Origin of the sequence: Rhodococcus erythropolis NBRC 15567 (assembly GCF_001552595.1) — a bacterium.
Taxonomy (GTDB): Bacteria; Actinomycetota; Actinomycetes; order Mycobacteriales; family Mycobacteriaceae; genus Rhodococcus_F; species Rhodococcus_F erythropolis.
Genome location: NZ_BCRM01000009.1, coordinates 112,475 through 169,735 on the forward strand (window position 1 = coordinate 112,475; position 57,261 = coordinate 169,735).

Here is a 57,261-nt window from a genome sequence, read left to right on the forward strand (position 1 = left end):
TGGACCGTGAGTCGGTCCAGTTTCTTCACGAATTCGCTTCCCGGGGTGAACTCGTACGCCCATCCGCTGACGAAGACTCGATCGATCCAACCTTTGAGTAGTGCGGGCATCGACCACCAGTACATCGGAAACACGAGAATCAGATCGTCTGCTCGATCGATTCGGTCCTGCTCGGCTACAACGTCGGCCGGGGGAGTTCCCTTGCCGCGGAACAGGTTCACATCGGCTTTGGAGAATCGGGGATCGAAATTCTCGGCATGTAGGTCCGCGATGTCGACATCGCCGCCCAGGTTGCGGATCGCGTCGGAGGTAGAACGGGCGACATGCTGGGTAAGTGACTGTGGATCGGAGTGGGAGACTACGACGAGTGTGGTCATGAGCGTTCCTTCGGTAGATGGTGCGCTTATGTACTAAGAGTAGGTTACTATTGGTATATAGCGCAAGGAGGTGTCCGATGGCACGAACGAGACTGTCGCGGGCCGACAGGTACGAACAACTCGTGGAGGTGTCGTGGGCACTGGTGCGAGAGGAGGGCGCGGATGCGCTGACCCTCGGCCGGTTGGCTGAACGTGCCGGCGTTGCAAAGCCGGTCGTCTACAGCCATTTCGCCTCCCGCGCTGCGCTGTTGGCGGCCCTCTTCAAGGAATTCGACGATCGTCAGACGGTGATGCTCGGGGAATACCTCGAAGCTGCGGAGGAGTCTGTGAACGGGCGGGCGAATGCCATCGCCGACTCCTATGTCGGATGTTCGCTGGCACAGGGGCGTGAACTGACGGGAGTGCTTGCAGCGCTGGAGGGCTCGCCCGAGCTGGAGCAGGTCAAGCGCGAGTCGGAACGCGCCTATTCAGAGCGTTGTCGCGAGGTGCTGGCTCCTTTCAGCGCCGACGGGCTTGGACAACCATCGATGACTGCGATATTCGGTGCTGCAGAGGCCCTCTCGCACGCGGCGGTAGTCGGAGTGCTCTCGCCCGAGGACGCCAAAGGTGAACTTGCCGCGCTGATCGTCGCGGTTGTCGGCAGGCCATCGCTGACTGGGTAGTGCGGTGCAGCCTTGATCTCATCGCCTACAGGTGCCCATCCAGTTCGAACCGCTCACGCACGGAGTCGGATATCGCTGCGAGGGTGCTGACGAACGCGTCAATGGCAGGAGCGAGCGGAGGTTTCCCGAAGGTTGCGACGGAGACAGTGCGTCGCTCGCCGCGAATGCGGTGTGCGCGGATACCCGGGTTCTGATGTGCATGGAGAGCGAGGGCGGGAAGGGTGCTGACTCCGCTTCCGGAGGCGACCAGCGCTTGGACCGCGACGTAGTCGTCGGTCTCGAACTCGATCCGTGGAACGAACCCAGCTCGATTGCAGGCGGTGAGAAGGTGGGCGCGGCAGCTCGGACAGCCTGCAATCCAGGTCTCACCGGCGTAGTCCGTGATCTCGTTGGCGGCATCTGCATTCCGCGCAGAGGTGATCAGGTACAACGGATCGTCCAGCAACGTCGTTAGGGTGACGTGCTTCAGCCCCACATCCGGGGTATCCGCGTGTGCGAAAACGACAGCTACGTCGACGTCGTTGTTACGAAGCATTGCAAGTGCTTTGGGTGGTTCTGCATCAACGAGGCTGATGGACACGTCGGGGTACTGGGACGTGAACGCTGCCATCGCCTGCGGAATCAAACCCGCCAGGGCTGACGGGAATGCGGCAAGTCGTACCCGCCCCGCCCTCAGTCCCGCGTACGTTTCGACTTCGGCTACGGCAGCGTCGACGTGACCGAGAATTTCCGTGGCGCGCCGAACCAGTACCGCACCGGCATCCGTCAGACGTAGCCCACGACCGGCTCGCTGGAACAGCGGAACTCCGACTTCCGATTCGAGCTGTCGAAGGTGGTGACTGATGGAGGGCTGCGCGTAACCGAGCGAATCGGCGGCGGCTGTCACCGATCCTTCCTGCGCGACAGCGACCAAGACCCTCAGCCGAATTAGATCGAGCATGCCGAAATCATAGAGGATTTCGATGCTTTCGACGAAAACATGTATTAGACCTATGAATCAGTGTTTGACAGGGTGATCCACATGGCACAGGCACCTGATCTCGCGGCAACAACCGGGCTACAACCACCCACATGGGCGGACATTCAGCGTGCAAGTCAGGTTGTCCGACGCCACCTACCGGTCACGCCCCTGATATCGCACCCGACCTTGGGAGCGGGCTCGTGCAGCCAGTTGTTCGTCAAACATGAGAACGTGCAACCCACAGGTGCGTTCAAGGTCCGCGGTGGACTGAACCTGGTGGCTGGACTCGATGAGCCGACGCGGGCCCGAGGCATCATCGGCTACTCGACGGGAAATCATGCTCAGTCCCTGGCGTATGCCGCAGCGGATGCGGGCGTGCGGTGCGTAATTGTGATGCCGGCTGGGGCGAATCCGGTCAAGGGTCACGCTGTCCGCATGCTTGGGGCCGAGCTCATCGAGCACGGCGCAAACTTCGACGAGGCACGCGCTCACGCAGAGTTCATCAGCGAACGTGACGGACTGCGTCTCGTCAGCGCCGCCAATGAGGCGGCAATCCTCGCCGGTGTTGCCACGGCGTACGTCGAACTCGTCGAGCAGCAGCCAGATCTGGACGCAGTGGTCGTCCCCGTCGGTGGTGGCAGTGGTGCGGCGGCCGCTTGCCTCGTCGCCAGTGCGCTTGCACCGCACCTGGAGGTGTTCGCGGTGCAGTCGGAGGCCGCACGAGCGGCGCACGACTCGTGGACTTCCGGCACCTGTGTCGAGAGCCCGAACGCCACTCGTGTCGAAGGGCTCGCGACCGGGGCCGGATTCGCATTGACTCAACGCGTCATGCGAGAACGGCTAGGTGGTTTCTTGCTCGTCACGGACGATGACATCACCCTCGCGCAGCGGGCTCTCCTTTTCGACGCACACACTTTGAGTGAGGGCGCCGGTGCGGCCGCACTTGCTGCGGTCTACGCACATCCGAACACCTTCGCGGACAAGCGCGTTGCTGTTGTCTGCACGGGCGCCAATGCCTCCGAGAGCGAGATCCGCAGGGTCGTCAGCTAATTGATCTCGCATTCGGAACAATGTGCAGTGTCAGCGAACTGACGGAAAGCCGAAGTACTGTGTGCCAATGACTTCACCCAGAGAAAAGTCACGTACTCTCAATATTTGCGCACTCATGCTGGTCGTCGGTGTTCTTGGATTGATCGTGAGCTTCGGAGTGACCTCACGTTGGGGGTTCCCAGCGTCCGCATCGGAGCTTTGTAGATCAAGTTCGTATGGAATCGGATTACTCGAAGAAACAGGATGGGCCTGGATCCCGTTTCCCATAGCCTATTGCAAGGCAGTGGATTTCGATTCTTCCGCGGTTTACTTCGCCCTCGGATGGGAAAACTCGATCACTGCCGCAGTATCGATCGCACTCATCGCCATGGCTCTGAAACTCACTTGGGGTGCAGGAGTTCAGTGATGCTTATATGCCCGGCCTTGGGTTCGTTCGGAAGGCTGACCGGCACAAGCCCCATGCTTTCCCGACGCTCGTTGACCGAAAAGACGTACTGGGCAAATTCAGGTTTGACGTGCACGTCCGGAAACCGTGCGCGAAGTTCGCCCACGATCCGATAGCCCTCGTCGTACCAGTCGAAAACGTTGATCCCTGGACGCCACCTCGGTCGCATCGCGAAGCCGTCGATCTCGGTCACAAAGAACTTTTGGAAGCGATCAGTCCACGCCAGTATCTTCTCTCCGAGTTCGTCGTCGATCCCCATTTGGCTCGGGAGAACGTATGCCTGCGGGAACCGTTGCGGCGGGACGACAATCAATTCCTTCGACGGCCATAGTGAACTGGGATGGCCATGGTCAGGATAGATTCTGATGACTAGCACTGCAGATCCCTTGCGGTGGCCAACACGCTACGAGGCGAAGTCACACCACCGGTCACCAGTGCGTTCCGGGCACGAGTCGGGCGGCGCGTCGGCCGAGTTTGCGGATGCGCGAGCGTGAATGGCGCTGACGCGACGGTGTTGCCGAAACGTCTGACGGAGTTTCTTTGTCTACCTGCCCCTTTGCCGCCGGGGAGTCAGGGAAGGCCTGGTACATCTGGTTGAGAATCCGGTCCTTGGTGTGCGGTGCGAACAAGGTTCCCAGATCACCCAGAGTGCCCAGTGGCACGTCGATGCGCTTGGGGCGTTCGATCAGCGCGCGGATCACCATTGCCGCAGCCTTTTCCGGGCTGGTGATCGGGCCGTTGTTGTATTCGCCGGTCGGAGCGATCATCGGCGTTTCGACCAGCGGCATGTGGATGGTCGTGAAAGTGATTCCGTCCGCCAGGGTTTCGGAGGCAGCTACGTCGGAGAAGCCGTCGAGGGCGGCCTTGCTCGCCACGTAGGCCGAGAATCTAGGGGTTGCCGCCTGGACTCCCGCGCTGCTGATGTTCACGATGTGACCGAAGCGGCGAGAACGCATGGTGGGCAACAATGCGAGCACCAATCGCACAGCGCCGAAGTAGTTCACGGCCATCGTTCGTTCGTAGTCGTGGAAACGATCCGTGGAATGGTAAATGCCGCGCCGAATGGATCGGCCGGCGTTGTTCACCAACATGTCCACGTGATCATGTTCTGTCAGAATGCTTTTGATCGTATGCTGGACCGACTCGTCGTCGGTGATGTCGCAGGGATAACCGAACGCTTTGCCTCCGGTTGATCGAATCTCCTGCACCGCGGCATCGAGTTCGTCGGTGCGGCGTGCGATCAGGAGAACTGTGGCGCCTTTCTGGGCGGCGGCGATGGCAGAGGCCTTGCCGATTCCGGACGAGCCACCGGTGATCAGGACTATCCGACCGACAAGTGGTCCTTCGGGATGGTTGCGACGTGCGCGATTGGGATCGAGGTTTGCGCGCCAGTACTTCCACAGCACAGTCGAATACGACCCGAACTCGGGGACCGTCAGGCCTGATCCGGCGAGGGCGGCAACGGTTCTCTCGGAGGTGAAGGTCGGCGCCATCGTCATGTTGTCGAGCAACGCTGCAGGCATGCCGATGCGATCGAGGAAGACTTTTCGTGCCGATTCTGCCGAATCCATCGGCAATGGCGAGACAAAGGGTTTGGCGATCACGCCCGGCAGGCTGAGCGCGGGCCGCGGCGCTCCGGCGGCCTTGGCGAGGCCGGCATAGATTTCGCGTACCGGTTGAGGTTTCGGATTGACGAGATGGAATGCTTCGCCGTCACGGCCGGGCACATGCATCAACTCGACGAGGGCAGCGGCCACATAGTCGACCGGCACCACGTTGGTTGCACCGAGGTTGGGGATCGGGACAGGGAGTGCTGCAGGTAGTTTCGCGAGTAGCGCCAGACCTGGGAACAAGTAATACGGTCCGTCGATCTTGTCCATCTCTCCGGTGACGGAGTTGCCGACCACGGCAGACGGCCGATAAACACGCCAGGTGAGGCCTTCTCGTTCTCGAACGAGCTTCTCGGCCTCGAACTTGGTTCGGTGGTACGGCGTCGGAAAGCCTTGGCCGCAATCGAAATCGGTCTCGCTGAACGTGCCCGGATAGTCGCCTGCGACTGCGACCGATGACACGTGATGAAGGGTGGCTCCCAGTTTCGCAGCAAGTTCGACCACGGAGCGTGTGCCCTCGACATTCGTCGAAGCCTGCTCGTCTCCGGCCGTGATGTCGTAGATCGCGCCGAGGTGAAGGACATGGTCGGCCGGCGGGGGAGAGTCGATGCCCAGCTCGGGCTCGGTCAGATCGCCAACGAGCGGATGCACTCGATCGCCGCCGGGAATTGCCGACACCTGTGCTTCGAGTTTTGCGACAGAACCCGCTCTGACCAGCACGTGGATCTGAGCAGTTTCATCATGCTCGAGCAGGACCGGTAGTACAGCTCGTCCGAGGAACCCGGTACCGCCAGTGACGATGTATGTGGCCATGGTCGGTAACTTACTCCAAAGTAAGATCGACGGCTAGGGGGAACCGGACATCAGTGCGTCATGACGCCATCCTCGGTGTCGAAGTCGATGCCCGCAGTGATGATTCCGGAAAACAGGAACGCGACGGCAAGTGCAAGAGCGGGGATTGCAAGGATCCATTCGAAAATTGTCATGCTCCAAGTCTGACGAAATCAGCTTCGGAGAACATCGCCCTGCGGAGCGATTTCCCTGATCGGGCAGTCATCCTCGAGGACGACAGCCCGATCAGGGAAATCCACTAGTGCGTGATCAGTGGCCCGAAATCAGTGGCCGATGCCGACCTTCGCGTGAACTTTTTTCATCCAGGCCGGAGCCCACCAGTTCGCTTCGCCCATCAACTTCACCAGCGAGGGCACGAGCAACATGCGGATGATGGTCGCGTCGACGATCAGCGCGACGATCATGCCGACGCCCAGGAACTTCATCACCGACAACCCGGACATCGCGAATGCCCCCGTCACCACGATCAGGAGTAGGGCGGCGGCCGTCACGATTCGGCCGGTGCGTTCGGTTCCGAACTTGACTGCTTCCTCCGTCGTCGCTCCCGCGTTCTTGGCCTCGACCATCCGGGACATCAGGAAAACCTCGTAGTCCGTGGACAATCCGAACACCACCGCCAGGATGAGCACGACGAACGTCGCCTCCAGCGGAGTTTGACTGACCCCGAGGAGTTCGACGCCGTGACCGTCCTGGAAGACGAAGGTGAGGACACCGAAGGTGGTCGCGAGGCTCAGCGCGGCCATCAGTACCGCCTTGATGGGCAGGACCACCGAACCGAACGCGAGGAACAACAGGATCAAGGTCGATCCGACCATGATGAGGATCATCACCGGCAACCAGTGCAGGACGGCGTTGTTGCCGTCGTCGACCATGGCTTGACCGCCACCGACAAGCAGCACTGTTCCGTCAGGAGCGGAGATCGCACGCAGATCTGTCACTGCGGTGCTCTGTGATTGGGGCGTAGAGCCCTCGCTGTAGAGAGCCTGAACCGCGATGAGTTGATTGGTGCTCGCGACGACGGTCGCCTGACCGATGCCCTCGACCTGACCGGCGGACTCGGCGATCGCTGCACCTTCGGCCGGGGTGAGAGTGTTCCCGTCCTCGGCCTGAAGGATCATCGTCGCGCCGTTGCCGGTCTGCGGGAAGTCGTTGACCAACGTGTCCATTGCGACGCGAGCGGGGTCGTTGTCCGGGAGTGCGGTGTACGAGAGTTCTCCCAAACGGGCACCGAGCAGCGGCGAGGCCATCACGAGCAGCACGGCCACGATCGTCACCGAGACCGCGACCGGACGCTTCATCACCCACGTGACGACGCGGCCCCAGAACTTGCGCGAGCGTTCCTCGCCGCGTTGCGCCGCATCCTTGCGCCACGTCAGGGCGTTGATGCGATGCCCCAGAATGGCAAGCAGCGCAGGCACAGCGGTCAGCGACAGAACCGCCGCGCTCAGTACTGCTGCGATCGCACCGAAACCCAAAGACCGGATGACGGCCTGCGGGAAAACGAGCATGCCGCTGAACGCGCAGATCAGCAGCAGACCCGAGAACATGACGGTGCGACCCGCGGTCAGAACTGTCCGCTGCGCAGCCGCTCCCGGGTCCGAGCCCGAATTCAGTTCTTCACGGAACCGACCGACCACGAACAGTCCGTAGTCGATTGCAAGTCCCAACCCGAGAAGAGAAGCGACGTTGATCGAGAACGAGGACACATCGGTGATCAACGTGAGGATTCGCAGAACCGCCAAGGCGCTCAAGACACTGAGTACACCCACGAATACCGGAACCGCCGCAGCGACGATGCCGCCGAAGATGAAGACCAGCAGCACCAGAGTGATCGGAATGGCGATGGCTTCGGCGACCACCAGGTCTTTCTCCAGCTTGGTGTTGAACGCGACGCCGACAACGGTATTACCCGCGAATTGTGCCTCGGCACCTTCAACTTCGAGCTTCGGCAAGAGATCGGCGAAAGTAGCAGGTGTGACGCCCGAGTCCGGTGCCAACGTGATCGCAACGGCCGCCATGGATCCGTCGTTCGAGAGCAGACTGGCCTTGGCCGCGGCGTCCGTTCCCCAATACGACTTCACCGACGCGGTCGGCACTTCCGTTTTGAACTGGTCGACGGCGGCCGTTACTGCCGGCCCGATGTCGTCGAGGGTCTTGCCGTCGGTGGGTGAGTAGATCGCGATGATGTCCGGGGTCTGCGGCCCGAGATTGTCTTCGATGATGTCCGCAACCTTCGCGGAGTCGCTGCCCGGATCGATGAAGCCGCCCTGGCTGAGCTTGCCGAACACTCCGAGTCCCCACACCCCACTGATGAGAACTATCAGAACCGCGAGGCTCAGTACCCACCATTTCCGGGCGACGACGGTTTGGGCCCAGCGTGTCATGTATCAACTCCGGTGTGTGGGGGCGTCTGGCCAGATCGACTGTAGTGGGCGTTTGGTCTTGAATCGGAAACGTCATGCATACTGCTCGAAGCACTTGCAAGCCACGCGTGTGGGGGAAGCCGGTCCGAATCCGGCGCTGACCCGCAACGGTAGGTCGATTCTCGGTAGTCACCGAGCGTCGGCAAGCCCGATTACCCACCGCGCGGTGTGCGACATCCATTCGTCGTGGTCTACGAAAAGGAAGTCCAGCAGGAGCTCTGGCCGAGTATCAGTGTGCGGGCGGAGTTGTCTGTCGGATTCTCATTCGTGGCTCAGAGCCCTTACGAGGTCCCCGTGTCACTTCAGTTCTCCCCGTCCCGCGCCGCCGCTGTTCTCATCGCGGTCGCCTTGGTTTCGGCAGGTTGTTCCAAAGGCCAGGAATCAGAGTCCGCGTCTGCTGCGGAATCCTTCGCACAGCCTGTGTCCGTGACCAACTGCGATCGAGAGATGACCTTCGACTCGCCGCCGCAGCGCATCGTGTCTTTGAACGGGCATGTCACCGAGGCGCTCATCGAAATCGGTGCGGGTGACCGGATCGTCGGTCGGGCGTACAGCGACAATCCGCCAACTGCGGAGACCGCCGATGTATTCAACAAGATTCCCAGCCTCTCCGATACGTTCCCCAGCATGGAGCAGGTTCTCGACGTCGATCCGGACTTCGTGGTCGGAGGAATGACCAGTGCCTTCAACGAGAAGCAGGGCCGTTCCCGAGACGCTTTCGGCGAGCGCGGAATCAACACCTTCCTCTTCTCGGAATACTGTGGCACCGGTTTCCCCGACATCGGATTGCTCGAGAACGACTACACGCAACTCGGTCGAGTCCTGGGCGTTGAAGATTCCGCCCGCGAGGTCGCAGAGGAGATCAGCGATGGTCTCGATTCCGTCCGCGCTTCGGTCGGGGACGCGGCGCCGGTACCGACCTTCTTCTACGACAGTGGTGACCAGGTTCCGACGACTATCGGCGGAGTCGGCGTCGGTCAATTGGTCGCGGAATACTCCGGTGTCTCGAACATCTTCGCCGAAGGGACAAAGCCCTACATCGACGCATCGTGGGAAGCTGTTGCCGAGCGTGCACCCCAGGCGATCGTGGTCATCGACTACGGCGACAAGACGGCCGAGCAGAAGATCGACTTCCTCCGTGCCCAGCCGTTGATGGCGACCACCCCTGCTGTGCAGCAGAACCGGTTCGTCGTGGTTCCTCTCGCGGACCTGTTCGAGAGTTCACGGTTGGTGCGTTCGGCACAGACCATCGCGACGGCCTTCCATCCGGGCGCTGACGCGGCGAAGTGACCCGCACGCGTTACGGGTACGGCGCCCTACTTGTCGGCTTGGCGGTCGCCTTGGCGATCGTCCTGGGGTTGGCCGTCTCCTTGGGATCGGTTCGCATTCCCGTCGGTGACGTCTGGGCGATAGTCGGAGCCCGTTTGGCGCCAGGGACTTTCGAAACGTGGTGGACCGCGGCGCGGGAGTCGATCGTGATCGACTCCCGCCTGCCACGTGCACTCACGGCTGCGGTCGTGGGTGCTTCCTTGGCGATGTCGGGTGCTGTTGCTCAGGCTGTCACACGGAATCCTCTTGCCGACCCGTATCTGCTCGGAGTTTCGTCGGGTGCGGGATTCATGGTGGTGCTCGTGTCGGTGCTGGGTTTCGGCGCCGGCCTCCTCGGGGTTTTCACGATTCCGGTCGCAGCATTCGTCGGGGCGATGATCCCGTTGTTTCTCGCACTGCTGATCGGCGGCCGGTATCCGCAGCCGACCGCGATCATTTTGGTGGGTGTAGCGCTCGCCCAGATATTCTCGGCGCTCATCACCTTTTGCATCCTGGTGTTGGCCGATGATCGGCACGTGACGTCGGTGATGCACTGGATTGCCGGCGGATTCGGTGATGCGCGATGGTCGACGCTGATCTTCCCGACGATCGCACTGGTCGTCGTCGGCACGGCCCTTCTGTTCAGTTCGCGGTGGATGGACGTCTTGCAGACCGGTGACGACGGGGCTGCAGCACTCGGTATGAACGTCCGACGGTTCCGAGTGTTGTCCTTGCTTGCGGTCTCCGTACTGGCGGGCGCGGCAGTCAGCGTTGCCGGTGGAATCGGATTCATCGGCCTCCTGATCCCACATCTGGCCGGTTTCATCGTCGGCACCAGAGCAATTCGACTGCTCCCTGCTGCAGCCCTTCTGGGCGCCGTCGCGATGGTTGCCGCGGATACCGCTGCGCGCTCGGTGGCACAATCCACCGAAGTTCCGGTCGGAGTGATCACCGCCCTCGTGGGTGCACCGATCTTCGTCTGGATGCTCTACCGGCAGTATCGGAGGCTCGAACAGTGACGCAGACCAGAACAGTGACGCAGACCAGAACAGTGACACGCCCGAAGGACGGCGAAGCTGCGCCTCTGCTCGAACTCGTCGAGACCCGGGCGCGGCTTGGCAACCGCGAAGTCTTGCGCGGCATCACTTTCGCGGTGACGTCCGGTGAAATATTGGGCTTGGTCGGACCGAACGGCAGTGGCAAGACGACGGCGCTGCGCTGCTGCTACAACGCTTTGACTCCGACAGGTGGCGCAGTTCTGATCGATCAAGCCGACTCGACGACGCTCTCGCGTAAGGACATCGCCAAAACCATCTCGGCGAGCGTCCAGGAACCTACTGTCTCGGCAGGACTTTCGGTTCGTGAATCGATCGCGCTCGGACGAACTCCGCACCGTAGCTGGTTGGACCGAAGCACTGAGCGAGATACCGCCATCGTGGACCGGTGCATCGAGCAGGTTGGTTTGGTCGAGCTTGCCGGACGCGACGTGTCCACCCTGTCGGGTGGTGAGCGGCAACGTGTCTCGATAGCGCGCGCATTGGCTCAGGAGCCCAAGGTTCTGTTGTTGGACGAGCCGACCAATCATCTCGATCTTCGTCACCAGTTGATCGTGATGGAATTGCTCGCCGAACTTGCGTCGGCGGGGCTCGCGGTTGTGGTCACGATGCACGATCTACGGTTGGCAGTCGAGTACTGCGACAACCTTGCCGTGCTCACCGAAGGTGAACTCCGCGCGTGTGGGTCTACGGTCGAGGTGTTGGACGAGCCGTTGTTGGCCGAGGTTTTCGGCATCAAGGCGCGAGTCGAACGCGGAGTACGTCCGCGGATGGAGATATTGGGGCTGGCATGACGGAATCGGTAGCCGGGATCTACGCCCGTATGGCATTAGCGGTGCCGTTCTTCGACAACCTGAGCGCGTATCCGGATACGGTGCCCGCGGTGTTGATGACCGACCCCCAGTGGTTGGCAGCACGTGTCGCCGATACGGCCGAGCGATGGGGGAGTGCGGACAGCCGAGTGAACGGCACATTGTGGTGGTACTCGGCCAGTTCCACGCTGACTGGCATTCCGATCGGAACCGGGATGGTCACCGGGTTCGCGGCCGATCCATCGTTGAACGGTGGGCGGATCTTCTTGCGTGACAACGGCTATCTGGGCGGGTTTGCTGCCGGGTCGGTCATTCCGATCTCGCGGAGTGTGGCGGAGTTGGGCCACGCGATGCTCCGCTCACTCAGTCCCGTGATCGAGGTACTCGCCGAGGTGTCCGGCGTTCGGCAGCAGGCGCTGTGGGCGATCGCGACGGACTCCATCGCCAATCGCAGCCTCGACGCCGCCGGTAGCGCGAGGGAGCGCGGAAGTGCATTTGCTGCTGGTCTGATCGATGTTCTCCGCGGTGAGAACCCGGGCATTCCCGTCCCGCGTTTCGTCGATGTCGACCGCAATGAAAGTGTTGTGCGCGTTTCTAATCCGTTGACACCGGTGGCATCCGGGCGACGCAGATTCACGCAGCGGGCATCGTGCTGCCTGATTTACGAGGTACCCGGTGAAGGTAAGTGCACCAGTTGCCCGAAGCGCGCACCCGAAGATCGGGTGCGCGCCTTGGCTGCTCTGGTGTGACTGGACCCAGGCTTTTACCGGGTCGGGTGTTTTCAGGTCAGTGAGCTGCGACCTTGGAACGGTCGAGTCCCAGCGCGTCGGTCATCGTGAAGAACAGATCGGTCTGGTCCGTGAGGCCGCTGACATTGGCCGCGTGCGGGCCGAAAGCTGCTACACGCAACTGAGTTCCGGTATGCCCTTCGGATTCGACGGCCGGATCTTCGGACGTTCCGTAGCTGATCGTCATCTCCGAGCCGTCCTTCGTGGTCAGCTTGCGGGTCAGACCGGGGTAGACGATTTCCTGGGCGCGCTCGACCGGGATGTTCTGGTCCTTGGCGATGGTGGCGATGTCGTCTGCGCTGACGTTGGTGACGATCTGGCTGGTGTGAGCGTGGTCGGCGGTGACGATGACCAGGGTTTCTCCGTCGGTCTTCGCAAATTCGAGTGCCTTTTGCACAGCTTCGTCGAGGTCGACGGTTTCACCGATCTGACCGCACGCGTTGGCTGCGTGGTCTTGCTTGTCGATCGAGGCACCTTCGACCTGGAGGAAGAATCCGTTGTCGTTGACCTTCAGTAGGTCGATTGCCTTCTGCGTCATGTCCGCGAGCTTCGGTACGTCGGAGGTTCGCTTGGGGTTGTCGATGCAGGTTTCGGCGGGCTGCAGGTAACCGTCGCGGGTGGCGACAGAGCCTTCCCAGCGGACGGGCATGTTGCCGTCGGCGAACAGCCCGAGCACGGGTGCATCCTGATCGGCCTTGCCGACCTCGTTCATCTCGGCGGCATTCTTCACCAGCTGGTAGCCACGAGCGGCAGCTTGCTCGTTGAGGGTCTTGCCCTGCCAGTCACCGGCTTTCGCGGTTTCAGCGAAGGACTTGGCGCCGCCGGCAAAGGTGACGTCGGCGCGGGTGTCGAGGAGCTGTTCGCTGATCGACCCCTTGCCGCCGTTCTCGATGGCGTTCTCCGGGCAGGACTTGGACGTCGCCTCGGGTCCGTAGCACTTGCGGCCGCTGACGTGCGCGACCTGCACTGCGGGGGTGGCATCCTGCACCTCGGCGGTGGAGACGTTGCCGGTGGCCTTGCCGTTCGCCTTGGCGATCTCGAGGACGGTCGACTGGGCCTGCCCCTTGATGTCGACGGAAATCGCGCCGTTGTAGGTCTTGGTGCCGGTGGACCATGCCGATCCACTGGCAGCGGAGTCGGTGACGTAGTCGGGCTTGCCGTCCTTGGTCAACGCGTAGTGCGTGTACTGGCCGGTGATCGGCAGGGCGTCGAGGCCGGCGAAGCTGCCAGCAGCACCCTCGGCGTAGTTGCGCGCGGCGGTGATCTCCGAGTCGCCCATGCCGTCCCCGATCAGGAGGATGACGTTCTTCGCGCCGGAAGCGTTGACGGCGTCACGCACTGCAGCCGACTGATCACCGTCGATGCGGCGAGCACCACCGTTCGAGGACAGTTCGCCGGTCGCGGCGCGATCGACGGTCGTGCCGTTCGAGCCTGTTGCCTCGTCGGCACTGCTGCTGCAGCCGGCAGCGGCCAGAACGGCGACGGCGCCGGCGACGGCCGTCAACCTACGTGTGTTGCGCGAGAACGACATACGAGTAGTACTCCTGGAAACAGTATGGATGGAGATTATGAACGCCGCTAATGATCTGGGGCCAAAGTGAACGGAGTGCAGACATGCGTACATCTGAATGTGACGAGACGGTGAGGGTTGAGATTCGCTCTGTTGACTGCGGGTGAGTGACCTGTCAGACTGAATCTGCATCGAACATCAGTTCGATGCATGTGGTGCGTCTTCCCTTTCGGCATCCTCGAGCAGTCGGTCGTCCCGTGACGGCCGGCTCGATCAGGTGCGAGGTCAGTGTGGGTTGGGGAAATGGGCCGCCGACGTGGTCCGAGATGGAACGGGTGCTGTCCGGACGGCCAGGCCGCGTGGAACACGAGGATTTGTTCCCGGGCGACGGAAGTGACAGTCCCGCCTGGTCACGAAAGCGCGGCGAGTATCACGCAGGCGAACTCACTCGTGGCACCGGCGTGGTTCCTTACGCAGAACTGCACGCTCACTCGGCCTTCAGCTTCCTCGACGGCGCATCACCGCCGGAAGAACTGGTCGAGGAAGCTGTGCGTCTCGGGCTCGAGGCGATTGCCGTCACCGATCACGACGGGTTCTACGGCGTGGTGAGGTTTGCGGAGGCTGCGCGTGAATGGGGAATGCGGACCGTGTTCGGGGCCGAGTTGTCGCTCGATTCGGTACCCAGAACTGGGACGGCAGATCCCGGTGGAACGCATCTTCTGGTACTTGCCCGTGGGCAGGAAGGATATCGCCGTCTTTCGCGGGAGATAGCCGCCGCACATCTGGCGGGCGGTGAGAAGGGCAAACTGCAGTACAACTACGACGCGCTGACCGAAGCCGCCGGTGGGCACTGGCAGATCCTGACCGGGTGCCGCAAAGGTCATGTGCGGCAAGCCTTGACGTCGGGTGGTCGCGAAGCCGCGGCGGAGGCCTTGCAGGATCTGGTCGAGCGTTTCGGGGCGGAGCGAGTGTCGGTGGAGCTCACTCATCATGGGTTGGCGGAGGACGACGAGCGCAATGCCGTTCTTGCAGAACTGGCGAGAGAACGTGGACTACGTACGGTGGCGACCACCGCCGCACACTTCGCCGCTCCTCCGCGTCGACGCCTCGCCATGGCAATGGCAGCTGTGCGGGCGCGTCAAAGCTTGGATGAGGCAGCTGGATGGTTGGCTCCGACCGGCGGAGCACACCTGCGGTCCGGCGCGGAGATGGCGACGCTGTTCTCGCTCTATCCCGAGGCTGTCAGTGGTGCCGCCGATCTTGGTCGTGAGTGCGCTTTCGATCTCAAGCTCATCGCGCCCAAATTGCCACCGTTCGACGTTCCTGCCGGGCATACCGAGGCGTCGTGGTTGCGTGAGCTGACCATGGTCGGGGCGCTGGAACGCTACGGACCCCCGGAAGGTGCACCGAAGGCATACAAACAGCTCGAACATGAACTTGCCATCATCGAGGGATTGAACTTTCCCGGATACTTCCTGGTCGTGCATGACATCGTGTCGTTCTGCAAGAACAACGACATCCTCTGTCAGGGAAGGGGTTCCGCTGCGAACTCTGCGGTGTGTTACGCGATTGGCATCACCAACGTCGATCCGGTTCGCAACAAATTGCTGTTCGAGCGGTTTCTTGCGCCCGAGCGCGACGGCCCACCGGATATCGACGTGGACATCGAGTCGGATCGCCGGGAAGAGGCGATCCAGCACGTGTACGCGAAATACGGGCGTACGTATGCCGCGCAGGTAGCCAATGTCATCACCTATCGAGGAAAGTCGTCGGTGCGGGACATGGCCCGCGCGCTTGGCTTTTCGCAGGGCCAGCAAGATGCGTGGAGTAAGCAGGTCGGCCGGTGGGGTGGTATCGACAAGAATGCGGATACCGATATTCCGCGTCCGGTACTCGAACTGGCGGCGCAGATCGAAGGCTATCCACGGCACCTCGGTATCCACTCCGGCGGAATGGTCATCTGTGATCGTCCCATCGCCGACGTTTGCCCGGTGGAGTGGGCGCGGATGGCCAATCGCAGTGTCCTGCAGTGGGACAAGGACGATTGTGCTGCCGCTGGGTTGGTCAAGTTCGATCTACTCGGGCTCGGCATGCTCTCGGCTTTGCATTACATGATGGATCTGGTGGCCGAACACAAAGGCATCACAGTCGATTTGGCGCATCTCGATCTGTCGGAAACAGCGGTGTACGAGATGTTGCAGCGGGCAGATTCGGTAGGGGTGTTCCAAGTGGAATCACGTGCGCAGATGGCGACACTGCCGCGTCTGAAGCCTCGAAATTTCTACGACCTGGTGGTCGAAGTCGCGCTCATCCGTCCCGGGCCGATTCAAGGCGGATCAGTCCATCCGTACATCCGCCGGCGCAACAAACTCGAACCTGTGTCCTATGACCATCCGTCGCTCGAGAAGGCACTCGAACGCACATTGGGGGTTCCGTTGTTTCAGGAACAGTTGATGCAGATGGCCGTCGACGTTGCGGGTTTCACGCCGTCCGAGGCCGATCAATTGCGTCGGGCAATGGGATCGAAACGTTCCACCGAGAAGATGGAGCAACTGCGAGCGAGGCTGTACCAGGGCATGCGAGACCTACATGGCATCGGCGACGAGGTTGCCGACCGAATCTACGAAAAGCTGTACGCATTCGCTAATTTCGGTTTTCCGGAAAGTCATTCACAGAGTTTTGCCGCACTGGTCTTCTACTCCTCGTGGTTCAAGCTTCATCACCCCGCCGCGTTCTGTGCCGGGCTTCTGCGAGCGCAGCCGATGGGTTTCTACTCACCACAGTCCCTGGTCGCCGATGCGCGCCGGCACGGAGTGCAGGTACACGGTGCAGACATCAATGTCAGCCTCGCGCATGCCACCGTCGAGGCAGGTGGATTCGAGGTTCGGCTGGGGCTGGGGGAAGTGCGCAACATCGGCGATGCGCTCGCCGAGAAAATTGTCGAACAGCGCGACCTCGGTGGACCGTTCACGTCGTTTCTCGACCTGACCGGTCGGGTGGAACTGACTACCGCGCAAGCTGAATCGTTGGCGACTGCCGGCGCGCTTGCCAGCTTCGGCATCTCGCGTAGAGAAGCGCTGTGGGCCGCGGGCGCTGCGGCAGGGGAGCGTCCGGACCGCTTGCCCGGTATCGGTGCGTCGGTCACAGCTCCCACCCTTCCCGGCATGAGCGACGTCGAATTGGCGGCAGCGGATGTCTGGGCGACAGGAGTATCTCCCGACACGTATCCGACACAGTTTCTTCGCCCACAGCTCGACGCGCTCGGCGTGGTGCCGGCTTCGAGGCTGCTCGACATCCCGGACGGCGACCGTGTGCTGGTAGGGGGAGCGGTCACACACCGGCAGCGTCCGGCCACAGCTGCGGGCGTCACGTTCATCAACCTCGAAGACGAAACCGGCATGGTCAATGTCGTGTGTTCGGTGGGGTTGTGGGCAAAGTACCGAAAACTGGCAAATACGGCGCCGGCGTTGCTTATTCGAGGAAAGGTGCAAAATGCGGAAGGCGCTGTCACTGTCGTGGCAGACCGGATGCAGCTGATGGATCTGCGAGTCACAGCCAAGTCGCGAGACTTTCGCTAATGCCCGATTCTGCTCGGAGTTTTGTGCCGAGAGGACAAATGTGGAGCTCAACTCTGACCTCCGAGCATATGGCGCGGGTCACAATCCCTACCTAGGGTTGTCGCTTGAGCGGCCATCGAATCACCTGGCACGGCCACGACCAGTGGCCTCGCTGGTGAATATTGTCGCCTTCCAAACATGCTGAATCCAAAGCACTTCGAGTTGAAGAGGAACTCCATGAGCACAGCGATTCTCGTCGCACACGTACACCCTGCCGATCCGTCTTCGGAGGACGCGTTCAACCGCTGGTACGACGACGTGCATATTCCGCAGGTCGTCGAACGAGTGCCTGGAGTTGTCTCCGCCTCCCGATTCTTCCTGGCGGATGTGCAGTTGCTGCCCGAGGATGCATTGCCCGCGCGCCGCTACCTGAGCATCTATCAACTCGACACGGAAGATCTCGCGGGCACGGCGCAGGCGTTGGGAAGTGCTTTGGTCGACGGGACTCTCGACATGTCCGAGGCCATCGCGACTACCGGCGACACCGGACCCGAATTGCTTTTCTACGTCCCGACCGAGAACTGAAGGGGAACGCTGACATGTCCGATCTTCTCGCGAACAAAGTTGCAATTGTCACCGGCGCAGGTGCCGGAATCGGCGCCGCCATTGCCCGGGCATTCGGGGCGGAGGGCGCGAGCGTCGTAGTCTCCGACATCAACGGTGACGCAGCACAGGCAGTGGCGGACTCGATCGACGGAGCTATCGCTGTCACCACTGATGTCACCGACGAACAGCAGGTCAAGGATCTCGTCGCCAGGGCGGTCGAAGAGTTCGGCGGACTGAACGTCGTAGTACCCAACGCCGGCATCGCCACCACGACTCCGCTGATCGAGACCTCGTTCGAGGACTGGCGGAAAGTCATGTCGGTCAACCTCGATGGAGTGTTCTTGACCGTCCGTCATTCGCTACCCGCGCTCGTCGCATCCGGAGGCGGTTCGATCGTGAACATCTCGTCGATCTCGTCGACCACCGGCTCGCCCTTGATCGGTAGCTATGCCGCCGCCAAAGCAGCAGTTCGCAATCTCACCGAAACCCTGTCAGCCGAACTTCGCTTCCACGGAATCCGAGCCAATGCCCTGCTACCCGGATTCATCGACACAGACCTGGTCAAGAGTCACCAACAGGATTTCGAGAACGCACTCGGCCTCGAGTCCGGCGGCTTCGACGACCTGATGGTCACGAAGCAAACCCGCTACGGCCGGACCGAGGAAGTCGCCGCCGCCGCAGTGTTCTTTGCGAGCGACCAGTCGTCGTGGTGCAACGGCAGCAGCCTGGTTCTCGACGGAGGGTTCACCGCTTCTCTCCTCTGAGCAGCGGAACCCTTTCCGAACGTCACCCGAAATCGTCAATCGTGCGAGGATCCACACCATGACCAACCGCGCTGTATACGTACTTCCGCCTGGAGGGTTGAACAACCTCGAATCGAGGACGATCGAGACGCCAGGGCCAGGTGCGGGTGAGGTGACGATCGCGATCCGCGCGAATTCGCTCAACCACCACGACTACCTCGTGGCGACCGGCGAGATACCGACCGACGGCCCTCGCATTCTCTTGTCCGACGCAGCGGGCGAGGTAGTTGCCGTCGGCGACGGCGTCACACAGTTCGGGGTCGGGGACCGTGTGATGAGCACCTATCTGCCGCATTGGCGCAGCGGTGCACCGGATTTCGACGGATTCGGAAATTCACCCGGTGACGGCGTCGACGGGTTCGCCCGTGACACCGTCACCGTGCCGGTATCGGCAGTGACGTCGATGCCGCGAAACTACACGTACGAAGAAGCCGCTACCTTGCCCACTGCGGGCTTGTCCGCGTGGCGTGCATTGTTTGCCGGCGTCCCGATCATCCCAGGTTCGTCGGTGTTGATTCCCGGGACCAGCACGGTAGCGCTGTTTGCCGTCCAGCTTGCCAAAGCTGCTGGAGCTCAGGTGATCGCAACCTCGTCGGCTCCCGACAAGATGGCTCGATTGACCGAGCTAGGTGCCGATCACGTGGTCAACTACCGTGAGCGCCCGGACTGGGGATCGGAAGCGATGCGGCTCAGCGGCGGGATCGACCTTGTGCTCGACGTGGGCGGGCCGTCCACCCTCGGTCAATCTCTGGCGGCAGTCCGACCAGGCGGCCGGATCTGCGCGCTGGGCATCATGAACGGCCCGTCGTCGTCGATCGACCTGACTTCGCTACTGACCAAACAGGTCACCATCGAAGGTGTTCTGGTGGGCAGTCGTGCACATCAGGAGGAGATGGTTGCAGGGCTGGAGAGCCTCGCGCTTCGTCCCGTCATCGATTCGTCGTACCGTCTGGACAATCTTGCCGAGGCGTTCGAGCAGCAGAAATCCGGGCAGGCCTACGGCAAGATCGTCATCACAAACCCTTGATCGCTTGCCGGTCCCAGTGGGGATCGGTGAGGATTTCCGCCGAGTCGCCGACAAACGCACGTCCGGCAGTCTGGTCGCCGCTGAGGGCGAACCTCAGCCACGCGGTCAGGTAACCCCGGAATCCTTCGCCGTCGGCGGCCCAATTGTGGCCGACGCCAAGTAGTCTGCCCCGGACCGCCGGTGCTGCGGTTTTGTCGAAGTACTCAGCTTGTGGATCGGCGGTGGAGACCGGATCGTCGGCGCCGGTCATGAAGAACGTCGGCCCGGTCAACTTCGCCACGTCGACGACATCGACAGGTCGCGAAGCCCACCACGGGTCCGGCAGGTCGAGCACCGCAGTGGCGGTGATCAGATTCGCCGACTGCGTTGCAGCGTTGATCGCGCCACCTGCCCCCTGGGAGTGTCCGACCGAGGCGATGTTGTCGGTATCGATCCTCTGGTGAAAAATGCTCTCAGCGTTGGTGTTCTGATCGACGAGGTACTGAGCGGCACCCAAGATTTCAGTACCGTCGCCGGTCACACTGCTGTCGGCCACCACAACAACAAAACCCCACGACGCAAAGTGTCGGAGGAGGGCCTCGTACTCTTCGAACGTCGCGTAGCTGCCGTTGCCGAACGTGATGACGGGATGCCGCTTGCCATCAGCGGACAAGTCGGCTGGGTAGAACAATTGGTATCCGGGAACCGAGTCGGCCGCCACCTCGTGCGCACCCTGGGCTGCGTACAGATCGCTGATCGACTCCGATGCGATGGATTCGGTAGTCGCGGCTTCGGGAGCGGCCGGAACCCCCGCACTGGCGTGTGTGACGGCGCCCGATAGTGCCAGAACAAAAGATGCGGTCACGACGGTGATCGAATGTGTGGTCCGAGAAGGCATGGGTACAAGTATGTCTTGTACCCATGCGATCAGTCAGGCCGAGACGCGCGTGGGCTGCTCTTCGCCGACCCGGCCGCGGATGAAGAAGATGGCAACTACGCCGAAGGCGACCAGCACGACAGTGAGCAGTGTGGCGATCGTGGTGGCTCCGCTGGCACCCGTCGTCACCGAGGTGTCGAGCCCGCCGGTCGAGAGAATGGTGGTGGGGTCGGTGAGGCCGTGCAACACGATTGCGGCCCAGATCGTGCCCGTCACGCGCATGGTCAAGTACATGCACATTCCGAATCCGAAGGTGTAGACGACGGTGGCAAGGACTGTTGCCAGTTCCATTCCCGCGATGAAGTTCACCGTGTGCATGAGTGCGAACAGTAGGGACGACACAACAGCGACGAAGCGTTCTCGGTGGCCGGCATCACGAAGCATCTTCACTGCAATACCTCGGGTGACCAATTCCTCTGCGAGACCGACACATACACCGAGGGCGATCAACGAGACGATTTCGCCGGCCGACCACGCGCTCCAGTCGGTTCCGGCCAGGTGGGCAGCGATGGCGGCAACGACGATAATCGGCCCGATCCACATCCAGCCGCGTCCGCGTACCGGTTGAGGACCGAAGATACTGCTGAGCCAGCCGACCTTGACCGTGAAGATCAGCAACGCAACTGCACCGATCGCGATGGGCAACATGACGCCGAAGATGATGCTCGAGGCACTCGAGACCACGTTGTCCGTGTCGATCTGGTCGGCGAAAACACGCGAGATCACCTGCCCGGCGGCAAGGTAGAAGACCAAATAGGCAACGATGAGAAGGAGCAACTTCCACAAAGTGGGTCGACTCCAAAAACCCGACTTTTCGGGAACAGTATTGGTCATTGTCAGATCGTAAAGGCAACCACACGAAATCACGCGGTACCGTCTATTCGGACAGCAGCGAACACGAAGGCAGGACGCAGAAGACATGTTGGAAGTCGACTTGAATGCACTGGACACGGCATTGGCGGCAGGTGAGCCGCTGATCGACGTCCGTGAGCCCGACGAGTTCGCTCAGGTCCGAGTTCCCGGTGCGGCGCTCATTCCGCTCAGCGAATTCGTCTCTCGCGTCGGTGAAATTCCGGACGCGGAAACGGTGTACATCATCTGCGCCGTCGGTGGCCGTAGCCTGCAGGCCGCGGAGTATCTGCAGGCCCGTGGCATCAATGCCGTTTCGGTGGCCGGTGGAACAATGGCGTGGTACCAGTCGGGGCGCCAGGTCGAGACCGGAGCCTAAGACACAACTGATGGGGGCAGTTCCCGTTTCGGGAGCCGCCCCCACCGGTCACTTTCGCCAGAACAGGTGATGCGTCACGCCGCTCGGGCTCGGCACGATTTCGAGGTTGAAGCGGTCGCGCAACTCATCAGGTGTCTCCCACAGGCGTAGACCGGATCCGAATTCGATCGGGCAGACAGCGATGTGCATCGTGTCGACCAGATCGGCGTCGAGGAATTCACGGATAGTGCTGACCCCGCCGCCGAGTCGAACGTCCTTGCCCTGCGCTGCCTCACGTGCCTGCTCGAGGGCCGTCGCCGGGTCAGCGTTGACGAAGTGGAATGTCGTGTCCGATAGCGTGAACGACGGCCGCACGTGGTGGGTCAAGACAAAAACCGGGGTGTGGAACGGTGGCTCGTCGCCCCACCACCCCTGCCACTCGAGATTCTCCCAAGGGCCGCGGTATGGTGCGAATTTGTTGCGGCCCATGATTTCGGCACCGATGTTGTTGGAGAAGTCCCGCGTGAAATAGTCGTCGATGCCTCGGCTGCCGCCGGGATCGGTGCGATTGGGCCAGCTCGCTGTAGCTCCCGCCCACGCAAACATTTCACCGTGGTCCAGGCCGAACGGGCTCTCGAAGCTTTGGTCCGGACCGCAGGCTATTCCGTCACTGGAAACGCTGAAATTCTGTACTCGTAATGACTGACTCACCGTGTACTCCCGCTCTCGACAATGGTCTACGTGAGTACAGACCGTACGGCGAGGCAAAACTCATCGGTGCCAATTCATGCAGCCGCGGGGAGAGCTCCACTGCGGATCGATCGGACGGTCCGCACCGCGACGGTTGCCCAGATGGGGATCAGCACGGTCAGCAGGGCAAGTGCGATTCCCAGAATCAGTGTCGAACCGGTGGCGACTCCGAAGGCATTCGCTCCGACTGCACATGCTCCGATGGGGAAGGTGAAGCTCCACCAACCGAGCGAGAAGTCCAAGCCGCGGCGCAGTGCGTGGATGGTCACGGTGGTGACGGTGACAAATGCGATGACGCCGATGATTCCGACGACGGTTCCGTATGCGATTCCGAATTCGTGCAGGGTGTCGGCGTGCTCGGTACTGAGTGCATGCCGTGAGGCGGCGGCCAACAGGTTGGATGCTGCGATCGACTGTCCGATCACGCCCAACGGAATCCACAGCGAGGGAATGGCATTGAACGGGATCACGTCGACGCCAGCCGAGCGGTTGCGTGCGAACTGCCTCGCGACGGCTATCAGAATGCCGATAGCGGCGGTCAGTGCCAGAGCGAACAGGATGTAGCAGAAGATCAGTACCGCGATGCGCGGAGCGCCTTCGGGCATGTGGGTGCTGACCGCTGCGCCGGTGGTGGCCGAGACCATCGGAGGTACGACGGGCATCAGCCAGAACGGCATTGCCGTCGCCATCCCAGCATCTCGAACGAGACGAATCATCATCACGACGTAGGTGACCAGGCCGAGTGCCGTGCCGAGTATCCACAGAGTCAGCGAGACGGTGATCGCCACGTCGTGGCCGAGGAAGTCCGGCCCGGTGATGCCGGTTGCCGATCCCACGGTCAGCAGGGCCATGGCGACGGCTCCGTAGAACGGGAACATCGCGGGACTGTGCAGGTAGGCGAGGGCCTGACATCGATGTTGTGACCAATGGGTGGCAAATGCGCCGATCAAGGCGCACAGTACGAGAACCGCCAGAACCCAGAAGATTTCCGAGACCAGCTTCAAGCCTTCGATCTCCGGTTCGAGCGAAGCGGCGGCCACCGAGACGATTCCCGTTCCCATCGCTGCCGCGAACCAGTTCGGGGTGATGTGGGCGAAGGTGGGACTCGTTGTGGTGGTCATGTATTTCACTGTCGTCTCATCCGGTTCGTACCGGTAGACCGGTTGTCCTTGAATGCCCACAAACTCGCCTTGTGGGTCTAATCTTGGTCTATGTCGTTGTCTCCTCGGGTGCCGGAACTCAGTGCCCTCGACGTCCTGCTTTCCGTAGGGCGTCTAGGCAGCATGGGTGCTGCCGGCCGGGAGCACGGACTCAGTCAGCAAGCGGTCAGCGCCCGGGTGCGTTCGGTCGAACGGCAGCTCGGAATCAAGGTTTTCGATCGAGCGGCGACCGGTGTTCGTCCCACCGCCGAGGGCGGTCTGATTCTCGAGTGGGCAAGTCACATCCTCGTCAGTGCCGAGGAAATGGCATCGGGAGTTGCCGCACTTCGCGGTGAACGCGACGCTGCCGTCACAGTTGCCGCCAGCATGACCATCGCCGAGTATCTGGTTCCCGGATGGACGGTCGCGATGCGGCACAAGTTCCCCAACGTCGTGGCGTCGGTGAGCTTGCACAATTCCTCGGATGTCTCTGCTCAAGTGCAGGCAGGCCAGGCCGATATCGGATTCGTCGAAGGTCCGGATGTGCCGTCGGCGCTCGCGTCGTGCGAGGTAGCGCGTGATCACCTCGTCGTGGTTGTGCCGCCGGGACACGACTGGGCCAATGGTGTGCCTGTTCCGGTTGCGGACCTCGCACGCACGCCGCTGATTCAGCGCGAGTCAGGGTCAGGGACGCGTCTGACGCTCGAGAATGCTGTTCCCGATTGTGTGCCGCCCTTGCTCGAGCTCACCTCGTGCACCGCAGTCAAGGCTGCGGTGGTGGCAGGCAACGCGCCCGCCGTTCTGTCGTCGTTGGCCGTTGCTGCCGACCTGACGGACGGCCGACTGGTCGCGGTCAACGTCGACGGCTTGCGGATGCCGAGGCGACTCCAAGCCGTCTGGGATCCCGATCGCGGATTGCGCGGTGCGGCAAGAGATTTCCTCGACATAGCGCTCGGCTCCAACACCGCTGTTCACTCGCGTTGACGGCTGCGGCTGACGGGAACGGCTGCTATCGGACGGTGTCGATCCCCGCGAGGATGAGATCGATGCCTGCCAGAAACTGTTCTCGGTCGTCGTGGTCGCGCAATTGCGCCGTCACCTGATTAAGGAACGGGTACTTCGCGGAATCGAGTTCTTCCCACCGCTGCGCGACGGTGGCGAGGAAGGCGGACCGATCTGTCTCGCGGGGGAGGAGGCGGGCCCCCGCGGCATACTGTCCGGCGAGGCCGAGCACGTAGTTCAGGAGTGCGGACGCACAATCGAACTGTGCCGGTTGGGGAACGCCGAGTGCTTGGAGTTGCTCTCCCAGACTCTCGAAGATCTGCATCACCGCTGATTGCCACGGCTCGCGAGAGAGTTGGGTGCCGACCCACGGGTGCGCGTCGATCGCGTCGAACACACCGAGAGTGATGATCCGGATCGCCTCACGTGGGGTTGCGCTTTCGGTTCCTTCGGTGGTCACGCGGGCGATGACGTCGTCGGTCGCCGCGGCGAGCAGTTCGCTCTTGTTGGCGACGTGCCAGTAAATCGCCCCGCTTCCTGTTGCCAGGCGTGCGGAGAGTGCGCGAAATGTCAGCGCAGCTTCGCCCTCGTCGTCGAGGATCTCGATCGCAGCCTCGACGATTCGCTCCTTCGAGAGCGCGTCCGTACGTCGTTCGGTCCGCTGATTCCTGGTCGCCATGCGCACCATCTTGACATATCTGGAACGCCGTTCCAAGATGGTCACTGGAACGACGTTCCAATAGAAGGCTGAAAGGAAACAAACATGAGCAACTCGATAACGATCATCGGGGCGGGCCTCGGCGGTCTGACCCTCGCGCGCGTCCTCCACGTTCACGGAATTCCGTCGAAGATCTACGAGGCGGAACCGTCGGCAGAAGCTCGCACGCAGGGCGGCCAACTCGACATCCATGAACACAACGGTCAGGCGGCGCTCGATGCTGCCGGCCTCATCGACGAGTTCCGCGCGATCATCCACGAGGGCGGTGCCGCGTCGCGCGTACTCGATCAACACGCCGCTGTACTCCTCGACGAACCCGATGACGGCACGGGAGTCCGTCCTGAAGTGCTGCGCGGAGACCTCCGACGGATCCTGCTCGAATCCCTTCCGGACGGCACGATCGAATGGGGACGCAAGGTCGACAGTGTCCGCTCGCTCGGCTCACGGAACACCGCCGACGAGCGCGCTGACAGCCGACACGAACTGACCTTTGCCGACGGTTCGACGGTGACTACCGACCTCCTCGTCGGCGCCGACGGTGCCTGGTCGAAGATCCGCCCCTTGCTCTCCGATGCGAAGCCCGAATACGTCGGCACGACGTTCGTCGAGACGTATCTGTACGACGTCGACGAGAAGCATTCGGCTGCAGCCGAGGCAGTCGGTGACGGGGCGATGTACGCGCCCGCACCCGGAAAAGCGATCGCCGCGCATCGAGAGGCGGGGGACATCGTGCACACCTACGTCCAGCTGAACCGTACGGCGGAGTGGTTTGCCGGTATCGATTTCACCGACGCCGCTGCTGCGACAGCGCGGGTCGCGGCCGAGTTCGACGGTTGGGCAACGGAACTCACTGCGCTGATCACAGACGGCGAAACCGCTCCGATTCCGCGCGCGATCCATGCACTTCCCGACGAGCACCGATGGGATCGCGTGCCTGGGGTCACGCTCCTCGGCGACGCGGCACATCTGATGGCTCCGTCCGGTGAGGGTGCGAACTTGGCCATGTTCGACGGCGCCGAACTGGGAAGGGCGATCGCCGCGCACCCGGACGACATCGAAGCGGCACTGAGCGGCTACGAGGAAGCGATGTTCGTGCGCAGTGCATCCGAGGCCGCTGACTCGCACGTGATCCTTGATCTCTGCCTCGGTGAAGGCGCACCGTATTCACTGGTCGACTTCTTCACCGGCGCTGCTTCCGTATCCGGATAATGGACGAATGCCTGTTGATTCCACTCCCTCATCTGCCGCGATTGCGCACGTGCGCGGTCTCTCGAAGGGTGACCAGGTGGATCGAAATCACCGGGTGACGTTGCACTTTCATCCAGACCTCCCGTCTGAACGTGGTCTGACACTGGCCTCGATCGCACGTCAAGGCACCTACGTGACCCAGTTCGAGACTCGTACCAGCAACGGCGGACTGACAGCGCATCACGGCGGCGACCGTTGGCGTTGGGAGAGTCGGATATTCGGCGGGGCTTACGACGAGCGAGAGCCGTCGGAACGGCCGAAGTACGGATCGTTGAACTTCTCCGCCGATCCGTACGGGGCATCCCCTCGGTTCGGCTCGTCCTACTTCCGGCTTGCCGAGCACACACTCGACCGCACCACCTTCTGCTTTCCGGACAGCGTCTTCGAGCCTGATCTCTTCGGAACGGCCGAAGCGATGAGCTTGGTCGGCGCCGCCAGAGCCGCCGAGTTCGACGATCCGCTCGACCACTACATCGAGGCGCACGTCCACGGCGTCGTCGACATCGGAACGGACGTCGAGGCACTCGTCCTGGACCCGAGTTACCGCGGCACACGGATCGAAGAGATCGCCCACTCACTCACGTGCCCGGTGCTGTGGCACGACGGTTACGCGGTCGATGTCGAAGAGATAGCCGAACATCCCGAATACCGGGGAGCGACCGTCGTCGACCTTGCCCGAGAAATTGCCCGCGGCAGGCGACTGACGCCTGCCGTACTGGGGCTCGCACGGAGCGCGTCCTTCGATCCGCAGGACGTCAAAAAGGTCTGGCACTACATTGCTCGATTCGGCGGCAGGGCGTAGAACTGGGCATTCGCGTGTCGCTGCCCGTCGACGACCGCCGGTTCGGAGACCGCACATCGGTCCGAAGGGCGCGGTGAGGAAAGAGTGATTGATACGCAACATCGAGCATGAACTCCCGAAACAACTGCATCCGAAGATAGAAGTCGACCTTGATCCTCGGTCGAAGGGATGCATGAATCGATGGGCGCTCAACTCACCACCACCAGTGTCGACACACTCTGCGCGTACTGCGGGGTCGGCTGTGGTCTTGTCCTCGACATCATCACCGATCCGGAGACGGGACGCCGGAAGGCTGCGAAGTCTTCCGGTCTGAAGACACATCCCACCAACTTCGGGCGTCTGTGCACCAAAGGGACCACGACCGCAGACATGCTCGCAGGTCCAGGGCGAATGGACTCTGCATATCGCCGTCCGCGCCGAGGGGATGCGATCGAAGCCGCGGACATGGACGCCGTCATCACTGACACCGCCCAGCGTCTACGGGCAATCATCGACGAGCACGGCCCCGACGCATTTGCGTTGTACGTGTCCGGGCAGATGTCTCTCGAAGCCCAGTACTTGTCGAACAAGCTGGCCAAGGGATTCATCGGGACCAATCAGATCGAATCGAACTCCCGGTTGTGCATGGCGAGTGCCGGCACCGGGTACAAACAGTCTCTCGGGGCCGACGGACCGCCCGGTTCCTATCAGGACTTCGAACACGCCGACGTGTTCTTCGTGACCGGCGCGAACATGGCGGACTGCCATCCGATCCTCTTTCTGCGGATGCAGGAGCGGATCAAGGCAGGCGCGAAGTTGATCGTCGTCGACCCTCGACGCAGTGCCACCGCCGACAAGGCGAACTTGTTCCTGCAGATCGCTCCCGGCACCGATCTCGCGCTACTCAACGGACTACTCCACCTGCTCGTGGTGAACGGCCACACCGACCCTGACTTCATCGCCGACTTCACCGAAGGCTGGGAGGTGATGCCCAGTTTCCTCGCGGAGTACACCCCGGAGAAGGTCAGTGAGATCACCGGTATCCCCGAGGCCGACATCCGCACTGCAGCGAAGTGGATCGGTGAGGCTGCAAACTGGATGAGCTGTTGGACAATGGGTTTGAACCAGAGCACCCACGGCACGTGGAACACCAACGCCATCTGCAACCTTCACCTTGCGACCGGTGCGATCTGCAAGCCCGGCAGCGGTCCGTTCTCGCTGACCGGGCAGCCGAACGCCATGGGTGGGCGTGAAATGGGCTACATGGGTCCAGGTTTGCCCGGCCAGCGCGCCGTGATGGTCGACGCCGATCGCGAATTCGTAGAGGAGAGGTGGGGGATCCCGCAAGGCTCGCTGCGCACCGACATCGGCGGTGGCACCATCGACATGTTCTCCCGCATGGCGGCGGGTGACATCAAGGCATGCTGGATCATCTGCACCAATCCCGTTGCAACGGTAGCCAACCGCAAGACCGTCATCGACGGCTTGGAGAAGGCTGACCTCGTCATCACCCAGGATGCGTTCCTGGGCACCGAGACCAACGAATACGCCGATGTTCTGCTGCCCGCGTCACTGTGGACAGAGTCCGACGGAGTGATGATCAATTCCGAACGCAACCTGACGCTCTTTCAGCAGGCACTGGATCCGGTCGGGCAGGCGCTGCCTGATTGGCAGATCATCGCCCGGATCGCCTGCGAGATGGGGTATGCCGAGGCGTTCACCTACACCTGTGCCGAAGAGGTGTTCGAAGAGATCAAGCAGTTCTGGAATCCGAAGACCGGCTACGACTTACGCGGCGTCACCTACGAGCGCCTCCGCAAGACATCAATCCAGTGGCCGTGCCCACCAGACAGTGATCAGGACCGTCATCCCATCCGATACGTCAATGACGGTGTCAGTCAAAGGCTCCTGATCCGCGAGGACGGCAGCACTCCGCGGCTCGCATTTCCCACCGCCACTGGCCGTGCGATGTTCTTCGCACGGCCGCACATGCTTCCCGCCGAAATGCCCGACGACGACTATCCATTCCTGCTCAACACCGGTCGTCTCGCGCACCAGTGGCACACCATGACCAAGACAGGCAAGGTCGCCAAGCTGAACAAACTCAACCCAGGTCCCTTCGTCGAGATCCATCCCGACGACGCCGCCAGGCTCGGCGTCGTCGACCAGGATGCGATCGAGGTTGCCTCACGCCGCGGTCGCGCTGTGCTTCCCGCCGTCATCACCGACCGAGTGCGTCCGGGGAACTGCTTTGCCCCATTTCACTGGAACGACGCCTTCGGCGAATATCTGTCCATCAACGCTGTCACCAACGACGCCATCGATCCAGCCTCGCAGCAACCGGAGTTCAAAGCCTGTGCTGTCACTATGACGAAGGTCGCCGTGAACACACCTGAAACAGTGCTCGCCGAGGCGCCGCTGGTGGCTTCCGCGCCAGCTGATCGGGCTTTGTCGCGAACCGATATCCTCGCGGATGTCATCGGTCAAACAGGAACACCTGCAGTGGTATTCGATGCGCTCCAGCAGAGCTACCTGGCCGGTCTTCTCGCCGCGTTGCGTGCGGACGCCGATCGCACTGCCGGGGTCCCGACGTTGCCGTCGACGGCGCCGTTCGACGCCGAAAAGCGGATGTGGGTCGACGGGGTATTGGCCGGCCTGTACTCGCGAACCTCGCTCCCTGACACCGACGGGCCCGCGTTGTCCTCGGCTCCGGGCATTGCGACAGAACGCGCGCCGATCGTGGTGCTCTGGGCATCGCAGACCGGAAACGCGGAAGAATTTGCCGCCGCCTGCGCTGCTCGCCTTGGGGAAGTTGGCTTGCCCGTGGTGATGCATGCAATGGACGAGTTCCCGGCCGCCGACCTGGCGGCCACCCGAGAGGTCCTGTTGATCACCAGTACCTCCGGTGACGGCGAATCCCCGGACAACGGCAGCGGTTTCTGGGATGCGTTGGCTGCTGACACGGCGCCCCGCATGGCCGAGACACGGTATGCAGTCATCGCTTTCGGTGACTCGAACTATGACGACTTCTGTGGGCATGGACGAAAGCTTGACGCCCGCCTTGGTGAACTGGGGGCCAGTCGTATCGTCGATCGCGCCGACTGCGAGCCCGATTTCGAGGACACCGCTGCTGGTTGGCTGGACTCTGTCACGGCTGAACTTCAGCGCTCGGCGGCTGGTGAGACGGCCGACGTCGTCGTTGCAAAGAAGAATTCTGGGACAACCGTTGCGGCCACGCCGATTTCACCGGCGATGTCGGCGCCGCTGCAGTACAACAAGAAGGCGCCGCTGACCACAGCCTTGACGCGCAATGTCGTGCTCAACCGGCCAGGCTCTTCCAAAGACGTGCGGCAGTTGGGCTTTCACCTTCCGGACGACACGGTCAGTTACGAAGCTGGCGACGCTCTCGGAGTCTGGCCCCGAAACAGCTCTCCGTTTGTCGACGAGTGGCTCACCCTCACCGGCCTCGACGGTGAGGAGGTCGTCGAACTGGGGCAGTACGGCGATATGACCCTGCGTGCCGCGCTCACCGAACGCCTGGAGATCACTCGAATCTCGAGCGAGATGATTCGGTTCGTGCATCAACGAACTCGCGACGCGGACCTCGCCGAGTTGATGAAGCCGGAGAACATCTCCACGCTCAAAGACTGGTCGTGGGGACGACAGTCCGTCGACGTACTTGCGCAGTCACCCGTTCGTGCCTCGACGGACGAATGGCTCTCCCTCCTCAAACCGCTTCAGCCGCGGCTGTATTCGATATCTTCCAGTCCGAAGGAGAACCCACGCGAAGTGCAGCTGACGGTGTCCGCGGTGCGCTACAACGTCGCGGGTGTCCCACGACGTGGGGTGTGCTCGACCTACCTCGCAGACCACGCCCACGATGATGACATCGGCATCTTCGTGCAGAAGTCGACCCATTTCCGGCCACCGTCCGATCCCGAAACCCCGATGATCATGGTCGGTCCGGGAACCGGCATCGCGCCGTTCCGTGCTTTCCTGCATGAGCGTCGGGCATTGGGGCACACGGGCCCGAACTGGCTGTTCTTCGGGGAACAGCACGCCGCGACCGACTTCTACTACCGCGAAGAAATCGAAGAATTGCGGAAAGACGGATTCCTCACCGAACTCGACCTCGCATTTTCCCGGGATCAAGCCGACAAGGTCTACGTGCAGGACCGGATGCGTGAGCGCGGTGCGCTGCTGTGGGAGTGGTTGCAGAAGGGCGCCCACTTCTACGTCTGCGGCGATGCCAACCGGATGGCCAAGGACGTCGACAGTGCCCTCAACGGGGTGGTCGCTCAACACGGAAAACTGGCACCTCGTAGTGCGGAGGCGTACGTGAAGGCTCTCTCGGCCGAGAAGCGGTACGTCCGAGACGTCTACTGACGTCGATCAGACGGCGCCCTTGAACCCGTGCTGACGCCACGCCTCGTACGTCACGAGGGCGGCAGCGTTGGACAGGTTGAGGGACCGGCGTCCGGGAAGCATCGGGATACGCAGGCGCTCGGTGATGTGTTCGTCCGCCAATACCTCTTCGGACAGTCCGGTGGGCTCGGGCCCGAACAGCAGGACGTCGCCGGGTTGGTAGGCGATATCGGCATAGGACGTGTTCGCGTGCGCGGTGAAGGCGAACACGCGCGCGGGCGTGACGGCTTCCCACGCCGCAGCAAGGTTCTCGTGGACCGTGACAGTCGCCAGATCGTGGTAATCCAAGCCTGCGCGCTTGAGTTTCGGCTCCGACAAGTCGAACCCGAGAGGCCCGACCAGGTGGAGTTCGCAACCGGTGCCCGCGACCATGCGGATCGCGTTTCCGGTGTTGGGTGGGATGCGGGGCTCGTGGAACATCACTCGGAACACTCGAGGAACTGTACCGGGCGTCGTATCGGTGCCCGCGTCCGTGAGAAGACCGGTCGGGAAGTGTGGGCGAATTGGTAACAAACCGGCCAGTCCGTGCGAATCTATTTCCGGCACTCTTCGCAGAACGGACATTTTGATGAACCCTCCCGCCGGTTGGAACCCCGACCCCTTCGACCCCACGATCGACCGTTACTGGGACGGTCAGCAGTGGACTGCACAGACACGGCCCAAGGGCGTCGACGCACCCACTCAAGCCTTCGGCACTCCCACCCAGGTCTTCGGTGCTCCCGGATCGCCGGTGCCGGACGCAAACGCCGAGGAAGGCAAGACGCGGCGTAAGTGGCCGTGGATCGCCGGCGCAGCAGTCGTGGGGCTGGTTGCCATCGCCGCGGCGACGGGCGCAGGCAAGTCGGAAGAATCAACGACGCCTGCTGTGACCTCTTCTACGACAGCGGCGACGACAACCAAAAGCACGGTCCCGTCGACGACGAAGACCACGACTTCGTCCCTCTTGCCGACGACGACAACGATCGTGCCGCCACCAACGACGACAACCGTGGCAATCGTGCCGCTGGTTCCGCAGGTTCCGGTAACCACGACTACGCCGTACGTTCCGCCCGCCCCGGCGTACACCCCGCCGAAGACAACGGAACCCGCGTACGTTCCGCCGCCGGCAAAGGTGCCTGATGCAGGGGTGTATTACGCCAACTGCTCAGCGGTGCGAGCGGCTGGTGCTGCCCCGATCTACCGCGGCGATCCCGGCTATTCGTCCAAGCTTGATCGTGACGGTGACGGCGTGGCCTGCGAGACCTAGGCGATCGAAGCGGTGTCGGTGCGACGGGGCAGTATGGACGGCATGCTCCCCGAAGAATCCGACGACGTCGTCGGCGAAGACTATTCAGACGCGCGGCTGGCCGGGCAGAAGTGGCGTCAGCGCACTTTCACCAATTGCAATTTCCGAGATGCCGACCTCACCGGACTCACGACGGAGTCGGTGGTGTTCACGGATTGTGACTTCACCGGCACCGATCTGGGGGAGTCCGTGCACACGGGAACGGCGTTTCGCTCCTGCAATTTTGCTCGGACCAGCCTGTGGCACAGCACGTTCCGAAACTGCAGTCTGCTCGGGTCGACGTTCGACGGTTGCCGTATCCGGCCGTTGACGCTCGACGAAGTCGACTTCTCGTTGACCTCACTCGGTGGAGCGGACCTGAGGAAGATCGACTTCACCTCATGCCGATTCCGTGAAGCGAACCTGGTTCGGGCCGACATGCGGGGCGCGGTCCTGGCGTCGGCGGATCTGTCCGGTGCTCGTACGGGTGGACTCAAACTCGAAGGTGCAGATCTGCGCGGCGCGCGGATCGATCCGAGCCTGTGGACGTCCGCATCCGTCGGAAACGCGCAGATCGAGTTGATGCAGGCGGTGGCTTATGCGTCGGCGCACGGTCTTGTCGTCGACATGAAGTAGAGGCGCCTAGCTCTCCACGCGCTCCTCGAGGCGCACTGTCACCATCTCGCCGGTCTCCTTGCCGATGGCTTTGCGAAGATCGGCTTTGACCGGCAGCTTGTGGTTGCCGTCTCCCAGCGCCATGAACGAACTCTGGAACGGATGTCCGTCGATCGTCCCGCGTACCTTGACCAGGCCGCGGGTGCCGAAGAACTCGGCGGACTCCGGCCAGATCACGTAGGTCCACCCACCCTTGGCGTCACTCTTCTGCAAGGTGGCCGTGAATTCCTTGTCCAGCAACATGATGACTGTCCCTTCGGGTCGTACCTTGTGATCAGCGGATGAATTCCCGTGCGAGCAGATCCATCAGCAGTCCGTCCTTCCACACACCATGGCGATCTCGCGAGTACTCGCGCATCACCCCGACGTCTTTGAACCCCACCGATCGGTAGCAAGCGATGGCGACGGAGTTGTCGACTTCCGGGTCGATGACCAGACGGTGGAATGCGAGGTCGTCGATCAGGTGGGCACACAGCACCCGAATCGATTCGCGACCGAACCCTTGGCTGTGAAAGTCGGGATCGAGGAACAAGTCGAGCCCGGCGTGGCGGAAGTCGGGATTGTCCTCCGCCTCATACCACTGGATGAAGCCGATCAGGTGGTCGCCGTAGAAGATGCTGTAGCGCGTGGTGCCGGCCTCCGGCGCTGCAGGCCAGTCGTCGTCGGGATTTTGCCACCACTGCACGACGTCCGGGTGCAGGTGAATTGCCCGCAGGCGGGCGTGATGATCGGGCGCGACGGGGGAGAGGAGCACCCTCGGGCCGCGTAGTTCCGGAGCCGTTGTCACTCATCGACCCTAACCTGGAACAATGGTCGCCGTGACTGCAACGATCCTCGACGGCAAAGCTACCCGCGACGAAATCTTCGAAGACCTGAAGGTGCGGGTGAGCGCTCTGAAGGCAGAGGGCATCACACCCGGCTTGGGCACCATCCTGGTGGGCGACGACCCGGGATCCGCGGCTTACGTGCGCGGCAAGCACAACGACTGCGCCAAGGTCGGTATCAATTCTTTGCGACGCGACCTGCCTGCCGACATCACGCAGGAACAGCTCAACGCGACGATCGACGAGCTCAATGCCAATCCCGAGTGCACCGGCTACATCGTGCAGTTGCCGCTCCCCAAGCACCTCGACGAGAACGCGGCCCTCGAGCGTATCGACCCCGACAAGGATGCCGACGGCTTGCATCCGGTCAACCTCGGTCGACTGGTGTTGGGCAAGGAAGCCCCGCTGCCGTGCACCCCACGTGGAATCCTCCACCTTCTGCGTCGCTACGAGGTCCCGATTGCCGGTGCACACGTGGTGGTTGTCGGACGCGGCGTCACGGTCGGTCGTCCGATCGGATTGCTGCTGACGCGTCGTAGCGAGAACGCGACGGTCACGCTCTGCCACACCGGTACCCGCGATCTCGCGGCCGAGGTTCGCCGCGCCGACATCATCGTCGCTGCCGCCGGCGTTCCCGGCCTCATCACCGCAGACATGGTCAAGCCCGGAGCAGCGGTCCTCGACGTCGGCGTCAGTCGCACCGACGACGGCCTGCGCGGCGACGTGGCAGCCGACGTGAACGAGGTCGCCGGCTTCGTCTCACCCAATCCCGGTGGTGTCGGACCGCTGACCCGCGCGTTCCTGATCACCAACGTGGTCGAGCGCGCCGAGCGGGTTCTGGCCGGAGTCTGAGTCCGATGTCCTCACTGGTCGGCCTCGCGAAGAAGAATCTGCCCATGCTCGCGGTCCTCGCCGTGATCGCGGCGGCCGTGGTTCTCGTGCTGGCCGACCGGTGGCGTCGCGGCGCCCTCGTCTTCGGTGTTGCCGTCATCATCGGAGCTGCCGCTCGGTGGTTCGTTCCCGAGAATCGTGTGGGGTTGCTCGCGGTGCGCGGAAGGGTCTTCGACACTGCGGCGATGGGTGTGATGGGTGTGTTGATCGCGACGCTCGCCCTGACCATCGATCCGCTCGGCACCGACTGAGAAGATCAGTCCCCGTAGAACGAGCGAATGTCGATATCACTCAAGGGGATCCACTCCGGTGAATCTGTGGATGTCGACTTCTTTCCAGCCTTGACCGGTGCACTTCGCAGCGTCACCGCAAGTGCAGGTTCCTCGTCGATTCGCCCGGCCAGGGCGTAGATCGCGGCGAGATGGTGAACGCACGGCGAGCGTCGACCTGAGCAGTCGCAGCTGGCAGTGCACTCCGAAAGATCAACGGCTACTGCGATATTTCGAGCCTGCAGTTCGGTGACGATGCTGTCCGGCAGTTCGCCGGTGGAGACGGATCTGTTGGCCTTTCCCGCCGAACGGAGAAGGCTCTTCACTGCGGCGATTTCGGATTTGGTCCAGAGCGGGACAGAAATTGTCACCGACGAGGTTTTTGCTTTGGTGCTCACCTCCGCGACGACGGTCCCCGATGAGACCACGGTGAACTCCACGGAACCGTTGCGTGCGAGGGTACGGGCCGTCGGCAGGGACGGGTTCGGACCGGATGCCGCGGTCCGCTCCACCGTGCGCAGCCATGCTCGACCCCAAGCGGTGACACCGAATTCGTTGGCCATCAGATGATCACCGCGCCGTCGAGTTCGAGGAGTTCACGCAGTTCGGTGTCGGGTAGATCAGCCAGGGCGGCCTCGACGTTCCCGGAAACAGCATCGGCCACAGCTCGTTTGGACTCGTGCATCGCTGCGATGTGATCCTCGACGGTACCGCCCGTCACCAAGGTGTGGACGTTGACGGTGCGCTTCTGGCCGATGCGGTGTGCCCGGTCGGTTGCTTGATCCTCGACGGCTGGGTTCCACCACCGGTCGTAGTGCACGACGTGACTTGCGCGCGTGAGGTTGAGGCCGAAGCCGGCGGCGCGCAAGCTCAGAATCAGAACCGGTGGTGAATCCGTGTCGTTCTGGAATGCGTCGACCATCGCGTCGCGCTTGTCGGTGTTCAGGCCGCCGTGAAGGAAGGGGATTGCGCCGATTCCCAACTCGGAGCCCAGGTGCCGCGAAAGCATCTCGCCCATCGTCCGGTACTGCGTGAATATCAGCGCGCGATCGCCGTCGTCGACGATCTCGGCGATCATTTCCGTTGCGCGGTCGAGCTTTCCGGATCTTCCGTAGAGGTCATCCGTATCGCCGGTGACCTGCGCCGGATGATTGCATACCTGCTTGAGGGTGGTCAGCAGCGCGAGGATATTGCCGCGCCGGGCAGTTCCCGTACCCAAACCGGTGTCGAAAGCATCTGCAACTGCAGACCGATAGATGCGCGCCTGTTCCGACGTCAGAGTGCACGAGACGGTGGAAAATTGCTTGGGCGGAAGATCCTTGGCCACTGTGTCTTTGGTTCTGCGCAGAATGAACGGATCGATGACCGCGGCAAGCCTGGTCGCCGCGGTGGCCGATCGACCGGATTCGATCGGTACGGCAAAGCGTTGACGAAACCGTGCGCGAGTTCCGAGGACTTCGGGATTGGCGACGCGAAAGAGCGACCACAATTCTTCGAGACGGTTCTCCACCGGCGTGCCGGTCATCGCTACCTTGACGTCGGCCGACAACTGCATTGCTGCTTTCGCTGCCAGCGAAGAGGGGTTCTTGATCTGCTGTGCCTCGTCGAAGACCACTGAACTCCAATGGATCGGGGCCAATTGGTCTGCGTCGGAACGCAAGACGCTGTAGCTGGTCAGCACCGTGGTGCCGGCAGGAACACGAGTGGGAAGTGCGCGAGCGGTCCCGTGATGAACGTGCAGTGGCAGATGCGGAGCGAATCGCTCGATCTCGCGGCGCCAGTTTCCGATGACCGAGGTGGGACACACAACCAGGTGTGGACCGTCGTCGGCGCGGATCGCGATCATCGAAATCGCTTGCAGTGTCTTGCCCAAACCCATCTCGTCGGCGAGGATTCCACCGCCCGAACCCGACAGTGCAGTCAGCCAGGCAACTCCGTGCACTTGATACGGGCGCAATGTCGCCTGAATCTTTGCTCGGCGAAGACTCTCCACGGCTGCGCGCGCTTCCGTGAACAACCGCACCGTGGACCGGGCGCTTCTGATTTTCGTGTCGTCGCGCTCGATCGCGGCATGCGCTGCAGTCGGAATGTCATGTGCGCCGGTGTCGATGACGCGCTTCCATGCGAGCAACGACGGTCCGAGGTCGTCGCGACGTGCATCGAGGGTGTGCAAGGCGTCGATCGCGGTGGCGAGGTCGAGCAGTTGCGCTTCGACGTCGGTCGCTGTGATCGACTCGTCGACCGGGATCGCCAGCCGGCAGATGCCCGGCGATCCCGTCGGCATCCCCAGCGCCGACAGGCGCGCTGTCGGATCTGGGTCACCCCAGAACGCGAAGGACATGTGCTCGGGAATGTACGTAGCCTGCAGGCGCGTCGAGCATGGCTGATTCACGTTCGCCGATGCTAGCCGCGCCGGCTCAGGTATGCCAATGAAAATGTCGGGAAAACCTGCAGATCAGCTGTGGTTTTCCCGACATTGACGGATCCTGAAATTGTGCCTCTGTGCCGGATCAGCGGGCCGTGCGTGCGAACTCCATCGTTCGGCGAAGCAGTCCGGCGACAGCGTCCGCCTCCGTCAGGAAGCCGTCATGGCCGTCTCTGGACTTGAGAATCTCGAGGCCCGTGCACGTCGAAATGCCGTCCGCGATCTCCTCCTGCAAACGAAGGGGATACAGCCGATCCGAGTCCACGCCGCCCACGACGACCGGCGCCGTGATCGATGCCAGCGCCGCTGCAACGCCGCCGCGTCCACGACCGATGTCGTGCCGGTTCATGGCTTCGGTCAGGAGGACGTACGTGCTCGGGTCGAAGCGGTCGACCAGCTTGTCTGCCTGATGTTCCAGATAACTCTGGACGGCGTATCGTCCACCGTTCCAAGGATTTTCGTCGTTCTGAGCGGAGTTCTCGAAGCGTGCATCCAGTTCGGACTCGGTGCGGTACGTCAGGTGCGCGATGCGACGGGCGATCCCGAGTCCGGCGCGAGGTGCCCGCCCCGTTCCGTGGTAGTCACCGCCCTGCCAATCCGGATCGGAGACGATGGCAGCGATCTGCGTCGTCTGGGTGCCGATCTGATCTGCAGTGGCCCGGGAACCGGTTGCGAGAACCAACGCGGAGCGAATGCTGTCCGGGTAGGAAACTGCCCATTCAAGGGTGCGCATCCCGCCCATGGATCCGCCGACTACCGAGGCCAACTGGTCGATCCCGAGGAGATCGACGAGCTTCTTCTCCGCCGCGATCTGATCCCGGATGGAGATCTCCGGGAACCTGCTGCCCCACGGCTTGCCGTCGTCGGCCAGCGAACTAGGACCGGTCGTGCCGCGACAACCACCGAGGACATTTGTTGCGATGACGCACCATTCGCCGGTGTCGATCGGTTCGCCCGGCCCAACCATCCCGTTCCACCAGCCGGGGGAGGGCTGATTTGCGGAGATCGGTCCGGTGACGTGTGAGTCTCCGGTCAGTGCGTGCTCGACGAGTACGACGTTGTCGCGGTTCGGGGACAGCTCACCCCACCGCTGAACGGCGAGCGAAACCGAGGGGAGTACCGCGCCGCTCTCGAGTTCCAGGGCGCCGATGTCGACGAACCCCACCTGGCCGTCGGGCGGGGGAAGGAGGTCGATCCTGGGCTCCAATTCGTTCACGGTCACGAGTTTGCCACCGCAGCCAGGCCGACGGTGATATCGGCGAGGATGTCGTCGATTCCTTCGATACCGACCGCGAGGCGGACGAGTCCGGGCGTGACACCGGAGGCGAGCTGCTCTTCGGGGGTGAGCTGCGAGTGTGTCGTCGAGGCGGGGTGGATGACGAGTGAGCGAACGTCACCGATGTTGGCGACGTGGCTGTGCAGCGTCAGGGCGTTGACGAACGTCTTGCCCGCATCGATACCTCCGGGCAGCTCGAAGGTGACGATGGCGCCGGTTCCCTTGGGCGTCAGCTGCTTTCCGCGTTCGAACCATGGCGAGGAGGGGAGTCCCGCGTAGGAAACGGAGGCCACCTCGCCGTGGCCGTCGAGGAATTCGGCGACCTTCTGGGCATTGGACACGTGACGCTCGATGCGCAGGCTCAAGGTTTCGATGCCCTGCGCGATGAGGAACGCGTTGAACGGCGCCACGGCGGAGCCGAGATCGCGCAGCAGTTGGACGCGCGCCTTGAGTGCGAATGCCGGCGCGCCGAGGTCTGCGAAGGTGACGCCGTGGTAGCTGGGATCAGGCGTCGTGAAGTTCGTGTGGCGACCCTGCGTCCAATCGAAGGTGCCGCCGTCGACGATCACGCCGGCGATCGCGGTGCCGTGTCCGCCAAGGTATTTGGTGGCCGAGTGAACGACGATGTCGGCGCCGTGTTCGAGTGGGCGGAGCAGGTACGGCGTCGCGACTGTGTTGTCCACGATCAACGGAAGACCGTTCTCGTGGGCCAGCGACGAGATGCCGGGGAGGTCGAGGATGTGGTTCTTGGGATTAGCGATCGTCTCGCCGTAGAACGCCTTCGTGTTCGGGCGAATGGCTTCGCGCCACTGCTCGAGGTTGTCGGGATCTTCGACGAAGGTGACTTCGATGCCCAGCTTGCGAAGGGTGTAATGCAGGAGGTTGTACGTGCCGCCGTACAGGTACGGGCTCGAGACGATGTGGTCGCCGCCTTCGGCGATGTTGAGGATCGCGATGGTTTCGGCAGCCTGGCCCGAGGAGAGGAGGAGTGCGGCGACTCCGCCTTCGAGGGCGGCGATGCGCTGTTCGACGGCGTCCTGTGTGGGATTCATGATCCGCGTGTAGATGTTGCCAGGCTCGGCGAGGCCGAACAGTGCCGCAGCGTGATCGGTGCTGTCGAAGACGTAGCTGGTGGTCTGGTAGATCGGCAGAGCGCGCGCATTGGTGGCGGTGTCCGCTGTCTGCCCGGCGTGCACCTGCTTGGTCTCGAACGACCAGTTCGCGGTCGGATCAGAAGTTGCTGAGGCGTCGGCTGTGTTGTCGGTCATGATTTGTTCACTCCAGTGGTCTGACGGATAGATGTCGGACGGGGGCGAAGGATCGCCGCCCCGTGCTGGGGTCTATCTACAAGTGCGACACATACTGAGTTACCTCCGTGGGGCTCGGCCCGGTCTGGGGTCCGTCCCTGTCGGACCCGCGCTTGTCACCCGAATTGCGGTGGAACTGCGTGAGCAGATCCACGTCGGGAAACCTGGTCATCACCCGGGGCACCCCACCGCGGTTGGAGGGTTGCCGTCCAGCGAGCCGGGGCTTGACGCTGGCACTCATGACCAAGTCGGATTCTACCGGGAAGTGAGCGCAGTCCTGACGCGGGGCGAATTGTGAGCCGCAACCGCACGCGAGACAGAGCGACGCAGCCCACTAGCAGGCAAAAGTTACTCGCGAGTAGAGACCGATGGGTGGACCTGCCGGTTGCGGCCTCACGGGTTAGCAGTACGCTTGTCTTGTTTGGGACTCATCTCCCGAGATCAGTCCACACCGTCTAGGTTTGATAATCGAACCGTTCGCGGACCCACTCACAAAGTGTGACCGCAACCGTGTAACCAGGGAAACTTCCTAGGAGGACGCGAAGCACCCATGTCCAAAATCAAGGTTGAGGGCACCGTCGTCGAACTCGACGGCGATGAGATGACGCGCATTATCTGGCAGTTCATCAAAGACAAGTTGATCCATCCGTATCTCGATGTGAACCTCGAGTACTACGACCTCGGTATCGAGTACCGCGACGAGACCGACGACCAGGTCACCATCGACGCAGCGCACGCGATCCAGAAGCACGGCGTCGGCGTCAAATGCGCCACGATCACGCCGGACGAGGCACGTGTCGAGGAATTCGGTCTCAAGAAGATGTGGCGTTCCCCGAACGGAACGATCCGCAACATTCTCGGCGGCACGATCTTCCGCGCACCGATCATCATCTCCAACGTTCCGCGACTCGTTCCGGGCTGGACCAAGCCGATCATCATCGGCCGTCACGCATTCGGCGACCAGTACCGCGCCACAGACTTCAAGGTCCCCGGCCCCGGCAAGGTGATGATCACCTACACGCCTGAGGACGGCAGCGCACCGATCGAGCACGAACTGGTCAACTTCCCCGAAGAGGGCGGCGTCGTCCAGGGGCAGTACAACTTCACCACGTCCATCCGTGACTTCGCTCGCGCGTCGCTCACCTACGGACTGCAGCAGAACTACCCGGTGTACCTGTCCACCAAGAACACCATTCTCAAGGCGTACGACGGTGCCTTCAAGGACATCTTCCAGCACGTCTACGAGACCGAGTTCAAGGCTGAGTTCGATGCCGCAGGTCTGACCTACGAGCACCGCCTCATCGACGACATGGTCGCTTCCGCACTCAAGTGGGAGGGTGGATACGTCTGGGCATGCAAGAACTACGACGGCGACGTCCAGTCCGACACCGTGGCCCAGGGCTTCGGCTCGCTCGGCCTCATGACGTCGGTTCTGCTGACACCGGACGGAAGGACCTGTGAGGCAGAGGCTGCTCACGGCACCGTGACGCGTCACTACCGTCAGCACCAGCAGGGCAAGCCCACCTCGACCAACCCGATCGCGTCCATCTTCGCGTGGACCCGCGGACTCGAGCATCGTGGCAAGCTCGACAGCACCCCTGAGGTCATCGGCTTCGCGCAGGCGCTCGAAGACGTTGTCATCAAGACCGTCGAAAGCGGCCAGATGACCAAGGACCTCTCGATGCTGGTCGGCGGCGATCAGGGCTACCTGACCACCGAGGAGTTCCTCGGCGCACTCGACGTGAACCTGCAGAAGGCCATGGCCGCGAAGTAGATTCACTGTTTCACCTTCTGATGGGACGTCCGGGAAACCGGGCGTCCCATTTGTGTTCGCGGTCTCACGTGAGTGAACTCACCCGCTCTCACTTGGAAGTTCAACCAGGTGTGAGACCACAATTGATCAGTGACTTCGTCTACCCTCTCCCGTTCTGACACCTCGACACCCGGGGTTCGTTCCGCCAGAGGTCCAGCGATGCTCGCTCTTGCCCTCGGCGGTTTCGGTATCGGCACAACCGAGTTCGTCGCCATGGGATTGCTCCCGGAAATGGCATCCGGGCTCGGCGTCTCGGAACCCATCGCGGGTCACGTGATCTCGGCGTACGCGCTCGGGGTTGTCGTCGGTGCTCCGCTGATCGCTGCTCTCACCGCACGGGTACCGCGCCGCACCCTGTTGATCGCACTCATGGTCGCATTCACCGTCGGCAATGCCGCTTCGGTCTTTGCGCCCTCGTACACGACGCTGATGATGGCTCGATTCGTCGCCGGATTGCCGCACGGCGCGTACTTCGGAGTCGCCGCACTGGTCGCCGCTCATTTGGCCGAACCAGGTAAACGCGCGAAGGCCGTGGCGATGGTGATGATGGGTCTGTCCGTGGCCAATGTGATCGGGGTGCCGGTCGCGGCCTGGATCGGCCAGGCACTCGGCTGGCGCAGCGCCTTCGCCTTGGTCGCCGTGATCGGGGTGGCAACCGTTGCTTCGCTGTTCGTCTGGATTCCGCGGTTGGACGGTATGCCGGTGACGAATCCGATCACCGAACTCGGGGCGCTGGGCCGCGTTCAGGTGTGGATGACCCTGATCGTGGGAATGGTCGGATTCGGCGGGATGTTTGCCGTCTACACCTACATCAGTACGACGCTCACCGACGTGTCCGGTCTCGGTGCTTCGTTCATTCCTCTGGCGCTCATGCTGTACGGACTGGGCATGGTCGCCGGCAACTTCGTCGGTGGATACCTCGCGGATCGCGCACTGATGAAGGGTTTGTTCCTGTCGATGGGATCCCTCGTGGTGATCCTCGCGGTCTTCGTGATCGCCGTGCGCAATCCGTACACGGCGCTTGTCTTCGTCTTCCTCATCGGGCTTGCCGGGTCCTCGATGGTTCCTGGCCTTCAAACACGGTTGATGGATGTCGCCGAGGACGCTCAGACCTTGGCGGCGTCTCTCAATCACGCCGCGCTGAACATCGCCAATGCCTTCGGAGCGTGGATCGGCGGCGTCGTCATCGCGGCCGGTTACGGGTACACCGCACCGGCAGCGGTTGGGTCGCTGCTGGCCGTCGCGGGTCTCGTCGTGCTGGCGGTTGCGGTGATTCTGCAGCGTAGGGCCGTGCGCTGACCTGGGCGCCCATCCGCGTCGGTGGAATCGGCTACGGTGCTTGCCGTGCCACAAACTGCTGACTCCCACATTCTTGCGCCCCACACCATCACGTCCGTGAACGTCAACGGCGTTCGAGCAGCTGCCCGCAAGGGCATGCTCGACTGGCTGGAGAAGACGTCGGCGGATTTCATCTGCCTTCAGGAAACGCGTGCGTCGGACGATCAGCTTCGCGAGACTCTCGAACCAGCGCTCGGCAACGGATGGTTCCTCGTCTCCGCCGAGCCGTCCGCGAAGGGACGCAACGGAGTCGCGGTGCTCTCACGCACGGAACCTGACGCGGTGCGGATCGGTCACGGGGACGACGAGTTTCTCGACGCCGGTCGATACATCGAAGCCGACTTCGCGGATCTGACCGTCGCGAGCCTGTACCTGCCCTCCGGTGAGGCGCTCACGCCGAAGCAGGAGGAGAAGGAGCGGTTCATGGCGTCCTTCGCAGTTCACCTCGCTACCACCGCTGCGGCGGCCGAGGCTGCCGATCGTCACGTGGTGGTCAGCGGCGACTGGAACATCGCGCACACCGAACTCGACCTCAAGAACTGGAAGACCAACAAGAAGTCTTCGGGATTCCTCCCCGAGGAGCGCGCCTGGATGGATCTCCTGTTCGCCGAAGATTCCGCGTGGGTCGATGTCTTCCGCACCCTCCATCCGGGTGTCGACGGTCCGTACTCGTGGTGGTCGTACCGCGGCAAGGCATTCGACAACGATTCGGGTTGGCGTATCGACTACCAGGTTGCCACCCGCGGATACGCCGAGCGGGCCAAGGTTGCGCTCGTGGAACGCGCTGAGTCCTACGACCTCCGTTGGTCGGATCACGCACCTGTCACTGTCTCGTACCGGTAGGAGCGCTCGTGTCTGAAGGTCTGAAAATGCCGAGCGCAAAGACGCGCAACGCCATCATCACCGTCGTGGTGGCTGTGGTGGCGCTCGTACTGGCGGTAACCCTTTCTTCACGTGACTCCGACAGTTCGGCGTCGTCGGTTGCGAAGTCCTCGAGTGCCCAGTCCTCGACTGTTCAAGCCAAGCCGGGTGCTACCACCAAGGCCGCGCCGTCGAGTTCCGTGCCCTCGAGCTCCGCGCCCTCCAGCTCCGCGCCCTCCAGCTCCGCCGTCAAGACAACGCAGCAGACGAACAGCGATGCGCCGACGCGCGTTCTCGCCACGCTCGTGGAGATCGACGCCGGGCGGTGGCCGGATTCCGCCAATGCGCCGGGCACCAAGGGCGGCATCACCTTCCGCAACAGCGAAGGGCGTCTGCCCGCTGTCGGTGCCGGTGGCGGACGTGTCGTCTATCAGGAATGGGACGTCAACGCGAAGAAAAACGGCCAAGGTCGTGATGCCGAGCGAATCGTCACCGGTAACGACGGTTCGGCGTGGTACACCCTCGATCACTACGACACGTTTGTGAGGATTCGCTGATGTCGGACTCGTCTACGGTCAGCGTGGCGCAGTGGCTGGATCCGTCTTCGGATGTGGCTTCGGTGGCCCTGCAGAGCGACCCGGCCGTTGCGGATGATCTTGCACGTGAACTTCGTGGCGAGAATTTTGTCGTTCGGGTGGTTCGCGGAGAGAACATGCGAACAACGGCGCAGGTCTTCGACGAGTTCGCGGCAGCCTTCCAGTTTCCGTCCCACTTCGGGCGCAACAAAGACGCTTTCGACGATGTCATGCGCGATCTCGACGACGTACTCGGACTCGGCGCCGGATATGTAGTTGTGATCCGAGGTGCGGGTTCTCTACTGTCCGAGCAACAGGATCAGTTGGAGTGGTTCCGCGAAACGATGGACTTCTACACCGAAGAATGGGAACCCGTCGTTTTCCGGACCGTCTACCAGTTCGGTGCGGAGGACCTCACCGCCCACGGTGAAGACCTCGTCGAACTCGACTACCCGGGCACCACGCCACTGCACTGATTTCCACTCGTGAAAAGATCGGAACCATGTCGACCCCTGCAGAACAGAAGCCCACCGCAAAGCCTCGCGTGCTTTCCGGAATCCAGCCGACGTCGGATTCTTTCCACCTCGGCAACTACCTGGGTGCGCTGCAGCAGTGGGTTCCGTTGCAGGACGATTTCGACGCTTTCTACTTCATTCCGGATCTTCACGCCATCACGGTGACGCAGGACCCGAAGGAATTGCGTCGTCGCACCAAGGTTGCGGTGGCTCAGCTCCTTGCGGTGGGTATCGATCCGGATCGGGCGACGCTGTTCGTACAGAGTCAGGTTCCCGAGCACGCACAGTTGGCGTGGGTCCTGAACTGCATCACCGGTTTCGGTGAAGCCAGCCGTATGACGCAGTTCAAGGACAAGTCCGCCAAGCAAGGCAGCGACAACGCCAGTGTCGGTTTGTTCACGTATCCGGTTCTGATGGCCGCGGACATCCTTCTGTACCGCCCGCAGCGAGTTCCGGTGGGTGAGGATCAGCGTCAGCACCTCGAACTCGCACGCGATCTGGCCGGCCGGTTCAACACCCGCTACGGCAAGGCGTTCGTTGTTCCCGAGCCGCAGATCATCAAGGGCACGGCAAAGATCTACGACCTGCAGGATCCGACCGCCAAGATGAGCAAGTCCGCCGCCAGTGCGGCCGGACTGATCAATCTGCTCGACGATCCGAAGGTGTCGGCAAAGAAGATCAAGTCGGCCGTCACCGACAACGAGCGCGAGATTCGTTTCGACCCGCAGGCCAAGCCGGGCGTCAGCAACCTGCTCACCATTCAGTCGGCTCTCTCGGGAGTACCGATCGAGACTCTGGTGGCCGGTTACGAGGGCAAGGGGTACGGCGACCTCAAGACCGATACCGCTGATGTGCTGACCGAGTTCGTCACCCCACTCAAGGCGAAGGTCGACGGTTACCTTGCCGACGAGGCAGAGCTGGATCGCATCATCGCGGCTGGAGCGCACCGCGCCCGTGAGGTGTCTTCACGCACTCTCGCCGCTGTCTATGACAAGGTCGGATTCCTGGCACCGAAGGGCTGACTTACGCGAATTCGGACTCACGACGCCTGACCGAACATGAGGGGGACGGCAATGGCTGACACGGACGACGACGCACCGAGCTTTCTCGAGAAGCAACGAGCAGCGCGACCCTGGCTCGATCATCTGGTTCGCGCCGCAGGACGTTTCCAAGAGCAAAAGGGCGATTACTACGCTGCGGGAATCACGTACTTCAGTGTTCTCGCATTGATTCCGATCATGATGGTCGCGTTTGCAGTGGCCGGTTTCGTATTGGCCGGGCATCCCGAGTACCTGGAGTCGATTCAGGAGCAGATCACCAAGAGCATTCCGGGCAGCTTGGGTGACACCATCAACACGCTGATCGATTCGGCTATCGACTCGCGCGCGAGCGTCGGAATCTTCGGTCTCCTGGGTGCCGCGTACGCGGGTCTCGGTTGGATGGCAAATGTTCGCGACGCGCTGACGGCGATGTGGGAGAGCAAGCGCGAGCCGAAGGGTTTCGTTCGTACCAAACTCGGTGACGCAGGGGCCCTCATCGGTCTGGCTCTCGCCATGGTCGTCTCACTGGGAATGTCGGCGCTGAGCAGCGGGCCGGTTGCGACTCAGATCGTGAAATGGCTCAACCTCGAGAACATCACCGGTGTCGGCGTGGGGCTCAGAGTCGTTTCACTGTTGCTCTCACTCCTGGCGACGTGGGCGGTGTTCCTGTGGGTGATTGCCCGGCTGCCGCGCGAGCCTGTCACGCTGCGCAGCGCCGCGCAGGCAGCGCTTATCGCCGCGGTCGTGTTCGAAATCTTCAAGCAGGTAGGTGCGATCTACCTCGCGGCCGTCACCAGTGGCCCGGCGGGCGTGGCATTCGGCCCGATCATCGGTTTGCTCGTGTTCGTGTTCACGGCGTCGAGGATGCTGCTGTTCTGCACGGCGTGGGCGGCGACGACAAAGGAAAGTATGGCTCTGGCCTTCGTTCCGCCGCCGGATCCGGCCGTGATCTCGCCGCGAATCGTTGTCAGTGACGGAGCTTCACCGTCTCGCGTGGCTGCGTTGATCGCCACGGGTGCGGTTGCCGGCCTGGGTCTTTCGGGCTTCATGCGCCGTCGGCCGCGCTAGCGCCTTCGACGGTTCAGAGCAACGGCTCCCGCCACCAGCGCGATCACCACAACTCCGCCGACAGCACCGATGAGGATGCGGTCAGTGGTGTCCGACTCGGTGTCGGTAGCGGTGGGTGCTGCCGAGATCGAGCCTGGTGCAGCGGCAGACGGTGTGCGAGTGACATCGGGCGTGGCATCGTCGGTCGATCGGTCCGTCAACGAGCCGACGGTTGTGCTCGCGGGGAGTGCATATCCGTAGTCGAGTAGACGGGCAGCCTGCTCCCACGGACGGATCGGCTTGGCTTCGCCGCCCATCAATGTCACCAGTAGTTTCCGGCCGTTGCGCTCCGCAGCACCGACGTACGTGTGGCGGGCGTCGTCGGTGAAGCCGGTCTTGCCGCCCAATGCGCCGTCGTAGTTGTAGAGCAACTGATTGTCGTTCGCGAGAGTGAATCCGGGGCGATCCTGATCGTCAGGAATCGTGGGATCTTTCGGGAAGCCGGGAAACTCGACGGTTTCGGTATGGATCAGTCCGGCAAACGTCGGATTCTGGAGGGCTGTATGGAAAATTACGGCCAGGTCGTACGGTGAGCTGCTCATCCCCGGGCCGTCGAGTCCGGATGGAGTTGCCGTGCGAGTGTCGAGGGCGCCGAGTTCGGCCGCGAGCGCGTTCATCTTCGACACGGCTGCAGCGTCACCGCCGAGTTGGCGGGCAAGAGCGTGCGCGGCATCGTTTCCCGACGCCATGACCAGACCCTGCATCAGTTGCCGGTTGGTGTACTTGCCGCCCTTGCCGATGCCGACAGCGCTACCTTCAGCGTCCGCATCTTCGGCAGTTGCGGTGATTTCGGTGTCGAGATCGAGTTCGTCGAGAGCGACGAGAGCCAACAGCATCTTGATGGTGCTGGCCGGTCGGTAGCGACCGTGCGGATCTTTCGCGGCGAGGACCTCACCGGTTTCGGCGTCCGCGAGTACCCATCCGGATGCCGCGATGTCGGCCGGGAGCGGGGGAGCGCCGTCAGGAAGTACGACGCCACACTCGCCGAGCTTGTCTCCACCGACGGGGCTTTCCGGAATCGGGACAGCAGTCGGGGCCGTGGATCCGGGCGCAGGTGCTTCGGAGAGATCGATCGCCGGCGCCGGGCTACTCGTGAACGGGCAGCTGTCGGTGTTGGGTGTTGTGAACGGTGCCTCGGTAGTGGTGGTGGGCGGCGGCGGGGCCGGTTGGGCGCCGGCCACTCCCGAGGTCCCTACGACACCGGTAAACGCAATGCTCCCTGAGAGCACTGTTCCGGCCACTGCCACTGCACACTTTCGACGCCACATCATCGATATACGAGGGTATGCGAACGTGAGGGAACGTCCGAATCGCCACGCAAGCAGAGGGATCGAAAACAGGCGATTCGGTTTGTACATCGGTCATAGTGGACGATCGCCGCTGATGAGTTCCACCACCACGCAGAGTCTGTAACAGTGGGGTAGTCGACTACTCGAATGGCGCACACGCACTGACGACAGGGGATCGGTATGGGCAAGATCGTGGTGACAGAATTCGTGTCTTTGGACATGGTTATGGAAGCGCCCGGTGGCGAACCGGGCTATGCGCACACTGGATGGGTCTTTCCGTACCAGGAGGGCGATCAGATGAAGTTCAAACTCGACGAAACCCTCGCCGCGGACGTGCTTCTACTCGGTCGACGGACCTACGAGAGCTTCGCCGGTGCCTGGCCTGAGCGCGAAGACGACCAAGGCTTTGCGGACAAGATGAACGAGATGCCCAAGTACGTCGTCACGAGTTCGACGGAGCCGCTCGAATGGAACAACTCGACGGCGCTCGACGGTCCCATCGAGGAATCCGTTCCGAAGCTTAAGGAACAGATCGACGGCGAAATCCTGGTCGCGGGAAGTCGGACGCTCGTCCACGCGTTGTTGCTGGCCGGTCTGGTCGACGAGCTACGGCTGATGGTCTTCCCGGTCATTCTCGGGTCCGGCGGGAGAGTGTTCCCCGAATCGGCCGACAAGATCGACCTCGAGTTGAAGGACGATCGTCGGTACGAATCCGGAGTTCAGGTGCTGACGTACCACCCCACGGTCGCGTAGACCTCTCGAAAACATCTGTGGCCGAGCCTCTTCGAGAGTCTCGGCCACAGATGTCTTGCGGCTAACTGTTTTCGGGGAAGCCGAGGTTGATGCCGCCGTGGCTGGGGTCGAGCCAGCGACTGGTGACGGCTTTACCTCGCGTGAAGAAATGAACACCTTCTGTCCCGTGAGCGTGGGTGTCACCGAAGAGGCTGTTCTTCCAGCCGCCGAAGCTGTAGTAGGCCATGGGAACCGGGATGGGGACGTTGATGCCGATCATGCCGACCTCCACCTCGTTCTGGAAGCGTCGGGCAGCGCCGCCGTCGTTGGTGAAGATGGCGGTGCCGTTTCCGTACGGGTTGTTGTTGATCAGTTCGAGGGCTTGGTCGTAGGTATCGACGCGCACGACGGAGAGAACAGGCCCGAAGATTTCGTCGGTGTAGATCGACATGTCGGTGGTGACGTGGTCGATGAGGGTGGGTCCAAGCCAGAAGCCGTCCGGTCCACCATCGGCCTGGACTGTACGTCCGTCGACCACGATGGTGGCGCCGTCCTTCTCGCCTGCATCGACGTATGAGGCGACCTTGTCGCGGTGGGCCTTGGTGACGAGCGGACCCATGTCGGAGTTCTTGGTGCCGTCACCGGTGACGAGGGGAGTGGTCCGCTCGACGATCTTGGCGACCAGTTCGTCGGCGATGTCGCCGACTGCGACCAGGGCGGAGATCGCCATGCATCGTTCGCCCGCGGAGCCGAATCCCGCGTTGACCATTGCGTCGGCGGCGAGGTCGAGGTCGGCGTCCGGCAGAACGATGGCGTGGTTCTTGGCGCCGCCGAGTGCTTGCACGCGTTTGCCGTTGGCGGTGCCGGTGGCATAGACGTACTGGGCGATGGGGGTGGATCCGACAAACGAAATCGCTTTGACTGCTTTGTTTTCCAGAAGTTCGTCGACGGCGAGCTTGTCACCTTGGAGGACGTTGAAGACGCCGGGGGGCAGACCGGCTTCGGCCCAGAGTTCGGCGAGCCAGATCGCCGCGGTGGGGTCCTTCTCCGAGGGTTTGAGAATCACGGTGTTCCCGGCGGCGATGGCGACCGGGAAGAACCACATCGGGACCATCGCGGGAAAGTTGAAGGGGGAGATGATGCCTACGGGGCCGAGGGGTTGGCGGATGGAGTAGACGTCGACCTTGGTCGATGCATTCTCGGTGTATCCGCCCTTGAGGAGATGCGCTATTCCGCAGGCGAATTCGACTACTTCTTGTCCGCGGCTGATTTCGCCGAGGGCGTCGGAGAGAACCTTGCCGTGCTCGGCTGTGATGATCTCGGCGAGTTCACCTTTGCGAGCGTTGAGGAGTTCGCGGAAGCTGAACAGTATCTGTGTGCGCCGGGCCAGGGAGGTGTCACGCCAGGCGGGGAAGGCCGCCGCAGCAGCGTCGATGACGGTGCGAGCGTCCTCGAGGTTCGCCAGGGCGAGTCGGCCGGTGATCTGTCCGGTGGCGGGGTTGGTGACGGGGGCGGTGTTCTCGGATGTTCCGGCGAACGACTTGCCGTCCAACCAGTGCGCGATGACTCGAGTATCAGTGCTGGTCATGGTATTTCCTAGTGGTCTGGTGGCTCAGGAGTTCGGGGAGGTGTACTTGGCGACATAGTCGTTCATCGTCTCGCGCTGGTACCGGGAAACCTCGTGTGCGTTTTCGTTCTCGGCGAAGACGCTCGACACCATCACGGTGTTGTCACGATCGTAGAAGCCGAGTTTGCCGAGGCCGCCGAAGAATTCGTCCCAGTTGACGTCTCCGTCCCCGATTTTGAGGTGTTGATGCACTCGAACGGCATTGCCTGGCGGATTGGTGATGTAGCGAAGTCCGTGGGAACGGTGATGATCCATGGTGTCTGCCACATGTACGAGACGGACCATGTCGCCGGCGGCCTCCATGATGGCGGGAAGGTCCCCACCCATGTGGAATTGGTGGCACGCCACGATCACCATGCCGAGGTTCTTGGAGTTCACGCCACGGATCGTGCGGATCGCGGCAAGTCCGTCTTCGGCAAAATCGTCCGGGTGCGGGTCGATCAGGACGTCGATCCCCTCGCGTTCGATGATCGGAAGCAGTTCCTCCATCGAACGATAGAACGCACGCTCGGACTCTTCGGCTTTCTCGGGGCGGCCGGAGAATTCGGTGTTCATGACGTTGACACCGAGATCGACCGTGATCTGGATGGCCCGCTTCCAGTAACGCACTGCTGCTTCGCGAGCGTCCTCGTCCGGGCCGGACCACCGAAGGACCGGGAGCACCGACGCGATGCCGACTCCCGCACTTGCGCAGGCCTTCCGGAACTCGGCGACGAGCGCGTCGTCGGCTTTCGGGTGATTGAAGAACGGGATCATGTCGACGTGCGGTGTGAGCTGCAGGTACTCGTACCCGAGATCGGCAACAACTCGGGGAAGCTCCAGCAGCGAGTAATCGTGATGGAACGGTGTGGGATCGAGAGCGACCTTCATCGCTACACTCCGGCCACAGAGTCGCGCGCAACCATGTCCACGACGACGCGTTGACCCGTCTCCAGAGACTTCACGCCAGCGGCGCAGACAGCGGCCGCGGCGTACCCGTCCCAGGCACCAGGTCCGTCGATGTAGTTGCCGGTGCCGGCGCCCGTCTTCACCGCCTTGATCCACCGGGCGAACTCGGTGTCGTATGCCTGCCCGAAGCGTTCGCGGAATCCTGGGGTGATCTGCCCACCCCAGTTGCCGGGCTTGGTCTTTCGGATCAGTCCCACGTCGAGTCCGATCATCGCGCTTCCGAGTTCGCCGACAACTTCGGTGCGCACCTCGTAGGCAACTCCGGTGGTGACAAACACCTCGGCGTCGACGTGTCTACCGGACTCGGTCTCGAATATAGCGATCTGTGGGTCTTGAATGCCCTCGGGAGCAAGCGAATTCGCAGACGGCCGAATTATCTGCACCGAGGTGATCTCTTCGTCGAGCAGGAATCGCGTCACGTCGACCTCGTGGACGAGTGAGTCCTTGACGATCATCGCGCTGTCGAAGCCGTTCGGAACCGCAGGATTGCGGTGCGCGCAGTGCACAACGAGAGGGCGACCGAGATCACCGCTGTCGATCAAATCCTTGAGCTGGGTGTATTCGTGGTCGAACCGGCGCATGAAACCGACCTGGATCAGTTTCTTTCCCAGCGCTGCTTCGGCTTTGACGATCGCCAGCGAACTGTCCGCGTCGGTGGTCAGCGGCTTCTCGCAGAGAACCGGCTTGCCTGCTTCGAGGCAGGCAAGTACCTGCTTCTCATGGGTCGGGCCCGGGGTTGCGAGCACAACGGCGTCGACGTCCTCGGCTGCGATGGCATCGAACGGATCGACGACGACGCGTGCCCCCGGCGTCAATGCTGCGATTTCCTCGGCGCGGGCAAGAGAGTAGTCGTTGACGACAGTGACTCGGGCACCGCCGATTTTGTTGGTGATGCGGTCGACGTGATCGGCCCCCATGATGCCGACGCCGAGCACTGCGATCCGGAGATCCTGGTTGTCAGACATGCGGTGGTACTCCTCGATTGTGTTGCTCAGCTGAAACGGACGGCGGGGACGCCACAGGTGGACAGGTATTTCTGAGTGCGCTGTGCGATGGGCAGCGGTGTGTCGGGATGGCAGGGATACATGTCCTGCTCGACGATCGCGAACACGTCGATGCCGAGCTTCTCGATGGCCTCCAGAAGCGGCGGCATGTCCGGGATTCCACGCGGTGGTTCGATCATCGCGCCGAGTTTGACGGCTTCGCCGAACGGCAGGTCCTCCGCCTCCACCTTGGCGACGATCGCCGGATCCACCTGCTTGAGGTGCAGGTACCCGATGCGCTCCGGATGCTTGTTGATGATGGCGAGATTGTCGCCGCCGCAGTAGCTGATGTGGCCGGTATCGAGGCACAGGTTCACGAAACGCTCGTCTGTACCTTCGAGGAACTTGTAGACGTTGTCCTCGATATCGACATGGCTGTCGGCATGAGGGTGGTACTGCGCCATGACGCCGTACTCCTCGAGCATCGCCTTGCCGAGAGCGTTCATGCCGTCGGTCTTCTTGCGCCACTGCTCGGGAGTCAGATTTCGATCCTCGAGTACCACTCCGGTGGAAGGATCGCGCCACATCTCGGGTATGACCACTACGTGCTTGCCGCCGACGGCTGCGGTCAACTTGGCGACGTCCTTGATCTGATTCCAGACGGCATCCCAGGAATCGTCCTGGTGCAGGTGTTCGAAAACGGTACCGGCCGAAAGCTTGAGGCCGCGTGCTCCGAGTTCGTCAGTCAGCTTGGCTGGATCGGTCGGAAGGTATCCGAACGGACCGAGTTCGATCCATTCATATCCCGACGCGGACACCTCGTCGAGGAATCGCGTGTACGGGGTCTGCTGAGGGTCGTCCGGAAACCACACACCCCAGGAGTCGGGGGCTGATCCGACGCGAATCGCGCTCATGTCTAGATTCCTTTCGCGGGCAGGCTTTTTGGGGTGTGGCTGTGCGGAATTCTCATTCGGATGGACGTAGATACGGTCGCTGGATCTTCTTCCAGGACTCGTAGGTTGTCCGGGCGTTCTTGGTCGATTCCAGTTCGGAAGTAGCTGATACCGGTACGTCCCACCATGATTCGCTGTCCGGGGCGCCGATCAGCGGATCGGTTTCGACGTGGATGACCGTGCTGGTGTCGCTTGCTTTGGCGACTTTGATCGCGTCGGCGAACTCGGCGGCGGTGTTGGCGCGGATGACGTCGACACCGAGGCTGGCGGCGTTCGCGGCCAGATCGACCGGGAGAACACCTCCGTCGAGACGTCCGTCATTCGAGCGGTAGCGGTACTGCGTGCCGAAGCGCTGGGAACCCAACGACTCGGATAGCGAACCGATGGAGGCAAATCCGTGATTCTGCACCAGGACGACGATGACCTTGAGGCGTTCCTGTACGGCGGTGACCAATTCGGTGGCCATCATCAGATAGGAACCGTCGCCGACCATCACGAACACGTCGCGATCGGGGCACGCCATGCGGACGCCTAGACCGCCGGCAACTTCGTATCCCATGCACGAGTACCCGTATTCGACGTGATACCCCTTGGGATCACGGGTTCGCCACAGCTTGTGGAGGTCACCCGGCATGGACCCGGCAGCGCACACCACGACGTCACGTGGATCGGACAGAGTGTTGACCAGGCCGATCACCTGATTCTGATTCAGTGACCCGTCGGCAGCGGGTTCGGCTGGGTTGTAGACGGATTCGACGATCGCATCCCAATCGCGAGCGAGTTCACCGATCCTGGACGCGTATTCGTCGTCCACCCGGTAGTCGTTCAGTGCGATCGCCAGCGCGTCGAGTGCCTCACGTGCGTCGGCGACCACGCTGACTCCGCCCTGCTTCACGGAGTCCAGTGAAGCGACGTTGATGTTGACGAAGCGAACGTCGGGATTGGTGAATGCGGTGCGGGACGCGCTCGTGAAATCGCTGTACCGCGTGCCGATTCCGATGACGACGTCCGCCTCGGTGGCCAGTGCGTTTGCAGCCGTAGTGCCGGTGGACCCCACCGCCCCGACGGATTGTGGATGGTCGTAGACCAATGAACCCTTGCCGGCCTGGCTCTGCCCCACGGGGATTCCGGTCTGCGCGCAGAACGCTGCCAGAGAGTCGGTGGCCTGGCTGTAGATCACGCCGCCGCCGGCGACGATCAGTGGCTTGCGAGCCGAGCGGATGATCGCGGCGGCGCGTTCGATCACCGATCGCTCGGGGAGCGGGCGGGCCACGTGCCACACCCGTTCGGCGAAGAAGGACTCGGGCCAGTCGAAAGCCTCGGCCTGCACGTCCTGCGGGATGGCGATGGTCACTGCGCCGGTCTCGACGGGATCAGTGAGAACGCGCATCCCGGCGAGCAGAGCGCTCGGCAACTGCTCCGGGCGCCATACCCGATCGAAGTATCGTGAGACCGGTTTGAAAGCGTCGTTGACCGTGACGTCGCCGCTCGACGGGAGTTCGAGTTCCTGTAAGACGGGGGCACTGGCGCGGGTCGCGAAAGTGTCTGCGGGAAGGAGTAATACAGGTAGACGGTTGATGGTGGCCAGTGCCGCGCCGGTGATCATATTGGTGGCGCCGGGGCCGACGCTGGACGAGACTGCCCACGTCTGCAGGCGGTCCTTCATGCGGGCGTGCGCGACAGCCGAGTGCACCATCGCCTGTTCATTGCGGCCGAGCACGTAGGGGAGTGTCGGCTCACGGCCGGCGTCGAGATCCTGGATCTCGGCCTGCAAGAGTGCCTGCCCCAGTCCGGCGACGTTGCCGTGCCCGAAGATTCCGAAGCAGCCGGCAAACAGCTTGGTGCGCTGGCCGTCGCGTTCGGTGTACTGGTTGGCGAGGAAGCGGACGACAGCTTGAGAAACGGTGAGGTATGCGGTCGGCTCGTCGCGAGGTAGACGATTGCCGGTTGCGTTGTTGGTGGGTGCCACAGCTTTCACTTCCGTCAGTTGTGGGACTGCAACGGCAGTCGAGGGTCGATGTCCTGGTGATCCCAGCTTCCACGCAGCCAGGTGTGTTGCGGATCGTCACAGATGTTCCACGCCCGGATCTCGCCCGAACCTGCCATGACGTTGAGGTAGTACATGTGGTGGCCCGGCGCTGCGATGGACGGGCCGTGATAGCCGTGCGGCACGAGGACGACGTCGCCCGAGCGGACTTCCTCGAGCACCTCGATAGGTCTCTCGGCGGTTCCGTACACGCGGTGGTAGCCGAACCCTTCGGTCCCGGTGGGGCTTCGGTCGATCTCGAAGTAGTAGATCTCTTCCAGGGCCGATTCGACGTCGCTGTTCTCGTCGTGCTTGTGGCTGGGATACGACGACCAGTTCCCGCCGGGGGTGATGACCTCACACGCGATGATGGAGTCTGCCTCGAAAGTGTCTGCGGTGGCGAAGTTGTGAACCTGTCGGCTGCAGTTACCGGCACCGCGGAGTTCGACGGCAACTCCTGATGCGGGACCGTAGCGATGGGGGAGCTTGGC

53 protein-coding genes and 2 riboswitches (2 of these 55 only partly in view) are annotated in these 57,261 nt (G+C 62.4%); of the genes, 27 read left to right on the forward strand and 26 right to left on the reverse strand.

What is annotated here, in order from left to right:
- Positions 1-377, reverse strand: the 5' portion of a protein-coding gene (locus RE4_RS14765; RefSeq protein ID WP_042951329.1) for an NAD(P)H-dependent oxidoreductase. The gene continues 238 nt to the left of window position 1, outside the view; only the first 377 of its 615 coding nucleotides appear in the window; the start codon lies at positions 375-377; its stop codon lies beyond the left edge, outside the window.
- Positions 378-454: 77 nt separating this feature from the next.
- Between RE4_RS14765 and RE4_RS14770 the strand changes: the two genes are divergently transcribed.
- The gene (locus RE4_RS14770; protein WP_060938824.1) at positions 455-1,039 is read left to right on the forward strand and encodes a TetR/AcrR family transcriptional regulator; all 585 of its coding nucleotides are present in this window, start codon (positions 455-457) and stop codon (positions 1,037-1,039) included.
- Positions 1,040-1,064: 25 nt separating this feature from the next.
- Here RE4_RS14770 and RE4_RS14775 read toward each other — a convergent pair whose 3' ends face one another.
- A complete protein-coding gene (locus RE4_RS14775) occupies positions 1,065-1,979 on the reverse strand; it encodes a LysR family transcriptional regulator (RefSeq protein WP_029254954.1) in 915 nt (304 codons plus the stop codon).
- An 81-nt stretch (positions 1,980-2,060) separates the two neighbouring features.
- Here RE4_RS14775 and RE4_RS14780 point away from each other — a divergent pair, with 81 nt between their 5' ends.
- A complete protein-coding gene (locus RE4_RS14780; protein WP_060938868.1) occupies positions 2,061-3,050 on the forward strand; it encodes a threonine ammonia-lyase in 990 nt (329 codons plus the stop codon).
- 380 nt (positions 3,051-3,430) lie between these two features.
- Here RE4_RS14780 and RE4_RS14790 read toward each other — a convergent pair whose 3' ends face one another.
- The 4 genes from RE4_RS14790 to RE4_RS14800 form a co-directional block, all read right to left on the reverse strand.
- The gene (locus tag RE4_RS14790) at positions 3,431-3,754 is read right to left on the reverse strand and encodes a hypothetical protein (RefSeq protein WP_019747627.1); all 324 of its coding nucleotides are present in this window, start codon (positions 3,752-3,754) and stop codon (positions 3,431-3,433) included.
- 169 nt (positions 3,755-3,923) lie between these two features.
- Positions 3,924-5,918 carry an SDR family oxidoreductase gene (locus RE4_RS14795; protein ID WP_047888591.1) on the reverse strand — a complete coding sequence of 665 codons (1,995 nt, stop codon included), beginning with the start codon at positions 5,916-5,918 and terminating at the stop codon, positions 3,924-3,926.
- 50 nt (positions 5,919-5,968) lie between these two features.
- Positions 5,969-6,091: a hypothetical protein gene (locus RE4_RS31580; protein ID WP_019747629.1), complete on the reverse strand. Its 123-nt coding sequence runs from the start codon at positions 6,089-6,091 to the stop codon at positions 5,969-5,971.
- A 129-nt stretch (positions 6,092-6,220) separates the two neighbouring features.
- Positions 6,221-8,341 carry an MMPL family transporter gene (locus RE4_RS14800; RefSeq protein WP_020906965.1) on the reverse strand — a complete coding sequence of 707 codons (2,121 nt, stop codon included), beginning with the start codon at positions 8,339-8,341 and terminating at the stop codon, positions 6,221-6,223.
- A 69-nt stretch (positions 8,342-8,410) separates the two neighbouring features.
- Positions 8,411-8,558: riboswitch (cobalamin riboswitch) on the forward strand.
- A gap of 116 nt (positions 8,559-8,674) precedes the next feature.
- On the opposite strand from RE4_RS14800, the gene RE4_RS14805 reads away from it, so the two are divergent.
- Genes RE4_RS14805 through RE4_RS14820 form a run of 4 tightly spaced genes read left to right on the forward strand, consistent with a single transcriptional unit; the run spans position 8,675 to position 12,304 of the window.
- Positions 8,675-9,670, forward strand: a complete 996-nt coding sequence (locus RE4_RS14805) for an ABC transporter substrate-binding protein (RefSeq protein ID WP_029254958.1) — start codon at positions 8,675-8,677, stop codon at positions 9,668-9,670.
- Complete coding sequence (locus RE4_RS14810; protein WP_029254959.1) at positions 9,667-10,707, forward strand: FecCD family ABC transporter permease; 1,041 nt, start codon at positions 9,667-9,669, stop codon at positions 10,705-10,707. Before RE4_RS14805 ends, RE4_RS14810 begins: the two co-directional genes overlap by 4 nt.
- Positions 10,704-11,537 carry an ABC transporter ATP-binding protein gene (locus RE4_RS14815; RefSeq protein ID WP_081098365.1) on the forward strand — a complete coding sequence of 278 codons (834 nt, stop codon included), beginning with the start codon at positions 10,704-10,706 and terminating at the stop codon, positions 11,535-11,537. Before RE4_RS14810 ends, RE4_RS14815 begins: the two co-directional genes overlap by 4 nt.
- A complete protein-coding gene (locus RE4_RS14820) occupies positions 11,534-12,304 on the forward strand; it encodes a (2Fe-2S)-binding protein (protein ID WP_019747634.1) in 771 nt (256 codons plus the stop codon). The genes RE4_RS14815 and RE4_RS14820 overlap by 4 nt, the downstream gene beginning before the upstream one ends.
- A 37-nt stretch (positions 12,305-12,341) precedes the next feature.
- Here RE4_RS14820 and phoA read toward each other — a convergent pair whose 3' ends face one another.
- Positions 12,342-13,874: an alkaline phosphatase gene (gene phoA, locus RE4_RS14825; RefSeq protein ID WP_021343627.1), complete on the reverse strand. Its 1,533-nt coding sequence runs from the start codon at positions 13,872-13,874 to the stop codon at positions 12,342-12,344.
- 269 nt (positions 13,875-14,143) lie between these two features.
- Between phoA and RE4_RS14830 the strand changes: the two genes are divergently transcribed.
- The 4 genes from RE4_RS14830 (at position 14,144) to RE4_RS14845 (ending at position 19,846) form a co-directional block, all read left to right on the forward strand.
- On the forward strand, positions 14,144-17,431 hold the full coding sequence (locus RE4_RS14830; protein ID WP_024487466.1) for an error-prone DNA polymerase: 3,288 nt from the start codon (positions 14,144-14,146) through the stop codon (positions 17,429-17,431).
- A gap of 216 nt (positions 17,432-17,647) precedes the next feature.
- A complete protein-coding gene (locus tag RE4_RS14835) occupies positions 17,648-17,995 on the forward strand; it encodes a hypothetical protein (protein WP_060938825.1) in 348 nt (115 codons plus the stop codon).
- 14 nt (positions 17,996-18,009) lie between these two features.
- Positions 18,010-18,780 (forward strand): glucose 1-dehydrogenase, encoded by a 771-nt coding sequence (locus RE4_RS14840; protein WP_020906972.1) that lies wholly within the window; start codon positions 18,010-18,012, stop codon positions 18,778-18,780.
- A gap of 58 nt (positions 18,781-18,838) precedes the next feature.
- A complete protein-coding gene (locus RE4_RS14845) occupies positions 18,839-19,846 on the forward strand; it encodes a zinc-dependent alcohol dehydrogenase family protein (RefSeq protein ID WP_029254964.1) in 1,008 nt (335 codons plus the stop codon).
- Here RE4_RS14845 and RE4_RS14850 read toward each other — a convergent pair.
- Positions 19,833-20,723: a poly(ethylene terephthalate) hydrolase family protein gene (locus tag RE4_RS14850; RefSeq protein WP_060938826.1), complete on the reverse strand. Its 891-nt coding sequence runs from the start codon at positions 20,721-20,723 to the stop codon at positions 19,833-19,835. The genes RE4_RS14845 and RE4_RS14850 overlap by 14 nt on opposite strands.
- Before the next feature lie 33 nt (positions 20,724-20,756).
- Positions 20,757-21,596: a CPBP family intramembrane glutamic endopeptidase gene (locus RE4_RS14855; protein ID WP_031330946.1), complete on the reverse strand. Its 840-nt coding sequence runs from the start codon at positions 21,594-21,596 to the stop codon at positions 20,757-20,759.
- Between the two features lie 85 nt (positions 21,597-21,681).
- Between RE4_RS14855 and RE4_RS14860 the strand changes: the two genes are divergently transcribed.
- Complete coding sequence (locus RE4_RS14860) at positions 21,682-21,990, forward strand: rhodanese-like domain-containing protein (protein WP_019747641.1); 309 nt, start codon at positions 21,682-21,684, stop codon at positions 21,988-21,990.
- Between the two features lie 48 nt (positions 21,991-22,038).
- Here the strand turns inward: RE4_RS14860 and RE4_RS14865 are convergent, their stop codons facing one another.
- Positions 22,039-22,680 (reverse strand): dihydrofolate reductase family protein, encoded by a 642-nt coding sequence (locus RE4_RS14865; protein WP_060938827.1) that lies wholly within the window; start codon positions 22,678-22,680, stop codon positions 22,039-22,041.
- 74 nt (positions 22,681-22,754) lie between these two features.
- Entirely contained in the window at positions 22,755-23,840 is a 1,086-nt protein-coding gene (locus RE4_RS14870; RefSeq protein WP_044480105.1) for a TDT family transporter, read from the reverse strand.
- A 90-nt stretch (positions 23,841-23,930) separates the two neighbouring features.
- Between RE4_RS14870 and RE4_RS14875 the strand changes: the two genes are divergently transcribed.
- On the forward strand, positions 23,931-24,842 hold the full coding sequence (locus RE4_RS14875) for a LysR family transcriptional regulator (RefSeq protein ID WP_019747644.1): 912 nt from the start codon (positions 23,931-23,933) through the stop codon (positions 24,840-24,842).
- A gap of 25 nt (positions 24,843-24,867) precedes the next feature.
- Here RE4_RS14875 and RE4_RS14880 read toward each other — a convergent pair whose 3' ends face one another.
- Positions 24,868-25,548 carry a TetR/AcrR family transcriptional regulator gene (locus tag RE4_RS14880; RefSeq protein WP_060938869.1) on the reverse strand — a complete coding sequence of 227 codons (681 nt, stop codon included), beginning with the start codon at positions 25,546-25,548 and terminating at the stop codon, positions 24,868-24,870.
- 75 nt (positions 25,549-25,623) lie between these two features.
- On the opposite strand from RE4_RS14880, the gene RE4_RS14885 reads away from it, so the two are divergent.
- From RE4_RS14885 to RE4_RS14895, 3 genes are all read left to right on the forward strand, one after another.
- Positions 25,624-26,787, forward strand: coding sequence for an FAD-dependent oxidoreductase (locus tag RE4_RS14885; RefSeq protein ID WP_060938828.1), 1,164 nt, complete (start codon positions 25,624-25,626; stop codon positions 26,785-26,787).
- A 7-nt stretch (positions 26,788-26,794) separates the two neighbouring features.
- Positions 26,795-27,628, forward strand: coding sequence for a DUF3626 domain-containing protein (locus tag RE4_RS14890; protein WP_020969117.1), 834 nt, complete (start codon positions 26,795-26,797; stop codon positions 27,626-27,628).
- 180 nt (positions 27,629-27,808) lie between these two features.
- Positions 27,809-31,993 carry a bifunctional nitrate reductase/sulfite reductase flavoprotein subunit alpha gene (locus RE4_RS14895; RefSeq protein WP_060938870.1) on the forward strand — a complete coding sequence of 1,395 codons (4,185 nt, stop codon included), beginning with the start codon at positions 27,809-27,811 and terminating at the stop codon, positions 31,991-31,993.
- A gap of 6 nt (positions 31,994-31,999) precedes the next feature.
- On the opposite strand, the gene RE4_RS14900 is transcribed toward RE4_RS14895, so the two are convergent.
- Positions 32,000-32,464, reverse strand: coding sequence for a tRNA (cytidine(34)-2'-O)-methyltransferase (locus tag RE4_RS14900; RefSeq protein WP_060938871.1), 465 nt, complete (start codon positions 32,462-32,464; stop codon positions 32,000-32,002).
- Positions 32,465-32,600: 136 nt separating this feature from the next.
- On the opposite strand from RE4_RS14900, the gene RE4_RS14905 reads away from it, so the two are divergent.
- Together RE4_RS14905 and RE4_RS14910 are read left to right on the forward strand one after the other, a co-directional pair.
- Positions 32,601-33,278 carry an excalibur calcium-binding domain-containing protein gene (locus RE4_RS14905; RefSeq protein WP_060938829.1) on the forward strand — a complete coding sequence of 226 codons (678 nt, stop codon included), beginning with the start codon at positions 32,601-32,603 and terminating at the stop codon, positions 33,276-33,278.
- 33 nt (positions 33,279-33,311) lie between these two features.
- Positions 33,312-33,932 carry a pentapeptide repeat-containing protein gene (locus tag RE4_RS14910; protein ID WP_003940770.1) on the forward strand — a complete coding sequence of 207 codons (621 nt, stop codon included), beginning with the start codon at positions 33,312-33,314 and terminating at the stop codon, positions 33,930-33,932.
- A gap of 6 nt (positions 33,933-33,938) precedes the next feature.
- On the opposite strand, the gene RE4_RS14915 is transcribed toward RE4_RS14910, so the two are convergent.
- Both RE4_RS14915 and RE4_RS14920 read right to left on the reverse strand, forming a co-directional pair.
- Entirely contained in the window at positions 33,939-34,214 is a 276-nt protein-coding gene (locus RE4_RS14915) for a DUF1905 domain-containing protein (protein ID WP_020969121.1), read from the reverse strand.
- Positions 34,215-34,245: 31 nt separating this feature from the next.
- Entirely contained in the window at positions 34,246-34,725 is a 480-nt protein-coding gene (locus tag RE4_RS14920) for a GNAT family N-acetyltransferase (protein WP_019747653.1), read from the reverse strand.
- 64 nt (positions 34,726-34,789) lie between these two features.
- On the opposite strand from RE4_RS14920, the gene RE4_RS14925 reads away from it, so the two are divergent.
- Both RE4_RS14925 and RE4_RS14930 read left to right on the forward strand, forming a co-directional pair.
- Entirely contained in the window at positions 34,790-35,647 is an 858-nt protein-coding gene (locus tag RE4_RS14925; RefSeq protein WP_007727401.1) for a bifunctional methylenetetrahydrofolate dehydrogenase/methenyltetrahydrofolate cyclohydrolase, read from the forward strand.
- A 5-nt stretch (positions 35,648-35,652) separates the two neighbouring features.
- Entirely contained in the window at positions 35,653-35,937 is a 285-nt protein-coding gene (locus RE4_RS14930) for a DUF3017 domain-containing protein (protein WP_003940740.1), read from the forward strand.
- A 5-nt stretch (positions 35,938-35,942) separates the two neighbouring features.
- Here the strand turns inward: RE4_RS14930 and RE4_RS14935 are convergent, their stop codons facing one another.
- The 4 genes from RE4_RS14935 to RE4_RS14950 all read right to left on the reverse strand — a co-directional run bounded on the left by RE4_RS14935 (position 35,943) and on the right by RE4_RS14950 (position 40,924).
- A complete protein-coding gene (locus tag RE4_RS14935) occupies positions 35,943-36,518 on the reverse strand; it encodes an SWIM zinc finger family protein (protein WP_020969123.1) in 576 nt (191 codons plus the stop codon).
- Entirely contained in the window at positions 36,518-38,347 is a 1,830-nt protein-coding gene (locus RE4_RS14940; RefSeq protein ID WP_238076683.1) for a DEAD/DEAH box helicase, read from the reverse strand. The genes RE4_RS14935 and RE4_RS14940 overlap by 1 nt, the downstream gene beginning before the upstream one ends.
- Positions 38,348-38,465: 118 nt before the next feature.
- Positions 38,466-39,602: a homoserine O-acetyltransferase MetX gene (gene metX, locus RE4_RS14945; RefSeq protein WP_021343641.1), complete on the reverse strand. Its 1,137-nt coding sequence runs from the start codon at positions 39,600-39,602 to the stop codon at positions 38,466-38,468.
- Positions 39,599-40,924 carry a bifunctional o-acetylhomoserine/o-acetylserine sulfhydrylase gene (locus RE4_RS14950; RefSeq protein ID WP_060938831.1) on the reverse strand — a complete coding sequence of 442 codons (1,326 nt, stop codon included), beginning with the start codon at positions 40,922-40,924 and terminating at the stop codon, positions 39,599-39,601. Before RE4_RS14950 ends, metX begins: the two co-directional genes overlap by 4 nt.
- Before the next feature lie 143 nt (positions 40,925-41,067).
- Positions 41,068-41,208: riboswitch (SAM riboswitch) on the reverse strand.
- A 305-nt stretch (positions 41,209-41,513) separates the two neighbouring features.
- Between RE4_RS14950 and RE4_RS14955 the strand changes: the two genes are divergently transcribed.
- The 7 genes from RE4_RS14955 (at position 41,514) to yhjD (ending at position 48,173) form a co-directional block, all read left to right on the forward strand.
- Entirely contained in the window at positions 41,514-42,737 is a 1,224-nt protein-coding gene (locus RE4_RS14955; protein WP_019747659.1) for an NADP-dependent isocitrate dehydrogenase, read from the forward strand.
- A 129-nt stretch (positions 42,738-42,866) separates the two neighbouring features.
- Complete coding sequence (locus RE4_RS14960; protein WP_021332495.1) at positions 42,867-44,075, forward strand: MFS transporter; 1,209 nt, start codon at positions 42,867-42,869, stop codon at positions 44,073-44,075.
- Positions 44,076-44,111: 36 nt separating this feature from the next.
- Positions 44,112-44,957 carry an exodeoxyribonuclease III gene (locus tag RE4_RS14965; RefSeq protein WP_080726638.1) on the forward strand — a complete coding sequence of 282 codons (846 nt, stop codon included), beginning with the start codon at positions 44,112-44,114 and terminating at the stop codon, positions 44,955-44,957.
- A 26-nt stretch (positions 44,958-44,983) separates the two neighbouring features.
- A complete protein-coding gene (locus tag RE4_RS14970) occupies positions 44,984-45,532 on the forward strand; it encodes a guanyl-specific ribonuclease (RefSeq protein WP_021343644.1) in 549 nt (182 codons plus the stop codon).
- Entirely contained in the window at positions 45,532-46,026 is a 495-nt protein-coding gene (locus RE4_RS14975; protein WP_046378292.1) for a barstar family protein, read from the forward strand. Before RE4_RS14970 ends, RE4_RS14975 begins: the two co-directional genes overlap by 1 nt.
- Before the next feature lie 26 nt (positions 46,027-46,052).
- Complete coding sequence (trpS, locus tag RE4_RS14980) at positions 46,053-47,087, forward strand: tryptophan--tRNA ligase (protein ID WP_003941025.1); 1,035 nt, start codon at positions 46,053-46,055, stop codon at positions 47,085-47,087.
- A gap of 51 nt (positions 47,088-47,138) precedes the next feature.
- Positions 47,139-48,173, forward strand: coding sequence for an inner membrane protein YhjD (gene yhjD / locus RE4_RS14985; protein WP_020969131.1), 1,035 nt, complete (start codon positions 47,139-47,141; stop codon positions 48,171-48,173).
- Here the strand turns inward: yhjD and RE4_RS14990 are convergent.
- Entirely contained in the window at positions 48,170-49,483 is a 1,314-nt protein-coding gene (locus RE4_RS14990) for a D-alanyl-D-alanine carboxypeptidase family protein (protein WP_029254980.1), read from the reverse strand. The two genes, yhjD and RE4_RS14990, sit on opposite strands and share 4 nt — an antisense overlap.
- A 198-nt stretch (positions 49,484-49,681) precedes the next feature.
- On the opposite strand from RE4_RS14990, the gene RE4_RS14995 reads away from it, so the two are divergent.
- Complete coding sequence (locus RE4_RS14995; RefSeq protein ID WP_019747666.1) at positions 49,682-50,254, forward strand: dihydrofolate reductase family protein; 573 nt, start codon at positions 49,682-49,684, stop codon at positions 50,252-50,254.
- A 61-nt stretch (positions 50,255-50,315) separates the two neighbouring features.
- On the opposite strand, the gene RE4_RS15000 is transcribed toward RE4_RS14995, so the two are convergent.
- The 6 genes in view from RE4_RS15000 to iolB are tightly spaced (at most 52 nt apart) and all read right to left on the reverse strand, a layout consistent with a single transcriptional unit that may run on beyond the window.
- Positions 50,316-51,821: a CoA-acylating methylmalonate-semialdehyde dehydrogenase gene (locus RE4_RS15000; protein WP_060938832.1), complete on the reverse strand. Its 1,506-nt coding sequence runs from the start codon at positions 51,819-51,821 to the stop codon at positions 50,316-50,318.
- 24 nt (positions 51,822-51,845) lie between these two features.
- The gene (locus RE4_RS15005; RefSeq protein ID WP_060938833.1) at positions 51,846-52,730 is read right to left on the reverse strand and encodes a sugar phosphate isomerase/epimerase family protein; all 885 of its coding nucleotides are present in this window, start codon (positions 52,728-52,730) and stop codon (positions 51,846-51,848) included.
- A gap of 2 nt (positions 52,731-52,732) precedes the next feature.
- On the reverse strand, positions 52,733-53,773 hold the full coding sequence (locus RE4_RS15010) for a Gfo/Idh/MocA family protein (protein WP_060938834.1): 1,041 nt from the start codon (positions 53,771-53,773) through the stop codon (positions 52,733-52,735).
- A 26-nt stretch (positions 53,774-53,799) separates the two neighbouring features.
- On the reverse strand, positions 53,800-54,705 hold the full coding sequence (locus RE4_RS15015) for a sugar phosphate isomerase/epimerase family protein (RefSeq protein ID WP_019747670.1): 906 nt from the start codon (positions 54,703-54,705) through the stop codon (positions 53,800-53,802).
- A gap of 52 nt (positions 54,706-54,757) precedes the next feature.
- Entirely contained in the window at positions 54,758-56,713 is a 1,956-nt protein-coding gene (iolD, locus tag RE4_RS15020; protein ID WP_060938872.1) for a 3D-(3,5/4)-trihydroxycyclohexane-1,2-dione acylhydrolase (decyclizing), read from the reverse strand.
- A 14-nt stretch (positions 56,714-56,727) separates the two neighbouring features.
- Positions 56,728-57,261, reverse strand: the 3' portion of a protein-coding gene (gene iolB / locus RE4_RS15025; RefSeq protein ID WP_060938835.1) for a 5-deoxy-glucuronate isomerase. 339 nt of this gene lie beyond the right edge of the window; the window shows 534 of its 873 coding nt (coding positions 340-873); its start codon lies off the right edge, out of view; its stop codon occupies positions 56,728-56,730.

Bases quoted from the DNA above. Each gene is read 5' to 3' on its own strand.
- RE4_RS14970 (WP_021343644.1), top strand. From the start codon at position 44,984: ATGCCGAGCGCAAAGACGCGCAACGCCATCATCACCGTCGTGGTGGCT.
- RE4_RS14915 (WP_020969121.1), bottom strand. From the start codon at position 34,214: ATGTTGCTGGACAAGGAATTCACGGCCACCTTGCAGAAGAGTGACGCC.
- RE4_RS14875 (WP_019747644.1), top strand. From the start codon at position 23,931: ATGTCGTTGTCTCCTCGGGTGCCGGAACTCAGTGCCCTCGACGTCCTG.
- RE4_RS14890 (WP_020969117.1), top strand. From the start codon at position 26,795: ATGCCTGTTGATTCCACTCCCTCATCTGCCGCGATTGCGCACGTGCGC.
- RE4_RS14820 (WP_019747634.1), top strand. From the start codon at position 11,534: ATGACGGAATCGGTAGCCGGGATCTACGCCCGTATGGCATTAGCGGTG.
- RE4_RS14850 (WP_060938826.1), bottom strand. From the start codon at position 20,723: ATGCCTTCTCGGACCACACATTCGATCACCGTCGTGACCGCATCTTTT.
- RE4_RS14795 (WP_047888591.1), bottom strand. From the start codon at position 5,918: ATGGCCACATACATCGTCACTGGCGGTACCGGGTTCCTCGGACGAGCT.
- RE4_RS14910 (WP_003940770.1), top strand. From the start codon at position 33,312: ATGGACGGCATGCTCCCCGAAGAATCCGACGACGTCGTCGGCGAAGAC.
- RE4_RS14775 (WP_029254954.1), bottom strand. From the start codon at position 1,979: ATGCTCGATCTAATTCGGCTGAGGGTCTTGGTCGCTGTCGCGCAGGAA.
- RE4_RS14895 (WP_060938870.1), top strand. From the start codon at position 27,809: ATGGGCGCTCAACTCACCACCACCAGTGTCGACACACTCTGCGCGTAC.
- RE4_RS14835 (WP_060938825.1), top strand. From the start codon at position 17,648: ATGAGCACAGCGATTCTCGTCGCACACGTACACCCTGCCGATCCGTCT.
- RE4_RS14930 (WP_003940740.1), top strand. From the start codon at position 35,653: ATGTCCTCACTGGTCGGCCTCGCGAAGAAGAATCTGCCCATGCTCGCG.
- RE4_RS14905 (WP_060938829.1), top strand. From the start codon at position 32,601: ATGAACCCTCCCGCCGGTTGGAACCCCGACCCCTTCGACCCCACGATC.
- RE4_RS15010 (WP_060938834.1), bottom strand. From the start codon at position 53,773: ATGTCTGACAACCAGGATCTCCGGATCGCAGTGCTCGGCGTCGGCATC.
- RE4_RS14880 (WP_060938869.1), bottom strand. From the start codon at position 25,548: ATGGTGCGCATGGCGACCAGGAATCAGCGGACCGAACGACGTACGGAC.
- RE4_RS14885 (WP_060938828.1), top strand. From the start codon at position 25,624: ATGAGCAACTCGATAACGATCATCGGGGCGGGCCTCGGCGGTCTGACC.
- phoA (WP_021343627.1), bottom strand. From the start codon at position 13,874: ATGTCGTTCTCGCGCAACACACGTAGGTTGACGGCCGTCGCCGGCGCC.
- RE4_RS14975 (WP_046378292.1), top strand. From the start codon at position 45,532: ATGTCGGACTCGTCTACGGTCAGCGTGGCGCAGTGGCTGGATCCGTCT.
- RE4_RS14995 (WP_019747666.1), top strand. From the start codon at position 49,682: ATGGGCAAGATCGTGGTGACAGAATTCGTGTCTTTGGACATGGTTATG.
- RE4_RS14855 (WP_031330946.1), bottom strand. From the start codon at position 21,596: ATGACCAATACTGTTCCCGAAAAGTCGGGTTTTTGGAGTCGACCCACT.
- RE4_RS14860 (WP_019747641.1), top strand. From the start codon at position 21,682: ATGTTGGAAGTCGACTTGAATGCACTGGACACGGCATTGGCGGCAGGT.
- yhjD (WP_020969131.1), top strand. From the start codon at position 47,139: ATGGCTGACACGGACGACGACGCACCGAGCTTTCTCGAGAAGCAACGA.
- RE4_RS14870 (WP_044480105.1), bottom strand. From the start codon at position 23,840: ATGACCACCACAACGAGTCCCACCTTCGCCCACATCACCCCGAACTGG.
- RE4_RS14770 (WP_060938824.1), top strand. From the start codon at position 455: ATGGCACGAACGAGACTGTCGCGGGCCGACAGGTACGAACAACTCGTG.
- RE4_RS15000 (WP_060938832.1), bottom strand. From the start codon at position 51,821: ATGACCAGCACTGATACTCGAGTCATCGCGCACTGGTTGGACGGCAAG.
- trpS (WP_003941025.1), top strand. From the start codon at position 46,053: ATGTCGACCCCTGCAGAACAGAAGCCCACCGCAAAGCCTCGCGTGCTT.
- RE4_RS14990 (WP_029254980.1), bottom strand. From the start codon at position 49,483: ATGATGTGGCGTCGAAAGTGTGCAGTGGCAGTGGCCGGAACAGTGCTC.
- RE4_RS14840 (WP_020906972.1), top strand. From the start codon at position 18,010: ATGTCCGATCTTCTCGCGAACAAAGTTGCAATTGTCACCGGCGCAGGT.
- RE4_RS14790 (WP_019747627.1), bottom strand. From the start codon at position 3,754: ATGGGGATCGACGACGAACTCGGAGAGAAGATACTGGCGTGGACTGAT.
- RE4_RS14780 (WP_060938868.1), top strand. From the start codon at position 2,061: ATGGCACAGGCACCTGATCTCGCGGCAACAACCGGGCTACAACCACCC.
- RE4_RS14935 (WP_020969123.1), bottom strand. From the start codon at position 36,518: ATGGCCAACGAATTCGGTGTCACCGCTTGGGGTCGAGCATGGCTGCGC.
- RE4_RS14800 (WP_020906965.1), bottom strand. From the start codon at position 8,341: ATGACACGCTGGGCCCAAACCGTCGTCGCCCGGAAATGGTGGGTACTG.
- RE4_RS14950 (WP_060938831.1), bottom strand. From the start codon at position 40,924: ATGACCGACAACACAGCCGACGCCTCAGCAACTTCTGATCCGACCGCG.
- RE4_RS14845 (WP_029254964.1), top strand. From the start codon at position 18,839: ATGACCAACCGCGCTGTATACGTACTTCCGCCTGGAGGGTTGAACAAC.
- RE4_RS31580 (WP_019747629.1), bottom strand. From the start codon at position 6,091: ATGACAATTTTCGAATGGATCCTTGCAATCCCCGCTCTTGCACTTGCC.
- RE4_RS15005 (WP_060938833.1), bottom strand. From the start codon at position 52,730: ATGAAGGTCGCTCTCGATCCCACACCGTTCCATCACGATTACTCGCTG.
- RE4_RS15015 (WP_019747670.1), bottom strand. From the start codon at position 54,705: ATGAGCGCGATTCGCGTCGGATCAGCCCCCGACTCCTGGGGTGTGTGG.
- RE4_RS14955 (WP_019747659.1), top strand. From the start codon at position 41,514: ATGTCCAAAATCAAGGTTGAGGGCACCGTCGTCGAACTCGACGGCGAT.